We start from the raw sequence: 55357 nt of genomic DNA, 5'->3' as shown, positions 1-55357 counted from the left end.
TCTTCGCGCAGCTGGACGCCTGGCGCGTGACGTTCATCGGATTGGCCGTCGTCTCGGCACTGATCGGCATCGTCGTCGTGCGCGCCCTGCCGCAGACGACTCGGATGCGATCGAGCGAGTCCGTCCCGTGGACATCCCTCGTGCTCCTCGCCGGTGGCGTCGCCGCCGTGGGTGTCGCGAGCATCGTCCCCGCCGGCTTCGGCACGGGAGTCGCCATCGTCGTCGGTGTCGTCCTCGGTGCGTGGTTCCTTCGTCACGAGCGGCGAGGGGGCAACGGCATCCTGCCGCGCGTCACGTTCGCCGCGGGGTCCTCACTCGGATGGGTGTACATCACCGTCGCCGTCCTGGCCTTCGCGATCGGCACCGAGGCGTTCATCCCACTGTTCGGGCAGGAGATCGGCGGGCTGATGCCCTTCGTCGCCGGCCTGCTCGGCGCCGCGCTCTCGCTCGGGTGGTCGGTCACGCAGGTGTTCACGGCCAACGCCACCGGCGTCCGCTCCCGTCGCCTGCTCATCACCATCGGCCCGGTGACGGTCGCCGCCGGCCTCACCGGCTATGGACTCCTCCAGCACGAGGGCCCGTCCGCGCTCGTCATCGCGCTCTGGTTCGCCACTCTCTTCCTCGCCGGTGCCGGCATCGGCCTGGGATTCCCCCATCTGACCGTCGCCGCGCTCGGCAGCACGCCCGGCGAGGAGGAAGGTGCCAAGGCAGCCGCAGCCGTGAACACGGTCTTCATCATCGCGAGCGCGTTCAGTGCGGCGATGGCCGGAGTGCTCGTCAACCTCGCGATGCCCGACGTCGTCGACGCGGCCCGACTCCTGATGCTGGTCTTCGCCGGAGTCACTCTTCTCGGCGCATTCGTCGCCAGAGGGGCGAGCTGGGGCATCGGCGAAGACACCGACACCAACACCAACACCAACACCAACACCAACACCAACACCAACACCAACACCAACGAATTGGAAACGCCATGATCCCCTTCGGACCCCAGCTCATCGGCCAGACGGAGAAGGCGCTGAGCGCGCTCCTGCAGACCGTCCTCACCCCTCACGACCTCAGCGAACGCGAGTGGGTCTCGCTGAGGCTCACCGCACAGTTCGACGGCGCCGGGGAGCTCGACGCCTTCCTGGCCGATCGTCTCCCCACCACGGAGGTCGGACCGATCCTCACGGACCTGCGCCACCGTGGACTCCTCGCCGGCTCCGCGCTCACCCCGACAGGCGAGGCACGGGTCGCCGAGATCGGCCGGGAGATCGCAGACCTGACGGGGCCCCTGTGGGCGGACCTCGACCCGCACGAGACCGACGCCGCGGCCGCGGTCCTGAACCGCGTCCTCGACAAGGCACGCCTCCTGCTCCTGCGGGGCGCCACGGCGGGCTGAGCCCTTCGGGACACCCGGAGCCGGAGCCGGAGTCGGAGCGGTTCGGCATCGGACGTAGGCTGGATCGGTGGCGGAATCCCGGGGAAGAGTATGGACCGGCGTCCTCCGCGTCGAACCGCACCGCGGTGATCACCGAGTGGCGCTCCGCGCGGCGATCAGCGTGGCGGCGCCGTTGCTCGTGCTGTGGATGCTGGGCCGCCTCGACCTGAGCATCTACGCGAGCTTCGGCGCCTTCGCCGCGCTGTACGGGCGCCATGACGTGTTCCGCGATCGCATCCGGATGCAGGCGAGCGCCGGGGGCATCATCCTCGCCTCGATGCTCGTCGGCACCGCCCTGTCGGTTCTCGCCGTCGCCGCCCCGGTCAGCATCCTCGTCGTCGCCGTCATCGCCTCCGCCGTCACCCTGCTCGCCTACACGATGCGGTGGCACCCGCCGGGGCCGCTGTTCCCGGTGTTCGCGGTCGGGGCGTGCGCGACCATCCCGGCCACCATCGCCTCGTTCGGCGATGTGCTGTTGGTCGGCGGACCGAGCGTCCTGTTCGGACTCTCGATCACCGCGCTCATCGGCGTCTTCACGCGCCGCACGGACGACGTGCCGCCGAAGACCCTGCAGCCCGTGGGACCGATCGCCCGAGAGATGGCTTTGTCGGTCGGCGTCGCCATCATCGGGGCAGGTTTCGCCGGACTGCTGATCATGGACTCGCACTGGTACTGGGCGGCCGTCGGCGCGGTCGCCGCCGTCAGCGGGCCGCAACTCAACGCCCGCGTGATCCGCGGTATCCAACGTCTGCTCGGGACGTTGCTCGGCGTGCTCGTCGCGGCCGGGATCCTCGTCTTCGACCTGCCGCCGCTCGCGGTCATCGCCCTCGTGGTGCTGCTGCAGGCCGCCGCCGAACTCTTCGTCGGACGCAACTACGGCATCGCGATGGTGTTCATCACACCGCTCGCGCTGCTCATGGTGCACCTCGCCGCCCCGACGCCCGTCGACGTGCTCCTGCAGGATCGCGCGATCGAGACGATCATCGGGGTGACCGTCGGCACGCTCGTCGCCGTCGCTTCGGCCGCGTTGCGCCGGCGACCGCGGAAGACGCGGGTCTGAGCGACCTCAGAGCCGCAGGGCGACGGCGAGCGACACCGCACTGTCGCTGCTCGCCCAGGGGAAGCTCACGGTGTTGAGCAGGAACACCACGAGCCCGATCGCGGCGATCAGGAGCACGAACAGGAAGACGAAGATCGCCACGGTGAGGCCGCCGTAACCACCGGAGGTCGGAACCTCCGGCGCGACCGACGGCTGTGCCCAGTCGTCGGCGACCGCGGCGGGAGGCTCACCATCGAGGATCGCGGGAGTCGGGCGCGGGCGGTCCGAGCGACGGCGCGTCTCGGGCGGAGGCGGCGGGATCACCGCGTCCGCCGGCGGGATCGCTGTGGACGAGGGCGGGGCCAGCAGACCGTCCGGGATCGGGATCTCGGGCGGGGGCGGCGGGATCACCGCATCCGCGGGCGGAATCAGCGGCTCCTCGGGAACCCCGCCCTCCTCAGGCTCGATCGGTTCTTCCGGGGTGGTGCCGCTGATGTCGCTCATCTCAGCCTCCGACTGCTCCGACGTCGGTCACGCCGACGTCCGTTCGATGGAAGTTCTGGAACGACCGGGAGGCCGTCGGTCCGCGCTGCCCCTGGTAGCGGTTGCCGTAGGGGCCGGACCCGTAGGGGCTTTCCGCAGGTGAGGTCAGCCGGAAGAAGCAGAGCTGCCCGATCTTCATCCCCGGCCACAGCTTGATCGGCAGGGTCGCGACGTTCGCGAGCTCCAGCGTCACGTGACCGGTGAACCCCGGGTCGATGAAACCGGCCGTCGAGTGCGTGATGAGCCCGAGGCGCCCGAGCGAAGACTTGCCCTCGAGACGGGCGGCGATGTCATCCGGGAGGGTGACCTGCTCGAACGTCGCGCCGAGTGCGAACTCGCCGGGGTGCAGGATGAACGGCTCCTCGGGATCGACCTCGATCAGACGCGTGAGCTCCGGCTGATCGACCGACGGGTCGATGAACGGGTACTTGTGGTTGTCGAACAGCCGGAAGTAGCGGTCCAGACGCACGTCGATGCTCGACGGCTGGATCATCCCCTCTTCGCGCGGCTCGAGGCCGACGCGGCCGGATGCGAGTTCTGCTCTGATGTCGCGATCGCTGAGAAGCACGGCACCAGCCTAGTTGCCAGGCCGCGACCCTGCCGCGTTGCTTTTGCCATCGGGCGGCGTGCAGGTAGGCTGGCCTTCACCTGCTCCTCGGATGCGGGTACGGGGCTGTAGTTCAATGGTAGAACTTCTGCTTCCCAAGCAGACAGCGCGGGTTCGATTCCCGTCAGCCCCTCCACTTGTGACTTCCAGAGCGACTCCGGACGTCGAACCCTCGACCGCTACGGCAGGTCAGCGAGATCGATGTCGTCGTCCTCGTCGCGCTCCTGATCTTCCTCATCCTCGGGAACGACTCGATCGTCGTCGGTCGAGGGGATGTCCGGGTCGATGCCTTCGGCCTCGACTTCGCGCTCCTCGTCCGGGTACATCTGCGGGTCTGACATCGCAGTCTCCAATCGCATCGGCGGTGACGCCAGTCTTGCTCTCGCAGGCCGTCGCCGACTCCCCGTTGACACGCGGCCTGGCGAGGCGCGACAATCCGCCTCGCCAGGCCGTGCTCAGGCGGTGGCGAGCGGCGGCCGGTGCGGGATCGCCACCGGCCTGCGGTCGCGCGCAGGGGCGTGGAAGCGCTGGACGTCTTCCAGCACGTCGGCCGCCGACATGTACGAGGTGGCGAGCGGAAGGTCTCGCAGCCACAGCACGTCCACCTCGACCGCATCCAACTGGTACACGCACGCGACGGTGCGCCGGGAATCGTTCGACTCGTAGCGGTGGTCGAGGATCAACCACTCGGTCTCGGTGATCTTGCGGAGCTCGAATCGGGGATCGGGCATCGTAAACATCGCAACACTCCAATCAATCAGCCAAAGGCGGTGACCGAGAGGAACGCACGACCCTGCGACCAGGGATCGGAACCCTGCCCGATGGGTCGACGGGCGCCCTTCAGCCCGCCGGAATTCACCCTCATTTTAGGATCCGCCGGGCTGGTCCTCAAGCGCGGACGACCGGGTCGAACCTGCGGACCGGATGGGTCGCGGCGACCAGCGCGCGCAGCTCTTCCAGCTCGATGTCCACGCCCTCCAGAGCCCGCCACTGCACGAGCACGTTCCCGAGCGTGGTCGCCTCGACGGGGCCGGCCAGCACGGGGAGGCCGGCACGGTCGGCCGTCGCCTGGCACAGAAGCGCGTTGAGTGATCCGCCCCCCACGAGATGGATCACGTCGACCTCTCGCCCCGACAGTGTGGACGCCGTCCGAACCGTCTCGGCGAACGCCGCGGCGATGCTCTCCACAATGCTGCGCGCGAACACTGCACGACTCGCGGGGACAGCCGCCCCCGCCTCTCGGATCAGCGCGGCGATGCGAGACGGCATGTCACCGGGCGCGCTGAGGGACGGGGCGTTCGCATCGAAGAGCGGCACCTCCTGCGAGACCGCGGACGCCCCCACGAGCAGCTCCGACAGGTCTACCGAGGCACCATCCTCCGCCTCCCACGCGCGCACGCTCTCGCTCAGCAGCCACAGGCCGGTGACGTTGTGCAGGAAGCGGTATCGACCGTCGACGCCGCGCTCGTGAGTGAAGTTCGCCTTGCGCGCGGCCTCCGTCAGCACGGGCTCGGTCAGCTCCAGACCGACGAGGCCCCACGTGCCGCACGAGATGTAAGCGGCGGACGGCGAGCTCAGAGGGACCGCGACCACGGCAGAGGCGGTGTCGTGTGAGCCGACCGCGATCACGGGGAGGGTCCTGCCGATCCGCTCGGCGAGTTCCGGGCGGAGCGATCCGATCAGCGCGCCGGGGTCGAGAAGCGGAGGCAGGACGCGGGTCGGGATGCCGATGCGCGTTGCGAGGTCGACGTCCCACTCGCCGTCACCCATTCTGAGCAGCCCGGTCGTCGAGGCGTTCGTGCGCTCGGCGGCGCGAACACCTGTGAGCAGGAACGCGATCAGGTCGGGGATGAGGAGCGCCGTGTCGGCATCCGCGACCCTCTCGTCGATCCGGTACTGGTAGAGCGTGTTGAAGGGCAGGAACTGCAGTCCGTTGCGTGTGTAGAGCTCGGAGAACGGGACGACCCCGTGCACCTCGCCGACGCCGCGCGCGGTGCGCTCATCGCGGTAGTGGAAGGGCTCGGCGAGAAGCTCCCCGCCCGCGATCAGGCCGTAGTCCACAGCCCACGAGTCGATGCCGATGCTCTCGATCGCCGGCTCACGTCGCACGGCCTCCGCCAACCCCTCGAGCACGTTCTCGTAAAGGGCGCCGAAATCCCAGTGCAGCCCGTCGGCGCGCTCGACGGGTCCGTGGGGGAACCGCGAGACGAGCTCGAGGTCGAGCCTGCCGTCGCCGACGCGACCGATCATGACCCGGCCGCTGGTCGCACCGAGATCGACGGCCGCGACGGCGCGCACGCTCATCGCAGGAACGCCGCGGCGACGCCGGAGTCGACGGGGATGTGCAGACCCGTGGTGCGACTGAGCTCCGGGCCGGTGAGCACGTAGACCGCGTCCGCGACGTTCTCGGGGACGACCTCGCGCTTGAGGATCGTGCGGTTCGCATAGAACTGGCCGAGGTCCTCTTCGGCGACGCCGTAGGTCGCGGCGCGATTCGCGCCCCACCCGGAGGCGAAGATGCCCGAACCACGCACGACGCCGTCGGGGTTGATCCCGTTCACACGGATCCCGTACTCGCCGAGCTCGACCGCGAGCAGGCGGACCTGATGGGCCTGGTCGGCCTTCGTGGCGGAGTAGGCGATGTTGTTCGGGCCGGCGAAGACCGAGTTCTTCGACGAGATGTAAACGATGTCGCCACCGAGCTTCTGATCGATGAGCACGCGCGCGGCGGCCTTCGACACAAGGAAAGAACCCTTCGCCATGACATCGTGCTGCAGATCCCAGTCCTTCTCGGTCGTCTCCAGCAGAGGTTTCGAGAGCGATAGTCCGGCGTTGTTGACGACGAGGTCGACGCCGCCGAACGCGAGCACCGCATCGTTCAGCGCAGCCTGGATCGCGTCGGCGTCGGCGACGTTCGCGGCGACGCCGATCGCGACATCGGTGCTCCCGAGCTCGGCCGCGGCAGCCTGGGCCTTGGCGAGGTCGAGGTCGGCGATGACGACACACGCACCTTCAGCCGCGAGGCGGGTGGCGATGGCCTTGCCGATCCCGGAGGCGGCGCCGGTGACGAAGGCGATGCGGCCCTGATGTGACTTCGGCTTCGGCATCCGCTGCAGCTTGGCCTCTTCCAGCGCCCAGTACTCGATACGGAACTTCTCGGCATCCGAGATCGGAGAGTAGGTCGACAGCGCCTCGGCACCGCGCATGACGTTGATCGCGTTCACGTAGAACTCGCCGGCGACACGAGCGGTCTGCTTGTTCGCGCCGTACGAGAACATGCCCACACCGGGGACGAGCACGATGAGCGGATCGGCACCGCGGATCGCCGGAGAATCGGCCGTCGCGTGCGCGTCGTAATACGCCTGGTAGTCGGCGCGGTACTCCGCGTGAAGCACATGCAGACGGGCGATCTGCTCCTCGACGGACGCCGTGATCGGCAGGTCGAGGAGGAGCGGCTTGACCTTGGTGCGCAGGAAGTGATCGGGGCAGCTCGTGCCCAGCGCGGCGAGGGACGGCGCCTTCTCGGAGGCGAGGAACTCGAGCACCTCCGGGGCATCGGTGAAGTGGCCCACCATCGGACGGTCCGTCGAGGCGATCCCACGGATCGTCCCGGCGAGCGCGGCGGCGCGTTCACGACGCTCTCCCTCGGGCAGAGGCTCGAAACCGGAGCGGACCCCGCCGAACGGATCGGCCTCGCCGTTCTCCGCGATGTACGAGGCGGCGGTGTCGATGATCCACAGCGAGTTCACCTCGGCCTCGTCGGAGGTGTCGCCCCACGCCGTGATGCCGTGCCCGCCGAGGATGCATCCGATCGCCTGCGGGTTCGCCGCCTTGATCTCGGCGATGTCGAGGCCGAGCTGGAAGCCGGGGCGACGCCAGGGCACCCAGACGACCTTCTCCCCGAAGATCGTCCGGGTCAGCGCTTCACCGTCGGCGGCCGTCGCGATCGCGATGCCGGAGTCGGGGTGCAGATGGTCCACGTGCGCGGCGTCGACGAGGCCGTGCATGGCGGTGTCGATCGAGGGAGCGGCTCCGCCCTTGCCGTGCAGGCAGTAGTCGAATGCGGCCACCATCTCGTCTTCACGATCGACGCCCGGGTACACGTCGACGAGCGCACGCATCCGGTCCAGGCGCAGCACCGCGAGGCCGTTCTCGGTGAGCGTGCCCAGGTCACCGCCTGAGCCCTTCACCCACAGCAGTTCGACGGGCTGCCCGGTCACGGGATCGATCCCGTTGCCCTTCGCGGACGTGTTGCCGCCGGCATAGTTCGTGTTCTTCGGATCGGCGCCGAGGCGGTTGCTCCGCGCGAGGAGTTCGGAGGCGGTCGGATTCGTCATGTGAGTCGTTCCTTGGGAGAAGGGTCGAAGATCGAAGGGTCGAAGGCCGGAGCTCAGGCGCCCCAGCCGGCCTGGACGCCGCCCACACGGTCGGCCGCGATCTTCTGCGGGTATCCCGAGGCGAGGTAGGCGGCCATCGGGTCGGCGGCGAGCCCGCGGGACTCCCGCCAGTCGGCCAGGGCAGGGCGCACGTCGGTGTAGAACGCATCCATGAACACGGCGTTCGCGGCCAGCACGTCGCCCGACTTCTGCGCGGCGGTCAACGCCTCCCGGTCGACGAGCAGCGCGCGTGCGGTCATCTCCTGCACATTGAGCACCGAGCGGATCTGACCGGGGATCTTGTCCTCGACGTTGTGGCACTGGTCGAGCATGAACGCCACGTCCGGGTTGTTCAGACCGCCGCCGCGCACGACCTCGAAGAGGATGCGGAAGAGCTGGAACGGGTCGGCCGCGCCCACGATCAGGTCGTCGTCGGCGTAGAAGCGCGAGTTGAAGTCGAACGACCCGAGCTTGCCGAGACGCAGCAGCTGCATCACGATGAACTCGATGTTCGTGCCGGGGGCGTGATGCCCGGTGTCGAGGCACACCATCGCCTTGTCGCCGAGGGCGCTCACCTGGGCGTACGACGTGCCCCAGTCCGGAACATCGGTGTGGTAGAACGCGGGCTCGAAGAACTTGTACTCGAGCACGAGCCGCTGGTCTTCTCCGAGACGATCGTAGATGTTCTGCAGCGAATCCTGCAGTCGATCCTGGCGCCCGCGCAAGTCGGCCTGGCCGGGGTAGTTCGACCCCTCCGCGAGCCAGATCTTGAGATCGCGGCTCCCGGTCGCATCCATCACGTCGATGCAGGCCAGGTGGTGGTCGATCGCCTTCCGACGGATCGCGGCGTCCTCGTGCGTGAGGGCGCCGAACTTGTAATCGTCGTCCTGGAAGGTGTTCGAGTTGACGGTGCCGAGCGCCACGCCCAGGTCCTCGGCATACGTGCGCAGGTCGGAGTACGAGTCGACCACGTCCCACGGAATGTGCAGCGCGACGGTCGGGGCGAGTGCCGTGTACTGGTTGACCTGCGCGGCATCGGCGATCTTCTCCCAGGGGTCACGCGGGGTTCCGGGGGTGCCGAAGACCTTGAACCGGGTACCGGAGTTGCCGAATGCCCAGCTGGGAAGCTCGATGCCCTGCTTCTCGAGGACGGCGAGGCTTTCAGGGGAGAGGATACTCACGATGCACTGCTTTCGTTCTGGAGACCGGAGGTGGGGAGCTGGTCCTCGAGGTGGAACACCTCGGGAAGTGTGGGAGCGGCCTGGTCCGGCCTGCCGTCGAGACCGACGAAGAAGCGGGCCATCTCGGCCTCCCACCGGGCGGCGATGGGCGACGCGGCGAGATACGCCTGAGCCGCGTCGTCGTCGTCGGTCTCGTAGTAACCGATGAGTTCACCGTCGGGCGCGAGGAAGAGCGAGTAGTTGCGGCGTCCGGCCGCCGCGATCTCGGCGAGCATCTCCGGCCACACGGGCGCATGACGCTCGCGATACTCCTCCAGAAGCTCGGGGCGCAGCTGGAGCTTCACGCACACGCGCATCATCCCTGCCTTTCTGTGAACGCCCGGTCGACACCCTGCCGACCGGGCGTTCGATGATCATCAGAAGTCGAACTCACCGATGTTGTCGGCGTCGAACACGAACGGGTCGCCGAGCAGCACGACGCCGTCGTCTCCGACCGTGTACTCGCCGAGGTCGCCTGCGGTGAAGGTGTCACCCTTCTCACCCGTGATGTCGCCCTCGATGAGCGCCTGGGCCGCGAAGGCCGCCAGATAGCCGAGGTCTTCCGGGTTCCACAGCGCGAACGACGTGACAGTGCCGTCCTCGACGTACTCGCGCATCTGGTTCGGGGTGCCGAGACCGGTCAGCGAGACCTTGCCCTTGTAGTCCGAGGTGGACAGGTAGCGGGCCGCCGCGGCGATGCCGACCGTCGTGGGCGAGATGATGCCCTTCAAGTCGGGGTGCGTCTGCAGCAGCGCCGCGGTCTTGTCGAACGACGTCTGGTCGTCGTCGTCACCATAGACGGTCTCGACGAGGGTGATGTCGGGGTAGTCGCTGGCGAGGTAGTCCTCCATCAGGTCAATCCAGGCGTTCTGGTTCGTCGCGTTCGCCGAGGCGGAGAGGATCGCGATCTCTCCGGCCCCGCCGATCTGCTCGGCGATCTGGTCGACCTGGACCTTCGCGATGCCCTCGGAGTCCGCCTGGTTGATGAAGACATCGCGGCACTCCGGGTTGGTGTCGGAGTCGAAGGTGACGACCTTCACGCCGGCGTCGCGTGCCTCGTTCAGCGCGTCGCAGATCGCCTTCGGATCGTTCGCCGAGACGACGAGCGCTCCGACGCCCTGCTGGGTGGCCGTGTTGATGTAGCTGACCTGTGCGTCGGGAGTGGCCTCGGCCGGTCCGACCTCGGCGAAGGTGCCGCCGAACTCCTCGACGGCTGCCTTGCCACCCTTGCTCGACGTGTCGAAGTAGGGGTTTCCGAGGTTCTTGGGCAGGAAGGTGATGGCGAGGTTGCCGTCGCCGCCGCTGTCGCCGCCGTCGTCACCGCCGGTGCTCGCGCATCCGGAGAGGGCGACCGCTGCGGCCACCGCGAGGGCGGCGACCGCGGCCACACGCTTGCGTGCAAACATCATTGTTCTGTTCCTTTCGTGAGGTGCCGCGAGTGCGGCGTCGGCGTCATGAAGCTGTGGAGGTGGCGCCGGTGGTCGAACGCCCTGGTCTGCGCCGGGCCTTCTGCAGCCAGGCGAGGAAGCTCGCGGCCACGACCGAGACGATCAGCAGGGCGCCGGTGATGATGTTGATCACATCGGAGGTCACGTTCATCAGACGCAGCGCACTGGCCAGCGAGCCGATGAGGAGCGCGGCGGCGACGACCCCGTAGATCTTGCCCCTCCCGCCGAACACCGACACACCGCCGAGGACGACCGCGGCGATCACCTGCAGCTCCAGGCCGGTGGCGTTGTCACCGCGGGCGCTGCCGTAGCGGAGCGTGTAGAACACCCCGGCGAACGCGGCGACCAGTCCGGAGAGCGCGAAAAGGATGAACTTCGTCCGCTCCACGTGCACGCCGGAGAATCGAGCGGCATCCTTCGCCAGGCCGATCGCGTACACGCCACGTCCGAAAGGCGTGTAGTGCAGCAACAGGATGAACGCCACCAGCAGGATCAGGAACGGGATCATGACCACCGGAACCGTCGTGCCCGCGATCTTCGCCTTGGCGAGGTCGGTCCAGAACTCCGGGAACTCGGTGACCGCCGCCGTGCCGAGGATGCCGACCGCGAGGCCGCGGAACAGCGCGAGCGTTCCGATCGTGACGGCGAGCGACGGCAGCCCGACCACGGTCACGAGGAACCCGTTGAAGGCTCCGCCGACCAGACCCACGAGCAGCGCAGCGAGGGCCGCGACTTCGAAGGGGATCCCACCCTGGACCAACGCGCCGGTGACGACGCTGGAGAGGCCGACCATGCTGCCCACCGACAGGTCGATCTCGCCGGTGATCATCACGAGCGTCATCGGCAGGGCGATCAACAGGATCGGGGCGATGTCGAGGAGCAGGTAGGTGAGCGTGATCGGCTGACCGAAGCCGCGGACCGTGATCGCGGAGATGATGACGACGAAGAGGAGCAGGGCGACGATCGCCATCTCCCTGGTGAGGAGGACACGACGCCAGAGCGGCTTGTCGAAGTCTCGGATGATCCGGGTGGTCGTGGTCGTCGTGGTCGCGGCGGTCATGACTGGTCCCTCGCTTCGATGAGCCGTCGTTTCTGCCGGACGGCGAGGACGCGGTCGAGCACGATCGCGCCGATGATCAGGAGGCCGACGACGGCGCGCTGCCAGAAGTCGGGGATGCCGAGGATGGGGAGAGCCCGGTTGATCGTGAGCAGGAGCACCGCACCGATCGCCGCGCCCCACACCGAGCCGATGCCGCCCGTGATCGCGACGCCACCGATCACGGCCGCCCCGACCGCATCGAGCTCCCACCCGGCTCCGGCCTGCGAGTTGATCGTGCCGTAGCGGGCGGCGTAGAACACTCCGGCGAGACCCGCGAGAGCACCGGACACGACGAAGGCGGTCAGCACGCGGCGCGTGACGCGGAGGCCGTACAACTCCGCTGCTGCCGGATCCGAGCCGATCGCGTAGTACTCGCGGCCACCGCGTGTGTTCTTCATGTACCAGGCGGCCGCGGCCAGGACGATGAGGGCCACGATCGTGAGGATCGGGATGCCGACGAGCTGCCCCGTGCCGAGCGCCAAGAAGTCCTTCGGCATGTCCGAAGCGTTCACCCGGTCACTTCCGGTCCACAGCACGTTGATGCCGCGGTAGGCGTAGAGCGTGCCGAGGGTGATCACCATCGCCGGCACCTTGGCAAAGGCGACCAGGGCGCCGTTGATGAGTCCGAGGAGGGCGCCGAACACGACCGCGGCCACCACGACGATCACGATCGGAATGCCGGAGACGTCGATGAACAGGCGACCGGTGAGGTAGGCGGTGAGTCCCATGACCGAGCCGACCGAGAGGTCGACGTTGCGCGTGATGAGGACGATCGCCTGCCCGACCGCGACGAGCACGAGGATCGACGGCGTGAGCAGCAGGTCGCGCCACCCGTCAGGGCTGAACAGGAAGTTCGAGTTGTTCGTCGTGGCGGCCACGATCACGAGCGCGAGGGCGAGGAGGATTCCGAACTCCCGCGCCCGGCCGAGCGCGGAGAGCCTCTTCGTCATCGAGGAGACGGGGATTGCGGTGGTCACGAGGAGAGCTCCGATGCGTGCGTCGCGGCGTACATGACGTTCTCGGAAGTGGCCTCCGAGCGGGCGATCTCTGCGGTGATCCGCCCCTCGCGCATGACGAGGACGCGGTCGGCCATTCCCAGCACCTCCGGAAGCTCGGACGAGATCATGAGGATTCCGATGCCCTGCCCTGCGAGCTCGGAGAGCAGCCGGTGCACCTCGGATTTGGTGCCGACGTCGATCCCACGGGTGGGTTCGTCGATGATGAGGACCTTCGGCTGCGTGGCGAGCCACTTCGCGAGGACGACCTTCTGCTGATTGCCGCCGGAGAGTGTGGCGGCGACGGTGTCGAGGGCGTGCGTCTTGACCTCGAGCCTGGTCGCCCACTCCCGGGCGGCACGGTTCTCCATTCCGGTGGTGAGGAACCCCAGCTTCGCGAGCTGGCGGCGGATCGAGAGGCTGATGTTGCTGCCGACGCCCGATTCGATCACGAGACCTTGCTTGCGGCGGTCTTCCGGCACGAGCGCGAGGCCGGCGCGCATGGCGTCGGTGGGACGACCACGCGGGATGGGCACGCCCTGCATCGTGACGGCGCCCTCGCGGTAGGGGTCGACCCCGAAGACGGCACGAGCCACCTCGCTGCGCCCCGCGCCGACCAGACCGGCCAGGCCCACGATCTCCCCTGCGCGCACGGTGAAGGAGATGTCGTGGAAGACACCGGGGCTGGTGAGGTTCTCGACCTCGAGCAGCGGGGCGCCGACGGTGGTCTCCTGCTTGGGAAACAACTCGGTCACCTCGCGGCCGACCATCTGCTGCACGATCTCCTCGACCGAGGTGTCGGCGATCGCGCTGGTGGCGATGTAGGCACCGTCGCGCATGACCGTGACGGTGTCGCAGAGCGCGAACACCTCGTCGAAGCGGTGCGAGATGAAGATGAGCGCGCGGCCCTCGTCGCGGAGACTGCGCGCGATCGTGAAGAGGCGCTCGACCTCGACACCGGACAGCGCGGCCGTGGGCTCATCCATGACGAGCAGACTCGCGTCGAGGGAGACGGCCTTGGCGATCTCGATGACCTGCTGGTCGGCGATCGACAGACCTTCTGCCGGACGGTCGGGATCGATCGTCACGCCGAGTCGAGTGAAGAGGCGCTCGACCTCGTGCCGCATGGCCCTGCGGTCGATGCGCCCGAAGCGCCCCGTGGGCTGACGACCCATGAAGATGTTCTCGGTGACGGACAGGTCGGGGAAGAGCGTCGGCTCCTGGTAGATCACGGCGACGCCCGCGCTCTTGGACTGCGCGGTCGATGTGAAGTCCACGTCTTCGCCATGGAAACGGAAGATCCCGTCGTCGCGCTGGTAGAGCCCTGCGACGATCTTCACGAGGGTCGACTTGCCCGCACCGTTCTCGCCGACCAACGCGTGGATGGATCCGCCGTCGACGGAGAGAGTCCCGGAACGGAGAGCGACCACCGCACCGAAAGACTTTCGGATGTCGCGGAGTTCGAGCGCCGGCGGAGAGCCGGGAGCCCCAGAGGGAATCGTCATTGATCGGACCTAAACTGCAGGATCATCCCTGCGGATTGAATCGTTTTAAAGGATGGCGCATCTGTAAGTTACGACCCTCGGCGACCTGCTGTCAAGTCATGCGATGGTCGATGGTACGTTTCAGGAACAGGTTTCGCGGTCCCGCGGGAAGGAAGACGCCGTGGTCGTCAGTGTTCGAGATGTCGCTCTCGCCGCATCCGTCTCCGTCGGGACCGTCTCGAATGTGCTGAACCATCCGGACAAGGTCTCCCCCGCCACGGTGGAACGCGTCACGGCCGCCATCGAGAAGCTCGGCTTCGTGCGCAACGATGCGGCCCGGCAGCTCAGAGCAGGCCACAGCCGCTCGATCGGCCTCGTCGTGCTCGATGTGCGCAACCCCTTCTTCACCGACATCGCCCGGGGCGCGGAGGAGCGAGCGGCCGAGGCCAGGATGACGGTCATGCTCGGCAACAGCGATGAGAAGGCGGAGCGCGAGCGTGCCTATATCGACCTGTTCGAAGAGCAGCGCATCGCCGGTCTCCTCATCTCCCCCCTCGCCGACGACCTCCCGCGTCTGCGCCGCCTGCGTGACCGAGGCACGACCGTGGTGCTCGTCGACCGCGAAGTCGCCGACGAGAGCTTCTCGTCGGTCTCGGTCGACGATGTCGGCGGCGGCTACCTCGCCGTGCAGCACCTCGCGGCCCAGGGGCGACGACGCATCGCCTTCGTCGGCGGGCCGATGGGCATCCGCCAGGTGGTCGACCGTCTCGAGGGAGCCAGCCGAGCGGCCAACGAGGCCGGAGTCTCGCTCGAAGTCATCCTGACCGATTCCCTGAGCGTGCTCGCCGGTCGTGCCGCGGGCGACGCCCTCAGCGCCCGTGCGCCGGAGGACCGTCCCGATGCCGTTTTCGCCGCGAACGACCTGCTCGCGATGGGCGTGCTGCAGGCGCTCATGATGCGGAACAGCATCCGGGTCCCCGACGAGATCGCCCTGATCGGATACGACGACATCGACTTCGCCACGGCGGCCGTCGTCCCGCTCTCGTCGATCCGCCAGCCCGCCGAGCTCATCGGCTACACGGCCGTCGACCTGATGCTGCGCGAGGCGGGTGGGAAGTCCGATCCCGAGCGCGTGGTGTTCCAGCCGGAGCTCGTCGTGCGCGAGTCGACCGCGCGACAGGTCTGAGCGACGTCCGAAGCGAGAGATCAGGTGCTGTCGACCCCGTACATCTCCCCGACCGGGATCGGCACCGCCATCACGTTGCCGGGTTGCGCGAGCGGGCAGGCCCAGGCGGGGTCATAGGCGCAGGACGGGTTGTAGGCGAAGTTGAAGTCGAGCACGATCGTCCCGCTCGCGGCATCCGATCCGAGGTCGGCGCCCTTGATCGTGTCGATCAGATAGCGGCCACCGCCGTAGGTGCCGCCCGGGCGCCCCGCGAGGGCGTCGCGCACCGGGATGAACAGCCCACCGCCGTAGGACATGAGCCGCCAGACGTCGAGTGATCCGGCGTCCGGGATCTCGACGCGCCCCACGCGCTCAAAGGGCACGACGCCGTCAGTGCCGGTCGCGAAGTCGAAGCCGCCGGGGTCGGCGGGGAGGACCGGCAGCTCGAAGCGCCACTCCGGGTCGTACGAGGCGATCGGCAACCCCTCGAACGCAGAACGATCCTCGGCGCGCAGCGGCGTCGCCGGATGATGCAGCATCAGCTCATCCCGTTCGATCCGCCACAGCTCATGCGCGTCCTCCGGCGAATCGGAGAGACGCACGGCGGCGTAGAGAGCGAAGACGCGGCGGCGCCAGTCGACGACCTCGGCAGCCGTCCGTGCGAGTGTGTTCGTCATCCCCCCAGGCTACGGGCGCGGCATCGAGTCCTCGGCGATCATCTCGGCGTATCCCGCTTCGAAGGTCGGGTACTCGAGGCGGCCCAGCACGGATCGCAGCAGCGTCCCGTCATAGACGACCCCGCTCGGACCGCCGGACGCCACATCCGGCGGCACGTCCACGCCCAGCTTCCCGGCGATGAACGCGACGACCTCCGCGAGAGGTGCGGGCCGCTCGTCCACCGCGTGCAGGAGCGGTGGGGGATCCTCCATCCGCACCAGCAGATCGAGCGTCCGCACCAGATCGACCTCATGGATCCGATTCGTGCGCCGGGCGTGGTCGACGGCAGCGCCCTCGCGCACCTTCCGCAGGAGGAACTCCCGACCCGGCCCGTAGATCCCCGCAGGGCGCACGATCACGGCGGAGAACAGCGCGACGGCCGCCTGCTCACCGTCGTACAGCTCCTGGGATCGCGCACTCGTCGGTGCGGGGACATCCTGTTCGGTCAACGGATGATCTGCCGCAGCTCCCTCGAACACTCCCGTCGACGACACGAACACAGTGCGCGCCGGCAGCACGGGCAGCGCGGCCCTCAGGTTCGTCAACGCGGTGCGGTACCCCGAACTCACGCCGCTGGGCGGCAGCGTGATCACCATCGCGTCGACGACCGGAAGGGGCGAGTCGAGCGGATGGGACGGATCGGCGGAGAGTCCGATCACGCCCGCCGGCAGGGACGCGGTACTCCGCCGCAGGGCGAAGACCTCGCCGTCGTCGGCGAGGAGACGTGCGGCGAGTCGCGCGCCGAGCTTCCCGTATCCGACGAGGAGCGTGCGACGAGGTACCGGGGTCACGAGGATTACGCGGCTACGGCGATCTTCTTGGCGTCATCCGCGTTGAGCACGCGGAACAGGATCGCCGCGATCACGGCACCCGCGACCGGCGCGACGATGTACAGCCAGAGGGAGCTCCAGTCGAAGTGACCGCTCACCGAGAGCCCGAGCGCGACGGCGGGGTTGAACCCACCTCCGGAGATCGAGCCGACGGTCGCCGCGCCCACGAACACGGTCCCACCGATCGCCAGACCGTAGAAGGAGTTGCCGGCCGTGTCCTTGGAGGTCGCCGTGTTGAGCACGACCCAGACGAGGATCAACGTGAAGAGGGCCTCCACGAAGAACGCGGGGCCGACCTCGATGACCATCGCCTCGTCCCCGGCCGGCCAGACGGCCATACTGACGAGCGCAGCCAGGGCACCACCGACGAACTGCGCGATGAGGTACGCGATGAAGTCCACGACGCTCAGTCCGCCGCGCAGGAAGACGCCGACCGAGACGGCCGGGTTGAGATGAGCACCAGAGATGTGCCCCGTCGAGAAGATGAGCACCATCAGGGTGAACCCGATCGCGAGCGGAGTCAGCGGGCTGCCGCTGTTCACCGCCGCGATGATGGCGAGGACGAAGAGGAAGGTGGCGACTGCTTCTGCGAGTGCCTTGCGTGCCGTACCGGTCATGAGAGAGCCCTTTTCTTGGGATTCGAGGGAGGGGGAACCACCCGTTCGGCCGCGCACACGACCGACAACCCCCTCGCGCGGCACTGACGTTATCGCCGCCGCCCGCCGGAGACCGGGATGCCGCGCGGGAATCCTGTGAATTCGCTGAACTGGACCGCTAGTGGGCTGAGACGTTCCCCACGCGATCGCTCGTGCGGATGATCCTCGCGAATCCGCGAGCGGCGAGGATGCTCTCGGTGCGACGCATGATGTCCTCGCCCGAGACCGCGGCCAACGGTCCCGAGGCCGGGATCGCGGAGGTGGTCGTCGCGTCCGTCACGAAATCCACCTCGTAGCCGAGATCAGCGGCCGTACGAGCGGTCGTCTCGCAGCATTGCTCGGTCCGGATGCCGCAGATGACGACCCGTCGCACGCCGGCGCTCCGCAACCGCTCGTCGAGATCCGTCGAGAGGAAGGAGTTGATCGTGGTCTTGGTGACCGCATCCTCCGAGTCGAGGGGACCGAGCTCGTCGATCACGCGCACGAACCCCTGTGCGGGGTCGAACACACCGCCGGAGCCGGGCTCGGAATGCGTGATCCACACCACCCGCTCGCCACGCTCGCGGGCGTCAGCGACCAGGAGGGCGATGTTGTCGAGCACGACGGGATTGGCGGTCGCCGCCCAGTCGTCGGCACGAGCACGGAAAGACTCCTGCGCGTCGATGACGAGCAGAACGGTGTCGGAAGAGGCCATGCGCCCCATGTTCGCCGGGATTCGTCCCCGCGCCAAGCCGCTGCATGGACAACCGTCGAATGGTTCCCGCCAGTGTCACCCCCGTGCGGCGGTGGTCACTCCGCAGGCGGTTCGACGCAGGTGATGGCACCGTGCGTGATCGACTGGTGGTACTGCTCCGCGGTGAAGGGAAGCGCGAATTCCGGCGCGGTCTGCCCGGACGCAGCCGGCGCCTTCGAGGCGATCGCGGCGAGTTCCCACGAGAGCTGCTGCGCGAACCTCGAACCCGCCGTCGAATCGTTCAGCACGACCGCGACCGTGAACCCACTCGACGGGTCCGAATACGCCGCTGTGGCATAGCCGGGGACCCAGCCGTGCTGGCCGATCATCGACCCCACGAGATAAGCACCACCGGTGGCCTGGTACCAGGAAGGACCGTCTTCCTTCGCAGGCAATGGCGTACCGAAGCGCTCTGGTTTCGCGTCGGCTCCACGCAACGCCTGGCGGGCTTCGGCCTGGATGTACCGCCCGAGGTCATCGATGGTCGAGACGGCGCCGGAATCGGTGAATCCCGAGCTCGACGAGATCGTGGTGATGTCGTTGGGGGCGGCGCAGGTGAACCCACCCTCGACCGCGGGAAGGAAGTGCCCCTTCATCGGGTCGTCACCGGGAGCAGCCGGAGCGGGGCCGGGGAGCGACGTGGCCGTAAGCTCGAGCGGGTCGGTGACGTACTCGGCGATCAGCTCGGACGCGGTCATCCCGGTGGCGCGCTCGAGGGCGAGGCCGAGCAGGAGATACCCCGCATCCGAGTCGCGGAAGGTGGTGCCCGGGTCGACACGAGGGCGCGCCAGTCCGTAGCCCGCGAGCTCCAGCGGCGCCCAGATGCGGTCCGGTGTGTTCAACAGAGCGGTCTTGGTGGTCGGCTCGGACGAACCGGCGCCGCTGGTGCCGTTGCACAGGTCGAGGAGCGTGACACCCTGTTCCCGCATGTCGGCGACCCCGGAGACGTAGTCGGCGACATTCGCATCGAGTTCGAGCGTTCCCTCATCGGCGAGGGCGTAGAGCACGTCGCACGCCATCAGACGCGTCACGTCGGCGATGCGGAAGGACATGTCGGTGGAGATCTCTCCACCGCCGTCACGGTCCTGCGTGCCGACGGCGGTGACCCAGCTGCCGCTCCACGGCACCCAGACCCCCACGATCGCCCCGGTGGCCCCGGAAGCGACGAGCGCATTGTCGACCGCGGCCTGCATCGAAGCGACCGTGTCGTCGGGCAGAGCACCGTCAACCTGAGCCGGTGGCGTGTAGCTGAAGGAATCCTCGGACGAGCATCCGGTGAGGACGAGAGCGAGCGCGGCCGCACTGGCCGCAGCGGCACGCCAACGGCGCGACGAGAGAAGCTGCATGAAGGAACCCCCGAGGATGTATCTCCCGAGTCTAGAACGCCCTTCCTGAAAGACGGCATCGCGCCGGGCGCCTTTGCGCGCACATAGGGTGAGAAACGTGCCCCACATCTTCGAAGCCGACGTGATCGCCGCTGTCCTGCGCCACATGAACGGTGACCACACCGATGACAACCTCTTGATCGCCCGCGCCTTCGCAGAAAGCTCCGCCGACGTCACCGCCTCCGTCATGACCGGGTTCGACGGCGACGGCGGCGTCTGGGAGATCACCCTCGACGGCGAACTCTCCGAACTGCGCGTCCCGTGGCCCGGCGGACCCATCACGGATCGCCCCGCCGTGCGCCGCGAGGTCGTGGCGCTCTACGACGAGGCCTGCGCGCGCCTCGGGGTTGAGCCTCGCCCGCACGCCTGAACGACTCGAACACAGCCCGTCGCACCTCCGACTCGGCACGGCCACTACCGCGCGAGGTAAGGCAAGCCTTACACTAGGCACATGCCCGAGATCCTCTCCTTCTCCGCCGCCCTGCGCGAGCGCTCGTCGGGATCGCACTCCCGCAGCGAGACCGCCGGCTTCATGTCCGACCTCCTGAAGGGCGAGGGCTCCCGCGAGGACTACATCTCCCTCGTCGCGCAGCACTACTTCATCTACGAAGCGCTCGAAGGAGCCGGCGAGCGCATGCGACAGGATCCGGTGGCGGCGGTCTTCCTCAGCGACAAGCTCACGCGGCTCCCCGCACTGGAAGCCGACCTGGAGTTCCTGCTCGGTGGCGACTGGCGCGAGCAGATCGTGCCGCTGCCCACCACCGTGCGCTACGTCGAGCGCATCCGTCAGGTGGGTGCCACGTGGGCGGGCGGCTTCATCGCCCACCACTACACCCGCTACCTCGGCGACCTCTCCGGCGGGATCTTCATCGGCCGGGTGATGGCCCGTCGGTTCGGCTTCGAGACGAACGGCATCGGGTTCTACCTGTTCGACGACATCGCCGACCCGTCCGCATTCAAGGACGTCTACCGCGAGCAGCTCGACGCCGCCCCGTGGGACGACGCGGAGCGTGAGCGTGTGATCGACGAGGTGCTCCTCGCCTATCGATTCAACACCGAGCTCTTCGAGGATCTCGACCGGGCCCGCGCCGCCGCCTGATCCCTCTTCCGTCAGGTCTTCGGCAGCTCGGGCGTCGACGCCGCCAGCCAGGCGTCGCGCATGAACCGGCGCACGTCTTCGTCCACCCGGATGTCGCGTGGCCGCAGGTCGCGTGACAGGTACAGGCCGTCCAAGGACGTCAGCCGGCTCAGCGCCACGTACGTCTGCCCCGGCGCGAACGCCCCGGACCCGAGGTCGATGATCGCCCGCTCATACGTCTTGCCCTGCGACTTGTGGATCGTGACCGCCCAGGCGAGGCGCAACGGGAACTGGGTGAATTCGGCGACCACGTCGCGAGTGAGCTTCTTGGTGTTCTGGTCGTAGGCGTAGCGGAAACGCTCCCACACGGCGGGCTCGACGTCGACCTCCTCGCCGTCGATGTCAACTCGCACGGCGCTGCCGAGGATGCGCGTCACCGTGCCGATGGTGCCGTTCACCCAGCGCGGCGGCTCGCCGGACATGGCGGTGTCGTTGCGCAGGAACATCACCTGCGCCCCGACCTTCAGCTTCAGTTCGCTCTCGGCGGGCAGGGAGGCTTCGCCGCGTCCGAAGTCACCGCTCACCTCGGCCCGCGCGGTCTGCTCCTTGCCGGGCAGCGCATTCAGGTGCTGACTGTTGATCTTGTTCACGATGTCGTTGCGCGTCGCGAGGGTGATCATGGGCACCTCGCCCGGCTCCGGCTCCGGGGGCGTGCGTCGTCCCTGCGTGTTCAGCACCCCCGCGATCTCCGCCGTGACGCGGCCGTAGCGCACGGCGTTGAGCATCGATTTGAAGCCGTCGTCGGACTGCCGGTGGATCTGCACCAGTTCCCGCACGTGCAGTTCAGCACGGGTGTCGACCTGGAACAGCCCCTCCTGGTCGGAGAGCCCCGATCCCCCTGCCCAGACCTTGGCATCGAAGAACCAGAACGAGCGGTAGTGGTCCTGGACGTAGCGGGCCTCGTCACCGCGGGGTGGGACGGGGGCGAGCTGATAAGGGTCGCCGAACATGACCACCTGGACACCGCCGAAGGGCTCCCCCCTGCGCCCCCTGGCCTGGCGCAGTGAGCGATCGATCGCGTCCATCAGGTCGGCGTTGACCATCGAGATCTCGTCGATCACCAGCGTCTCGATGGCGTTCAGGATGCGCCGCGTCGCGTCGTTCTGGTCGATGTCGGCGTCGCCGATCAGACCGATCGGCAGACGGAAGAGGGAGTGGATCGTCTGGCCCTCGACGTTGAGAGCCGCGACGCCCGTCGGAGCACAGATGGCGATCTGCTTCTTCGTGTTCCAGGCGAAGTGCTGCAGCAACGTCGACTTCCCGGTGCCGGCGCGACCGGTGATGAAGACGTGCTCGCCGGTGTCCTCGATGAGCCGGAACAGCTCTTGCTGCTCCTCGGACAGGGCGGGAAGGGACACGGCACTCACAGGGGCAGTGGGCGGAAAACGGGGCGCCACCCATGCTACGTCCCGGCATCCGCGCCCGGCCGCCGACGCTCGGCGTCCCCCCAGGACGCACTCCTAGACTGGCGCCATGGAGCGGGCCAGGTCGAGCGCGCCCCGGCGGTCACGCCTGGGCGTCGATCTCGCGATGCTCGCGGTGGTCGGGCTCATGCTCGTCGCAGCGATCGGTGCCGGAGGCGCCACACTGTACCAGCAGTTCTACGGCCCGTCCGCGTTCGTGACCCGCTACCTCGACCTGCTTTCCTCCGGACGCGCCGCGGACGCACTACGGGTGCCCGGCGTCGCGATCGACCGCGAGATCCTCGAGGAGTCCGGCATCGACCCGGCCGCGTCCGAGGCCATGCTGCGCCGCGCCGCACTCGCACCGCTGACCGATGTGAAGGTGGAGTCGGAGGAGCAGACCGAAGGCGGCACCGCCGTCACGGTGAGCTACGAGGCGAGCGGTCACGCCGGCACCAGCACCTTCCTGATCGAACAGGACGGCTGGGCGGGCGTCACCCCGAACTGGCGCTTCGCGGAGAGTCCGCTGGCCGTCGTCGAGCTCACGGTGCGCGGCGTGGATCAGTTCGCCGTGAACGGCTTCGAGGTCGACCGACGGCAGGTGTCCGCAGCGGGCAACGAGGCCGACGCGATCGAACCGCTGCCGCTACTCGTGTTCACCCCGGGACTGTACGCCGTGACGGTGGACACTCCGATCGCGACGGCCTCCGGACACGGTGTGCTCGCGGACACCCCGCTCGCCGTCACTCCGCTCGATGTGCAGACCACGCCGACAGACGAATTCGTCGAAGTCGTGCAGCAGCGGGTCGAGGAGTTCCTCACCGCGTGCACCACGCAGGACGTGCTCCTGCCGACCGCCTGCCCCTTCGGCCTGCGGGTCACAGACCGCATCTCGTCGCCGCCGAAGTGGTCCATCGCGTCGCAGCCTCAGGTCACGGTCACGCCCGACGGCGGACAGTGGCAGATTCCCACGACCGATGCCGTCGCGCACGTCGAAGTCGAGATCCAGTCGCTCTTCGACGGCTCCATCGACCCCGTATCGGAAGACGTGCCGTTCCAGCTCAACGGCACCATCGCGATCCTGCCCGACGGTTCCGCGTCCATCAAGATCGGCTCACCGGGCGAACCTCCCGTCGACTGACGGATTCACCCGCGGGCCTCAACGCCTCTCGCGCTCCTCGCGACGCTGGTCCTGAGCGGCGAGCTCGGCCAACTTGGTGTTGTACTCCTCGAGTTCCCTGTCTCCGGTGCGATCCGCATGCCGGTCGCGCCGACGCTGCAGCTTCGTGTCGCTGCGGCTCCACTGGATCGCGACCGTGATGGCCAGGATCAAAGTCGGGATCTCGCCGATGGACCAGGCGATGCCCCCGCCGACGTACTGATCCTGCAGCGGATCGGCCCCCCAGTCACGGCCCATCGATCCGAACCACTCCGCGACCATCAGGCCCTCCTGCATCATGATCGCGATGCCGAAGAAGGCGTGCATCGCCATGACGGCGATCAGCGTGATGAGGCGGCCGGGGTAGGGAAGTCGGTACGGCACCGGGTCGGCACCGATCAGGCTCATCACGAACAGGTAGCCCGAGATCAGGAAGTGGATCACCATCCACTCATGACCGAGGTGCTCGACCATCGCCCACCGCACCAGGTCGGTGAAGTAGAACGCCCACAGCGACAGGATGAAGATGGCCGCGGCGACGAACGGATGGGTGACGACCCGGGCGAACGGCGAATGCACGGCCCACATGATCCACTCGCGGCCTCCGCGGGTGCCGTCGTCGCGCTTGTGGATCGCGCGCAGGGCGAGCGTGATCGGTGCGCCCGAGACCAGCAGCAGCGGGATGGCCATCGACAGCATCATGTGGCCCATCATGTGGATGCTGAACAGGTACTCCTGGTACGCGTTGAGCGGGCCGCAGGTCACCCAGAAGAGCATGAGCAGCCCGAGCACCCAGAAGACCGTGCGATGGATCGGCCAGCGATCTCCGCGCAGATGCAGGCGCCGGACGCCGGCGAGGTAGAAGAAGAGGCCGAAGGCGGCGACGACGATCCAGAGCACATCGAAGTCCCACGCCGTGAACCAGCGTTCGAGCGTCAACTCGGGCGGCAGCGTCGACCCGGTGAGGATCTGGGCGGGCGTCTGCGCGAACGCGGCGACCTCACCGGTGGGAGGGGGCGTGCGCGCGAGCGCGGCAGCGGCGCCGGACGCGAACCCCATCAGCGCGACTTCGCACAGGACGAGGAGCCAGAACCAACCCGTCGCACGCTGTCCGGCGAGCTTCGGGATGAGGCGCGCGCGGTACCAGGCGCCGAGCAGTCCCATGCCGCCCAACAGCGCGGCTTTCGCGAGCACGATCCAGCCGTATTGCGTCGTCCACAGCGCATCCCAGCTTCCGACGGCCACGATCGACCGGGTCAATCCGGAGAAGGCGACCACCGCGAACGCCGCGATCGCGAGGGAGGAGTAGCGTCCGACGAGTCGAGCGGTGTCGACGTCACCGCGCCCGCGGAGCAGCACGAGGAGCAGGAGCCCACCCAGCCAGACCGCGGCACCGACCGTATGCAGCAGGATCGAGTTGACGGCCATGTTGTGGCCTGCGAGGTCGCCCGCGTGCCCCTGCGTCGCGAGGGGGATGAAGGACGCCGCGGCGAGCAGTGCGGTGATGAGCGTGGGCGTCCACGAGCGCCAGGCGAAGGCGAGCACCGTGATGATCGCGCCGAAGATCGTCGTGATGAGCCAGGACTGTCCCAGCGGCAGCTCCAACAGGAAGCGGCCGAGCTGCGTGCCGAACTCCCGCTCGATGCTGAGCTTCGGGTTGAAGGCGGCCATGAACGCGAGGAACCCGGCGAGGCCCGCGGAGACCGTGAAGACGGCGGCACCGACGGAGGCGATGTTCAGTGCCGCATCGAAGGAGCGCTCCCCCGCGCGCAGTCCGAACAGCGCGAGGACGAGAGAGCCGAGCATGACGGCGGCCGACATGTTCATCACGAGTTTCGCGAGCGGGGTGCCCCAGAGCACGATCGGCCCCGGATCCTGCAGCAGCGGTGCATCGGCCCCGCCTCCGACGAGGAGCGCCACCACCACGGCCACCAGCGCGGCGACGAGGAGGATGACCACTCCGGCGATTCGATACGCCGAAATCCGACTCGTCGACTCGCTGCGGGAACTCACCCCTCCAGCCTAGGCGCGCCGGGAGGGGCGAAAGCACGAAGGCCGCTCCCGTCGGAACGGGAGCGGCCTTCGAAGAGGTGCGGTCTGCTTACTTGACGGCAGCCTTGAGCTTGGAGCCAGCGGTCACCTTGACGCGCTTGCCGGCCGGGATCTTGATCTCGGCGCCGGTCTGCGGGTTGCGGCCCGTGCGAGCAGCGGTGTCGACCTGCTCGAAGGAGATCCAGCCCGGGATGGAGACCTTGCTGCCCTTGGCAACAGCGTCGGAGACCGTGGCGAACAGCGAGTCGAGGACACCGGAGACGGTGGCCTGGCTCTGGCCCGTGGCGCTAGCGATGCTCGCGACGAGCTCGGTCTTGGTGATGGACTTGTCAGCCATGTCATCCTCCAGCGACGAGATCCCGTCGCATCGTTGTGGGTATCGGGGCGGGTGCCCCTGGTCTAGTGACCGCCTCGAATGTATCAACGACCACCCACATATCCGCGTCATTTCGCGGGTTTTGGGCAATTACTGGGCGTGTCGCGTCACATTCGTCACTCCAGTCACAGTTTTGGGGAGCTCACGCGGTGCGCGTGCGGGCTGACGCAGAACTCTCGGGGTGAGGAGATCTCTCGCTGGTGAGGAGAATTCCTGGGATGAAGGAGCAGTCGCAGGGATGAGGAGAACTCACGGAATGAAGGAGATCTCACGGAATGAAGGACCAGATGCGGAATGCACTCCTTCATTCCGTGAGTTCTCCTTCGCAACGCGAGGCGTGAGTCCAAGGAGGGGCGAACAGGAGGGGGGTGTTCAGGAGGCGCGAACAGGAGAGGGGTGTTCAGGAGGGGGGATCACGCGAGGTGTGCACCCTGCGCCACGGCTTCCATGATCACGGACTGCACCTCGGGCCAGCGGTGCATGACCTGTTCGTAGCTGAAGCGCAGCACACGGTAGCCACGGAGGACCAGCTGCGCGTCGTGAGCGATGTCCTTGTCCCGCTGCTCCCCGGTGTGGGTCGCACCATCGATCTGGATCACCAGTCGATCACCGATGAGGAGATCCACCCGCCGATCGAGGCACCAGGCTTGTGGCAACATGCGGAGCCCCAGCCAGCGGAGCCTGTGGATCACGATGGTCTCCAGCCCCGAGTCCGCGAACGGTCGCGCCCGCTCGAGCAGCGCTCGTGCCGGCGCCGGAAGGTCGAGGCCACGGAGGCGCGCGCCGTCGACGTACCCCTTGTTCATGGCCGACTCCCAGATGACCAGGGCGGTCTCGAACGGCTGGCATTGCGCGATCACGGCCAGCACGTTGAGCAGTTCATCCACCGTCGCGTCGGGGGGCCGAGGGACCACCGGTTTCGACCAGTGCACGACGACCTGGGACGGCACCCGGATCCGCGCCGCGTTCGGGCGGGCAGCGACGTGCAGTGGCGTCTTCTCCGGAATCCAGAGTCCTCGCCTCTCCGCCGCCGTGACACAGCTGAGCACGACACCGTGAGCCGCCGCTCCGGCGATCTGGGGGTCGGCATCTGGCAAGGCCACCCACCCCTGCCGCACGGTGACGACCTCGCACCGCTCCTTCGACCGCCGGAGCGAGTGCGCACTCACCCCGGCCGCGCGCAGAGTGCGCACCCGCGCGACCCCTCCACGACGCCACAGCTCATCCACGGGATCCATCGGACGATCCTGCCTCCAGCGGGCGCGCGCACGCTGCCCGACCACCGGGACAAGGGCAGAGCTCGATCGCCGAGGCTTCTGTGCAGGAACAGACCTCTGAAGGAGATCTCACGGAATGAAGGAGTGGATCCAGCGTTCGCTCCTGCAATTCGCGAGAAGTCCTTCAGAACGCGCGGGGAAGGACGGGGAAGAGGCAGGGAGTGAGGGACGGCCGGAAGGAGGGAGGGATGCAGGGAGGGTGGAGACGCGAAAGGGGCGAGGATCCGAAGATCCTCGCCCCTTTCGGCTGTCTGCTGAGACTTACCAGCTCGACTTGGTCACGCCGGGCAGCTCGCCACGGTGCGCCATGTCACGGAAGCGGACACGCGAGATGCCGAACTTCGTGAGGACACCGCGGGGGCGGCCGTCGATGACGTCGCGCGAACGCACGCGAGCAGGCGACGCGTTGCGCGGCAGCTTCTGCAGGCCGACGCGTGCGGCCTCGCGGGCCTCGTCGGTGGCGTTCGGGTCGACCAGGGTCTTCTTCAGCTCGGCGCGACGCTCTGCGTAACGCTCGACGATGACCTTGCGCTGCTCGTTGCGAGCGATCTTGCTCTTCTTAGCCATTGATCAACGCTCCTCTCGGAATTCGACGTGCTGACGGATGACCGGGTCGTACTTCTTGAGCACGAGGCGGTCGGGGGTGTTGCGGCGGTTCTTCTTCGTCACGTAGGTGTAACCCGTGCCTGCCGTCGAACGCAGCTTGATGATCGGACGTACGTCCTGAGCCTTCTTGGCCATTAGAGCTTCACACCCTTCGCCTGGAGGTCCTTGACCACGTTCTCGATGCCGCGGACGTCGATCACCTTGATGCCCTTGGCGGACACGTTGAGCGTGATCTTACGACCGAGCGACGGGACGAAATAGGTCTTCTTCTGCACGTTCGGGTCGAAGCGGCGCTTCGTCCGGCGGTGCGAGTGCGAGACGTTGTGACCGAAGCCGGGAACAGCTCCGGTCACCTGGCACACTGCTGCCATGATGGTGACTCCTTCTATACCGTGAGGCCGGACGGCCCCACCCAAGATCCCTTGTCTGCACGCAACCCGACCCGCCGATCTCTCGGCCGCAGAAGGAGAAGCATGCGAACTGCGCACAGGAGTGTGCGCAGACAAAGAGTCAGTTTAGCACGGCTCATCCGGCCGCCTGAACCGCCGATTCCGCCTGAGCCCCTCTCCCCCACCGGAACGGCGACACGGTGGGGTCGGCATCGATCCAGAAGCGCCAGGGGAAGGCAGCGGTCCCGGCGACGCCCGCCACGCCGACCCGGGGGCCGCGCACCACATCGTCCCGCGGCTCGCCGAGCCACAACTCGGCCCTCGCCTCGTGCCGTTCCTCGCCGGTGATGGCGTCGATGCCGTCATGCAGGGGATGCCGCAGCCCCACGGCCTGTCCGAGACGACCGGGCCCACGCGCCAGATCCCGCCGGGCGATGCGGCTGAGTGGCAGCGTCGCACCTCGGCGCCGTGCCGCAGCATCCACTCCGGTCACGATCTCCCCCGCACGCAGCAGCACGCCGTCGCCCTGCCCGATCGGCCCGCACACCACGTTGACGCAGGAGTGGATGCCGTGGCTCAGGTACACGTAGAGATGTCCGGGCTCGCCCCACATGGTGGCGTTGCGCGGCGTGCGTCCCATCCGCGCGTGGGATCCGGGGTCGGCGATCTCACCGGTGCCCTGCCCGTGATAGGCCTCGACCTCGGTGATGCGCAGTCGCACCTCGGCAGGTCCGCGTTCGTCCGTCACGGGGGCGAACGTCCGAAGCTCGGCCCCGAGCAGGAGCGGCGCGACCTCGACCGCCGAGCCGCTCAGGTCCGCACGGACCGCTCGACGCAGACCATCCTGCTGCGGCATCTCAGAACCGCGGGGCCGTCTGGCACCAGGAGGCATCGAAGCCGGTGAGGGCGACCATCTCCTTGCCGCTCTCCATGTCGATGAGGTGCGTCTCGACCTGCGCGGGCAACGGCAGCAGCATTCCGTCGTAGGGGTTGTTCGCGAGGTCGGGAGCGATCGCCACGGCCGCATACTGACCACTCGGGGAGGCGCACGCCTGCAGGATCGAATCGGTCGCCCCGATCTCGACCAGCGGGGTGGCTTTGCCGTCGTCGTCCACGCGGATGACGGCCTGTCCGATCGGGAGCCCCGCATCGTCACGGGCGACGACGTGCCGGAGCGTGCCACCGGGGAACGGGGTGATGGAGGTCGCCGTGCCGTAGTCGGGGTCGGATGCTGCGAGCGGCTGCTCCGATCCGTCCGCGAGGTTCAGTTCGACGACGGCCCCGTCGAGGCGCTCCACGATGGCGGTGTAGGTGCCGCGGGAGATGCCCTGGATCATGGCTGCGAGACCGAGGGACTGCACGCCCGCGTCGCTCGAGCGGTCCACGAGGGACAGCGCACCGTCGAAGTCGATGAACAGCACGGCGGCGCTGTCGGGGACGAACTGCCACACGAAGACACTCGCCTCCGCGCCGGCGACCTCGATCACCTGCGGCTCGTCCTTGCCGCTCAGCGACTGGGTGACGAGCACGCTCGCCCGCCCTTCGTCGTCGCTGAGCTCGCGGTCGGAGTAGCTGTAGCCGACCAGGCCACCTCGTTCCGAGACCTGGACGGCGCCGACGTAGCCGTCACCGGGCAGGTCGAGTTCGCGCTGGTTCTTCCCGTCGCGGTCCATCACGAGCAGGTGGGAGCCGTCCTCTTCCTCCACCGCGACGACGAGCTGCGTCGAGGTGGCCCGGAAGTCGTTGATCTTCTCGTGCTCGTACACCGCCACCCCGTCGCCCTTGAGGTCGGTGAGGAAGATCTTGTCCTTGCCGTCGACATCTCGGCGCAGGAGGAAGATGGAGGACGGCGGCGTCGTGAACGACGTGGTCAGGGTCGTCGACGGACCGCCACCCGCACCGGCCACGTCGGCCACCCGGATCGTGTACTCCGTCGAGTCGTCGAGCGGCACCGTGAAGCGGACGCCGACGCCGCGCCCCGAGGCATCGACCGTGAACGGCGTCGCCGGCTCGACCGTGACCTGTTCGGGATCGATGTCGGCGAGCGCCTGATTCGCGGTGAGGATGACCCTGCTCCCGGAGGACTCGATCGCGTGTTCCGCGTCCACCTGCACATCACTGATCCGCGGACCCTGCAAGAGGCTGACGATGCCGAGCCCGGTGCCGGCGAGCACGAGGACGCCCAGCACCGCACCGAGTGTGAGGAGGAACCTTCGCGGGTTCCGCGGCGCGCTCGGGGCCGGGGTCTCGGACCCGGCCGCCAGCGGGGGCTCGGCGGGATGGGATATCGCCGGCTCGTCGTCGATCTGCGGGGCGGCACCCACGAACACGGGCTCAGGTGCGACCGGGACGGCCGGCAGGGCGGTCGCTTCGGCATCCTCTCGCGCTGCAGCCTCGAACGCGGCCATCTTCCGTGCGGCCGCCTCCTGCTCCGCGACCTCCCGTTCACCGGCCCGGCGCACCGCCGCCTCCCGAAGAGCGGCGTCCCGAAGAGCGGCCTCACGGACAGCGGCGTCGTCCGCTGCGGCTTCCGGCTCGTCGGCGGGGGGCGCGGCGTGATCCGGCGGGGTGACCGCACGCTCGATCCGCTCGGCCTCCGCCGCCTCTGCGGCTTCACGGGCGGCGCGCAGCTCGGCGCGGGTCCGCGGAACGGCGGGCGTCTCGGGGCGCTCGTCGTCAGTACTCATATGGATCCCCGGGCTCGTCGATCGCGACGACGTCGGTCGGTTCGATGTGGAGCTTGCCGTTGCTGTCCGCGCGCACGGTGCCGGTGACCTCGACCCACTGTCCGGTCGGATAGTCGTCCGGATCGACGGTGACCGGCAGTGCGGCCGTCTGCGCATCGATCACGCAGTGCGTGATGACCAGCCGGGTCAGGTTCACGCCGTCTCCCGATCCCGGGGTCACGAAGCCAGTGAGGGTCACGGGCGCACCGTCGTAGGCCGAGGTGTTCGTGGACGCGGCGAAGACGCTCGCCCAGTCGCCGACGCCGAAGGTCGAGGTGTCGGCGACGCCGAGCGCGACACTGTCCGAGCCGGCGAACAGCGCGCTCTGCTCCCCCGCGCGCGACATCGCGAGCTCGACCGAGAGCGAGGCCGGGGGCAGCACCAGGCCCGCGATGACGACGCCCGAGGCGATCACCCCTCCTGTGACCGCGCCGACACCCGCGAGGGAACGGCGGGGCGGGGTCGCGGACGAGCCGGATTCTGTGTCGTCGGAGGCTTCCGTGCCGTGTCCGTGACCGTGGTCATGACCGTGATCGCCCTCTTCGCCGAGAGGCAGGGTGCACGACCAGATCGCGCCGGCCAGGGTCACGACCGCGGCCGCACACGCGAACCACACGGTTTCGGGGCTGATGTAGAGCGTGAGGCGGTCCGTGACGCCGAGTCCGAGGGTCACGACCGCGATCACCGCAGCGAGGCCGACCCCGAGCCAGCGGGTGGCGAGGGCACGCGCACGTGTGGCGGTCTGCTCAGACAAGGACGTTCACCCCGATCCCGATCGCGAACGCCGAGGCGAGGACGATCCCGACGATCCCCACGAGGGTGCGCCCGGTGAAGGTGGTGCGCATGAGCGCGAGCATCTTGATGTCGACGAGCGGTCCGACCAGGAGGAACGCGACGATCGCGCCGGACGAGAACGTCGAGGCGAACGACAGCGCGAAGAACGCGTCGACGTTCGAGCAGATGGCGACCGTCATCGCGAGCGCCATCATGGCCACGATCGACAGCACCGGGTTCGAGCCGATCGCAAGCAGCCACTCCCGGGGGATCAGCACTTGCACGGCACCGGCGAGTGCGGAACCGATGACCAGCGCGGGCATCACGGCGCGAAGCTCGATGAGGAACTGGGTCAGGCTGCGGCGCACCGGCGTCCCGGGCTCGTGCGTCACCCGGTCGCAAGTGTCGACGAAGCGCTGCGTGAGCATGCCGTCGGGGTCGGGGTGGCGGCTGTAGATCCAGCCGATCAGGTTCGCGATCAGGTATCCGCCGACGAGGCGCGCGACGAGGATCCCGCCGTCCCAACCGAACGCAGCGTGCGTGGTGAGGATCACGATCGGGTTCACGATCGGCGCCGCGATCAGGAAGGTCATCGCCTCGGCCGGGGCGAGACCGCGCATCATGAGCCCTCGGGCGAAGGGCACATTGCCGCACTCGCACACCGGGATGAGCATCCCCAGCAGCGACAGCACGGCCCGCCGCGCCCACGCGCGCTTCGGCAGCCAGCGGTGGATGACATCGGCAGGCAACCAGACCTGCACCACGATCGACAGCAGCACGCCGAGGATCACGAACGGGAGCGCCTCGATCAGCACGCTCAGGGCGAGGGTGAGGCCGTCCTGCGCACGGGTGGGCAGCGACGCCGGGAACAGCGTCGGCAGGAACGCATCGACCAGGAACAGTGCCGCGATGATGACGGCACCGAGGCCGACGCCGATCCATGCCGAGCGCGCAGTGGGCGCCGGGCGATGGGAGTGACTGTGACGGGTCGCCGTCGCTGCCGAGGGGCTCACGCGTTCGCAGTCCGTTCGGCGTCGCGCTTGTTCGCGCACGGGGTGCACAGTCCGAAGATGTCCACCACGTGAGCGGCATCCGTGAAGCCGTGCAGGGCTGCGGTGCGATGCGCCCACTGCTCGACGTCCTTGGCCTCGATCTCCACGGTCAGGCCGCACGATCGGCAGATCAGGTGGTGGTGGTGTCCTTGGGTCGTGCAGGCGCGATACAGCGCCTCACCCTCGGGGCTCTGCAGCGAGTCGGCGTCACCGGAGGCGGCGAGTCCCGCGAGAGCGCGGTACACGGTCGCCAGGCCGATGCCGGTGTTGTCGTCGCGCAGGGAGGCATGCAGGCTCTGTGCACTCACGAATCCGCGAGCGTCGGCGAGTGCTTCGCGCACGCGTTCGCGCTGCCAGGTGTTCCGCTGAGCCATACGTCGAGTCTAGGCCGACCCGGTTGGCGAGGGCTGGGAGCGGCCAGGACCCTTTCGAATCGCGTGAATGGTCGCATCTCGGGCTGACTCCCGACAATTTGCGCGATTCGAAAGCACGGTCTCAGACCCGAACCCGCCGGACCCTGGCCCGCGCCCGCTGCACGATCCAGCACACGACGTAGATCGTGAACGACAGCGTCGTGATGTACGGGCTCACGGGCAGCGTGCCGGCGAGGGCCAGCAGGATGCCGCCGACCGCCGAGACGAACCCGAAGAGCGCCGCGAGCAACGGCACGGCGATCGGACCGGCGGTCACACGCATGGCCGCCGCCGCCGGGGTCACCAGCAGTGCCATCACGAGCAGCGCCCCGATGATGTGCACGCTCACCGCGACGATCAGGCCGAGCAGCACCATGAACAACAGGCTCACCGCGCGGGTCGGCACACCACGGGCGGCAGCGGACTCCGGGTCGAGGGAATCGAAGCGCAGAGGGTTCCACATCACCAGGAGTCCGGTCAGCACGACCAGGCTGATCCCGATGAGCCACCCGAGGTCCGGCGTGGAGACCGACACGATCTGCCCCGTGAGCAGGCTGAAGCGGTTGGCGCTGCGACCGTCGTAGAGCGAGAGGAAGAGGATGCCGAGACCCAGTCCGAACGGCATCAGCACACCGACGATCGAGTTTCGGTCCCTGGCCTTGGCCCCCAGAATGCCGATGAGGATCGCGGCGGCGAGCGCGCCCGCGAGGGATCCGGCCACGACGCTGCCACCGAAGAGCAGAGCCGCCGCGGCGCCCGCGAACGACAGCTCGCTCACGCCGTGCACCGCGAAAGCCAGGTCGCGCTGCATCACGAACACGCCGATCAGACCGCCGACGACGCCGAGGACGGCGCCCGCGATGATCGAGTTCGCGAGCAGGGCCACGAGCTCGCCATAGTCCTGAAAGGAGAAGACGTCGCTCCAGTCGACCAGCGGCACCATGACCGATGCGACGTTCATGCGGCTCCTCCGTGCTCGTGATCACCGTGGTCGTGGTGCGGTTCGGCATCGGGAACCCCGACGACGACCAACCGGTCGCCCGCGCGGAGCACGAACACCGGCGTGCCGTAGAGGTCGGTGAGCACGCGGGTCTGCAGCACTTCGTCCGGGGTCCCGAGCAGGAACCGGCCACCGGCGATGTAGAGGATGCGGTCGACGCGGCCGAGGATCGGGTTGATGTCGTGCGTGACGAACAGCACGGCCGCGTCGCGCTCGCGCCTCTGACGGTCGATGATGTCGGTCACCGCGACCTGGTTGGCGAGGTCGAGGTTCGACAGCGGCTCATCGCACAGCAGCAGGGCGGGCTCGTCGGCGAGGGCCTGTCCGACCCGAAGCCGCTGCTGCTCTCCGCCCGACAGCAGCCCGACCCGTCGTTCGGCGAACTCCGACGCGCCGACCGCCTCAAGCAGACGGTCGACCTTCGCGCGGTCGCCGCGGTGGGGGATCGGGAAGCCGAAGCGACTCCCCTGCACTCCGAGGGCGACGAGATCGCGCGCGCGCATGCTCGTGTCCGGGGCCAGCGAGCGCTGCTGTGGGATGTAGCCGATTCGGGGGTTGCCACGGTGCACGGGCTCCCCCGCGACCTTGATCACGCCGGACGACAGTGGCTGAAGCCCCAGGATGCTGCGCAGAAGAGTGGTCTTGCCCGATCCGGAGGGTCCGAGCACGGCGATGAACTCTCCCGGCTCGACGGTGAGGTCGAGTCCCGACCAGAGCTCTCGATCGCCACGATGCAGTGAGGCGTCGGAGATCTCGAGGACTGGATTGTCGCGCGGTGCGGCGGCGCCGCTCACGACTCGACGGCGGCGGCGAGGCTCTGGATCGCGTCACTCATCCACTCAGAGTACGACGATCCGTCCTCGAGCAGCTCCGTGAAGGCGACGACGGGGATGCCGGCCTCCTCGGCCGCGGCCTCGACGCGCTCGGTCTCCGCACCACCGGTCTGAGCATTGGTCAGCAGAGCGCCCACCGTGCCGCTGCCGATCACGTCGAGCGCTTCGAGCAGGACGGCGGGCGCGACATCGGTGCCCTCTTCCACGGACTCCGCGAATCCTTCCGGGGTGACATCGGTCAAGCCCGCAGCCGCGGCGAGGTAGCCGGGCAGCGGCTCGGTGATGAACACCTCGACACCCGCCGCGTCCGCCTTGATGCCCTCGAGGTCGGCCTCGAAGCCCTCCAGGTCGGCGATGAGGTCGTCGGCGTTGGCCGTGAAGTCCTTCGCCCCGTCGGGGTCGAGCTCGGCCAGCTCCTCGCTGATCGCCTCGACGACGTGGATCATGGTGTGCGGGTCGAACCAGACGTGCTCGTTGAAGCCCTCGATGTGGTCGTGGCCCTCATGCCCCTCTTCACCCTCGGCATGATCGTGGTCGTGGCCCTCTTCCTCGGGCGCATCGGTGGCGGACTCGTCGGCGTGGTCGTGGTCCGCTTCGTCGTCGTGGCCCTCATTGCCGGGGAAGTCGTGCGAGTACTCGACGGCCGTGATGACGTGCGGGTCTTTCGCATCCTGCAGCAGCGTGTCGACGAAGGCGTCGTATCCCCCGCCGTTCTCGATCACGAGGTCGGCCTTCTGCACCGTGAGCCGGTCGCGGGCACTCGCCTCGTAGGAGTGCGGGTCCTGCGAGGCGGAGGTGATAATCGACTGCACGTCGACGCGGTCACCGCCGATCTGCGCGGCGATGTCGCCGTAGACGTTCGTGCTCGCGACGACCGTGATGGTACCGTCGTCGCCCTCCCCCGCGGCGGGGGTCGAGCATCCGGCCAGCGTGAGGGCGGCAACGGATGCGAGGGCGAGGGCGACGGCGGGCTTCTTCATGCCCCCACTCTAAACGCTAATGAGAACCATTATCAAACTGAGTGTCGAGCCTCTTCGTTTTCCTGCCGTCCACGCCCCCCATGCGCGTCGAGACCCCCGCTGACGCGCGGCGACAGGCGGGGGTCTAGACGACAGGCGGGGGTCTCGACGACAGACGGGGGTCGCTAGCCGAGTAGGCGCGCCGGAGCGATCCAGGCTGTGGCCTCGCCAGGAAGCACGAAACCGTCGAGGGGGGCACTCGCGAGGACCACGTCGGCGGCGTCCGCACCGAGGTCGAACGGCGCCGTGCCGAAGTTCGACACCACCTGCCATCCGTTCGGCCGGGCGAAGCGCAGCACGTCGTCGCGCCCGGTCTCGATCCACTCCAGGGCCTCGCCGGTCTGCAGCAGATGCCGCAGGCGCAGGGCCTCCCGGTACAGCGACAGTGTCGACGACGGATCCGCCGCTTCCACGTCGACCGCGTACTCCGCGAACCACTCCGGCTGCGGAAGGTGCGAGCCCGCGGCACCGAAGCCGTGCGAGGAACCCTCCGCCGTCCACGGGAGCGGCACGCGGCATCCGTCGCGGCCCAGTCCGTCGAACTCTGCGCCGCGGAAGAAGCCGGGGTCCTGACGCTGCTCGGGCGTGATCTGCGCGACCTCGTGGAGTCCGAGCTCCTCCCCCTGGTAGAGGTACGTGCTGCCGGGGAGGCCGAGCAGCAGAAGGGTCGCGGCGTGCGCCCGGCGGAGTCCGCCCTCACGGTCCAGCGCCTCAGAAGGCCCGCCGGCCTTCACCCACTCGGTGCCCTGCTTGACCGGACGGCCGTTCAGCGCCGGGAGTCCGTAGCGGGTGGCGTGACGCGTGACGTCGTGGTTCGACAGCACCCAGGTGGTCGACGATCCGGTGGCCCCCGCCTGCTGCAGGTTGTCGGCGATGATGCTCCGGAACTGCGCGGCGTCGAAGTCGGCGACCAGTAGGTCGAAGTTGAACGCCTGCCCGAGCCCCTCGGCCGAGGCGTACTTCGCACGACGTTCCGGGGTCTCGACCCAGGCCTCGGCGACGGCGGTGCGGGGCGGGTCGTACTCGTTGAAGACCGCGCGCCACTCGGCGTAGATCTCGTGCACGTCGTCGCGGTCGACCATCGGATGCGTGCCCGAAGTGCGATCCATCGCGTCGAGCTCGGCGCGTGAGGGCAGCGGCTCACTGAGGTCCTTCGTGAGCATGTGGGCGACGTCGATGCGGAACCCGTCGACGCCGCGATCCGACCAGAAGCGCAGCGTCTTCAGGAAGTCGGCGCGCACCTCGGGGTGATCCCAGTTCAGGTCGGGCTGTTCGACGGCGAAGTTGTGCAGGTACCACTGCCCATCCGCCACGCGCTCCCACGCGCTGCCACCGAACACCGAGTCCCAGTCGGTCGGCGGCTCGGATCCGTCGGGGCCACTGCCTTCACGGAAGATGTAGCGCTCGCGCGCGGCCGACCCCCGACCGGCGGCGAGCGCCTCCTGGAACCACTCGTGCTGGTCGGAGGAGTGGTTCGGGACGATGTCGACGATCACGCGGATGTCGCGGGAGTGCAGCGCCTCGACCATGTCGTCGAAGTCGGCGAGTGTGCCGAGCCGCGGATCGACGTCGCGGTAGTCGGCGACGTCGTACCCGCCGTCGGCGAGCGCCGAGGGGTAGAACGGGCTGAGCCAGACCGCATCGATGCCGAGATCGCGGAGGTAGTCGGCCCGCGAGACGATGCCGGGGATATCCCCGATGCCGTCGCCGTTCGCGTCCGCGAAGCTGCGCGGATAGATCTGGTAGACGGCGGCCTGACGCCACCAGGCGGCAGCTTCGGCGGTGCGGGTCTCGGCGAGAAGCGCGTCGGTCATGAGAGGAGGACTCCTTCTGTGTTTCCGGTGGTTCGTGTCGTTCGACGGGGCGGTCAGCCCTTGACGGCGCCCTGCGTGACGCCCTCCATCACCCATCTCTGGGTGAACAGGTAGGCCACGATCGCGGGTGCCATCGCCATCAGGTACGAGGCGAAGGCGACGTTGTAGTTGTTGCTGAACTGGTTCTGGAACAGGTTCTGCCGCACGGGCAGCGTCTGCAGCGCCGGGTCGGCGATGATGAGCGACGGCATCATGAAGTCGTTCCAGGCGTAGAGGAAGGCGAAGATGCCGACGGTGGCGCTCATCGGGGCGAGCAGCGGGAAGATGAGCTTCCAGAAGGTCTGCCAGGTCGTGGCGCCGTCGATGCGGGCGCTCTCCTCGAGCTCGATCGGGATCGACCGCAGAAACGCGGTGAACAGCAGCACACTGAAGCTCAGCTGGAACATGGTCGCGAGGATGATCACCCCGAACGGGTTGTCGAGTCCGACGCGTCCGGTGAGCTGGATCTGCGGCAGCGCCACGACGGGGAACGGGATGAACATCGCCGCGAGCAGGTAGAAGAACGAGTAGCGGAACAACCGGCGGTCCCAGTTGCGCACGATCGCGTAGGACGCGAACGCGGCCAGCACGATCGTCGCGGTCACCGTACCGGCGGTGACCAGCAGCGAGATGCCCGCGCCGACGGGGAACTTCGTCAGCGTCCATGCCTCGACGAATCCGTCGAAGCTGAACGGGGCCGGGAGCGAGAAGGCGTTGCCGTCGACCGCCTGCCCGGTGGTCTTGAGCGCCATCGAGATGGTCACGTACAGGGGCAGGAGGACGGTGACCGCGCACAGGATCAAGATGACCGTGCCCGACCAGTTCACGCGCTCCATGCGCACGCGCGGCTTCTTGCCCGAGGTGGGGATGGTGGTGAGTGTCTGCGTCGACATCAGAGTGCGTTCCTTCCGCGCGTCAGCGACAGCTGGAGGAGGGAGATGAGCACGGCGACGATGAAGAAGATGGTCGCGTTGGCCATCTGGTAGGCGTAGTCGCCGCCGTTGAAGCCCGCGATGATCGTCATCGCGACGCTGCGGGTGGACGTGCCCGGACCTCCGTTGGTGAGGCCGACGATGATGTCGTAGGCGTTCAGGAAGCCCTTGAACCCGAGGATCACGTTGATCACGACGTAGCCCGCGACGAGCGGGAGCGTGATGCGGGTGAGCTGCTGCGCCTTGCTGGCCCCGTCGATGCTCGCCGCCTCGTACACCTCGCCGGGGACGGACAGGAGCCCGGCGATGTAGATCAGCAGTGTGCCGGGCACGGCCTGCCAGGCGGTGACGATCACGATGGCGATCCAGGCGAGGTCCGGATTGGCGAGCAGGCTCGTCTCGAGCCACGGGATGCCGGCCGCCGCTCCCGCCGCCGGGATCGAGTTCGAGAACAGGAAGTTGAAGACGTAGGCGATGATGATGCCCGAGATCACCATCGGGATGACGAAGATCGTCCGCAAGCCCGTCTTGAACCGGATGCGCGAGGTGAGCCCGACCGCCAGCAGGAACGCGACCACGTTCACGACGACGACCGTGGCGATCGAGAACCCGAACGTGAACAGGTAGCTCTGCAGGATCGACGGATCACTGAACAGGGCGATGTAGTTCGTCAGCCCGTTGAAGCTCCACTCCCCGATGCCGATCGAGTCCGTGAAGCTGAAGAAGATGCCGATGACGCCCGGCAGCGTGATCGCGAGCGTGAAGAGCACCAGCGTGGGAAGCAGGAACAGGTAGTAGATCGGCTCGACGCGACGCGTGTGCCGCCGGAGCTTCCGGTCGCCGCCCGTCACGATGACGGTCGTGCTGTCCGACACCGAGGGGGTCGTTGTGGCGCTCATGATGCGCCCTCCTCACCGGCGGCGTTGTCCTGGGTCGAGGGGATCGGCGCACGGAAGGCGATACGGGCCCAGTCCGCGTCCATCGTGCGCAGGATGGAGGTCGGCGAGGCTCCGAGTACCATCGCCTGCGCGTAGTTGAAGATTGGGAGGGTCTTGGGAACGAGCACCGACGGGCCCTGATAGATCTGCCCCTGGTCGTAGTACTCGATCATCCCCTCGACACGGGGGTCGTCCGGAGCCGGCGCCCCCTTCGTCGGGGTGAAGCCCAGCTGCGAGGCGTTGTACTCCTCGATGTTCCGTGGCTCGTAGAGGAACTCGAGGAAGTCTCGGGCGGCCTCCTTGTGGCGGGAGCCCTCCGGGATCATCGCGGCGAGGTCCATGTTCACTCGCACGCCGAGGTCGTCCGGATCATCAGTCATCGGCAGCGGGAAAGTCCCCAGTTGCAGATCCGGCGCGGTCTTCGCGATCTCACTGAACGCCCACGGCCCCTGCAGGTACATCGCGGCCTCCCCCTTGGCGAAGGCCAGGTTGCCGTCACCGTAGCCGCGGCTCGGCGCATCCGCGTTCGTGTAGTCGTTCGCGAGCTGCATCATCTTGTCCATCGGCTCGGCGAAGTCCTTCGAGAACGAGACCTCGGAGTCGGGCCCCACCTCCGCCCCCTCGTCCGCGAGGGCGTCGAAGAACTCGATCACGTCGACCGAGCCACCCGCGGTGTAGTCGTACCAGCCCTGCCCCACGGTCCAGTCGTCCTTGAACGTGCCGTAGAACGGGTCGATGCCGGCGGCCTTCAGCTGGTCGCACACGGCGAGCAGCTCGTCCCAGGTCTGCGGAACCTCGAGACCCTGCGCCTGGAAGATCTCCTTGTTGTAGATGACCGATGCGGCCATCACCGAGTACGGCAGCGCACTCGTCCGCCCCTCGCAGGAGCCGTACTGATCCATGAGCGGCTGCAGGTCGTCGCGGATGTCCGCGGCCGCGGCGGTCTCGGACAGATCGGTGAGGGCGCAGCGCTGCACGAACCGGGCGATCTCGTAGTTGTAGTTGGCGAGCATGATGTCGGGCGGATTGCCCCGCACGAAGCTGGCCGAGACGACATCGACGCCCGAGGTGTCGATCTCGACCTTCACGTCGCTCTGCGAGGCGTTGTAGTCGGCGACCAGGGCGGTCATGAATTCGATCGCCTCGCGCTTGCTGAAGGTGAAGCGGATGGTCTCCGCTCCCGAGCCCGGGGCGCATCCGGCGAGCGCCGTGCCGACCAGGGTGACCCCCAGGGCTGCGGCCACCGCTCGGGCCGCTCGTGTTCGTCTCTCAGACACCGTCGTCCTTCCGATATATAAATTCACAGACTAAATCTAGTGAGCGAATTTACTCTGTCGAACGGTACTCTCTCATTGGGAAGACAGGGAGGTCAAGTGTCGTGACAGAAGTCTCCGCAGACCTGGGCACCGGCCGCGCGAGCGTGGGGGCGGTCCTCGACTTCGCCTGGACGGCCGGCGAGTTCACCGCGACCGAGGCGATGGCGGGCACCTCCCTGACCCGCTCGACGGCCATCGACGCGATCGACACCCTCGTCGGGGCCGCCGTGCTGAGCGAGCTTCCGAACGCCCGCGCGGTCGGCGCGTATCGCTCCGGCAGACCCTCGCGGCGGTTCGTCTTGGCTCCCGACCTCGGAGTGGTGATCGGCGTGGATGCGGGTGACACCCACCTCGCCGTCACCGTGGCCGACCCTCTCGACCGCACGCTCGTGCACCACCGCCTGGAGTTCGAGCCCTCGCAGTCGGCCGACGAACGACGCGCGACGATCCTCGAACGCCTCGGCGATGCGCTCACCGAAGCCGAGGTGACGCCCGACCGGGTGCTTGCGCTGTGCGTCGGCGTCGCGGCACCCGTGAACCGCGATGGCGTCTCCCCTCCGCACCCCGACGGCTTCTGGGAGCGCACCAACCCCGGCCTCGCCGAGGCCCTGCGCGACTGGGCTCCCGTCGTCCAGATCAAGAACGACGCGCAGCTCGCCGCCATCGCCGAGGGGACGGAGGGAGCGGCGATCGGATGCCGCGACTACGTCGCTCTGCTCGCGAGCGAGAGATTCGGCGGCGGCGTGGTGGTCGACGGCCACGTGCTGCACGGCGCGCACGGCGGCGTCGGTGAGGGCGTCGTGTTCGACCACATCGTGGGCGTCGGATCGGCGTTCGGACTCCGCTACGCGGTGGAGGATCAGGTGCGGGCAGCGGTGGATGAGGGCGAGATCGCGGCGGACAGCGCGGTCGGACGCCTCGTCGCAGCAGACCGCATCGATCCCCGCCTCGTGCTCACCCTCGCCGCGTCGGGTGACCCGGATGCCGAGCTGGTCACCTCTCGCGTCGGGGCCACCGTCGCCCGTATCGTCGGCGTGCTCGGCAGCATGTACGACCCGGCGCGCGTCATCGTGTGCGGAGCGGTCGCCGAGAGCATCGAGCCCGTGCTGACCGCCGCCCGGCGCATCCTCCCCGAGGAGCTGCACCTGCCGGCACCCGAGATCCTCGCCTCGACGCTCGGTGCCGAGGTCGTCTCACGCGGGGCCGTCGCGACCGCTCGCCGCGCGGCCAGGGAGTACGCCGTGCCCCGGCTCGCCGAGGAACGCCTCCGCGCGAGCGCATAGCGCCGACGGTCTCAGGCGCGAGGTCAGTCGCGACCCTCGTCGCCCCCCAGCGGCCCCTCCGGCTTCCGGCGCGCACGGAGTCGGTCCTCCCGGCGGTTCTCGCCGACGGTGAGGGAGGCGTCTCCCGAGGCCGTGTGGGCGGGGTTGCCCGGCCCCCGCGGCTGGATGCGACCGGGCTCGAGCGTCCGGGTGACGTCTTCGGCCGAGACGACGACGGGGATCTGGCCGGTGGCGGTCTCGTACCACTCCGTCAGGGCGGGATCGTCCGTGTCGATCCCCGCTCCGGCGCCTTCGTCGGCGGCGACCTCGGTCGCCCCGAACACGAAGTCGTCGCCGTGCTCCGCGATCCCGAGACGCACGCCCTGCGCGATCGCCGCACGCGCATACCGGTGACGCAGCATGTACGGATCGGTTCGCAGCTCCTTCGCCCACGCGATCATGATGCCGATCACGATGATCGCGAACGGCAGCGCCGACACCACCATGATCGATTGGAGGCCGGACAGCGCCGTCTGACCACCCGCGAGGAGAAGAGCGAGCGCTGCGGCGCCGAGGAGGAGCCCCCACGTGATCGTCACCCAGGTCGACGGCTCCGGTTTGCCGCGCTGGCTCATCGAGCCCATCACGATCGCCGCGGAGTCCGCAGAGGTCACGAAGAACAGGATGATCGAGATCATCGCGAGCACGGAGAGCACCACCCCGAACGGCAGCTCGCCGAGAACAGCGAAGAGGATGGCTTCCGGCGACCCCGCCTCGGCGATGCCACGACCCTCGGACTCGAACAGCATCGTGGTCCCGCCCATGATCCCGAACCAGACGACACAGACGATCGACGGCACGACGATCACGACGGTGACGAACTCCCGAAGCGTCCGACCGCGGGAGATCTTCGCGATGAACATTCCCACGAACGGCGTCCAGGAGATCCACCAGGCCCAGTAGTAGTTCGTCCAACTCGACATGAACGCGGCGGCGTCCTCGCTCTGGGCGGGGTTGCGTGTGAGCATGATCCACAGCTCCCCGAAGAACGCGGAGACGCTGGCGGGGATCATGTTCAACAGGAACAGGGTGGGACCGGCGATGAAGATGAACAGACCGATCACGGCGGCGATCACCATGTTGATGTTCGACAGCGCCCGGATGCCGCGCTTGATGCCGGAGACGGCGGAGACCACGAACGCGGCCGTGAGGACGGTGATGATGACGATGAGGCCCGCGTTACCGAGCGGCCCGATGCCCGTGACGACCTCCACACCACTGGCGATCTGAAGGGCTCCCATGCCGAGCGTGACGCCGGTACCGAAGAGCGTCACGATGATCGCGAAGACGTCGATCACGGCGCCGATCCAGCCGTCGGTGCGCTCGCCGAAGATCGGACGGAAGATCGCCGAGATCAGCGGTGCGCGGCCCCGTCGATACGCCGCGTAGGCGATCGCCCCACCGACGAGCGCATAGAACGCCCACGCCATCGGACCCCAGTGGAGGATCGATTGCGCGAGAGCGTCAAGCATCGCGTCGCGGCTCCCCTCGGCAGCCGTGAAGCCCGGCGGAGGATCCATGAAGTAGGTCAGCGGCTCTGCCGGCCCCCAGAACAGGAGGCCGATCCCCATGCCTGCGGAGAACAGCATCGCGATCCACGACACGGTCGAGAACTCCGGCGACTCGTCGTCCGCGCCCAGCCGGACGCCGCCGGTGCGGCCATAGCCGACCACGAACATGAAGGCGATCGTCACCACGGCCAGCAGAGAGAACAGCCACCCGAAGTTGTCCGTCACCCATCCGAGCGATGCGGCGCCCGCCGCACTGATGCTCTCCGGGGCGAGGAAGCCCCAGATCACGACCGCCAGCACGAGCACACCGGCGACGCCGAACACGATCCAGTTCGTGTTGAACACACGGGGTGTGTCCTCCACACCGATCCCGGGGATCAGCGCGGGGTGGGTCACTTCTTTCAGGATCTTCTTCGGCGAAGGTTTCCCTGGCATCGAGGTCTTGCTCTCGGCGTCTCGTTCTCGGTCGATCATCGTGATCTCCTTACACGGCCGGTTCTTCGGGTCGAACTGGTCTTTCCCGCGAGGGCTGAGGTACTAGACCTCACGATAGGCGAGGTTTCCGCGCGGAACCGCGCAGGAACACACGACTCCGCGCCAACCCGAGATCTCCGCAGTGCGGTGTCGGACTGAACGCAGCAGGCTTCCCCGCAACAGCCCCGCTGATCACTTGCTGTGGACGCGACCGATCGAATCGACGCTGTCGGCGAATGCGGCGCGGGCCGCGGCCCAATCGCTCTCCGAAACGTGGAGGGCGCTCCGGAGGTACGCGGTACTCATCCGTTGGACGACGGCGACCCGCTCCGGGTTCTCGTCGGTGGTCTCGGCGACTTCGTATCCGACGATCCCGCCGAGGGAATGCTCGGCGCCGAAGAGCGTGAGGAGGTCGGTGGCGCCGGGGCTGTGGGTGTACGCATCGGTGAACCAGTCGGGTCCGCGGCTGGACATCTTGGACTGGTCGCGGTCGCCGGCGACGACGAACGTCGGCACCGTCAACTCCCGGAAGGAGGGTCGCATGAAGGGGAAGTTCGCCTGCGCGAACGGGTGGAGGTCGTCGCCGCCGATGCCGGTGGCGGCGAAGAGGACGCCCGCGGTGACGCGACTGTCGGACATGTCCTCTCCGACCCGGCCCGCCTCATCGACGATGCGTGCTCCGAGAAGCGACTGCGCGGTCTGTCCGCCCCACGAGTGACCGGTGGCGGCGACGCGGCTCCGGTCCACGCGACCGGCAAGACCCGGCACGGCGTCCTCGATGGCGTCGAGCTGGTCGAGGATGCGGGTGAGATCCGAGATCCGCTCGGTCCAGATCGTCGGGAACACGGGGTGGTCGAACCCGAAACCGTTCCGACGGGAGTCCAGATGCGTGGGCTGGATCACGACGAAGCCGCGCGACGCCCAGAACGAGGTGAGCGGCGCGTACCCGTCGAGGTTCCACCCGTTGCCATGCGAGAACACCACGACGGGCAGATTCGCACCGGTGGCGGGGGCAGACACTCGCACCTCGAGCGGGACCGGCCGATCCGGAGCGAGCAACGGGATGGGAGCGACGGAGACGACCGGGGCTCCGGTACCGATGATGTCGTCCGCGGCGTGAACGAACGGTGAAGCCATGAGGTCGACCTTTCTGGAGCTGCGCTCTGCGATACTGATTATCGGAGCATCGTTCCGCAACGATACGGAACGATGATCCGAAATACAAATTTCTGCAGATCACGCCCGTGGGGAGAGACGTGTCCGACAGACCGAGCAACCGATCCCGCGATGCGCACTCCTCGCCAGTGGGTCGCCCGCGCCGAGATCAGCAGGCGCTCCTCGACGCGGCGGCAGCGGTGTTCGTCGCGTCCGGGGTCGACGCCCCGGTGCGGGAGATCGCCGCGAACGCAGGCGTTGGCGTCGGAACGATCTACCGCCATTTCCCGTCCCGCGCCGACCTCGTGGTCGCGGTCTACCGACACCAAGTCGAGGCCTGCGCCGACGCCGGCCCCCGGCTCCTCGCCGAGAGCGAGACGCCGGAGGCAGCCCTTCAGGCCTGGGTGGCCATGTTCGTCGACTTCCTCACCACCAAGCACGGACTCGCCGACGCGCTGCAAGGGGACACCACCCGGTCCGGCGACGCTCTGCACACCTACTTCGTCGGCCGCCTCGTCCCCGTGTGCGCATCACTCCTCGATGCAGCACGACAGCCTGCCGACGCGTACCCGCCGATCGACGCCTACAGCGTGCTCAAAGGGATCGGGAACCTCTGCATCGGCGCCGCGAGCGACACCGACTACGACGCGGCCACGCCGGTACGACTGCTCCTCTCCGGCCTGCTCACCCGAGACGGCTGATACAGGCGAGACGACGCAGGGCTCAGCCGGCAAGGTCGTCGATCCAGCTCGAACGCATCCGCAGGGCTCGCTCCGTGCTGCCGAGAGCAGCGGCGAGCCCGATGAGCAGATTGACCTGGAGGGGAAGTCGGACGGGCGACGTGAAGGTGCCGATCGAGTCGGCGATCAGTGGGATCTGCGAGAGCGCTTCGATGATCTGAGGGACCTCGACACTGAGGCCGACAACGACGAATGCGATGGAGACGAAGCCGATGATGCGACTCACTCCCGGATGACGTCGGTGCAAGCGAGCGCGACGCCCTTCGGCGGACCGAGGATCGGGTGACAGCTGCTGTTCGACACCGTCTGCCCGCACATAGTGACAGCGTTTGAGGCCGAACCCGGTGATCGCCACCTCGATGTGGCCGCCTGGCACCGCGAAGCGTGTGGGCATCTTCGCGTAGGACTGAAGGGCGCCGTCGACGTAGAGACGGGCGCGGATCTCGCCGTCGGTCATGTCCCCGGCGTGACGGACGTCAACCGTGTATGTCGACGTCGTGCCAGCGGCTGAGCGCAGCGTGATCGATCGGAGAGATCGGCCGAACATCTGCCACCAGCGATAGCGGCGCAGCGGTTCACCGGAGCCGGCACGGACTCGACGGTTGCGCCAGTTCTTTCCCGCCTTCATCTCGACCTCACTCTCGATCCTAGTACAGCGTGATAGACACCGACGGGCTAAACTAGCACACTGTTATAGTCAGATGGCTCGGGAGACGGAAAATGGCCGAAGCATCGAAGGAACCGGGAACACGAGCGAAGATCCTCATCGCCGCGGCAACCATGCTGGGCGAGAACCCCACCGCACGTCTGAGTGTGAGAGCAGTCGCCGCGCGAGCTCAGGTGAGTACGGGATCGCTGCGCCACTTCTTCCCGACACAGCGAGAACTCATCGAGACGGTGGTGGCCGCGATGTACGACCTGGAGATTCCCGATGATCCGATCAATGATCGTTCTTTGACGGCGGAGGAACGACTCATCGCGTGCTTGCAGCTCGTCCTCCGTCAGGTCGGGGTGGGCGAGAGCGTCCGGAAGCAGTGGGGGGCGCTGTACGAGGCGTATGTGGCCACCGCCCCCTCCGAGGACGAGGCAGCCACCTACCTCGCCCTGGACCGCATGGGGCGACATCGCATCGCGCAATGGCTGACCGCCTTGATCGACGAAGGCGTGATCCCTCCCGGTCGGGTCGAGGAGCGAGCGCGATTCCTCTCGACGGTGCTTGCGGGGCTCATGACCGAGCGTGCGCTGCCCTCCGACGCAGTGGCCGTCGACGCTGAGACGACGAGTCTGCGGCTCGCAGTCCACGCGGTCATGAGCGAGCGGGCCGCAGTATGAGCGCGCTGCTCACGAGTGGGCAAGGCGCCGCACCATGATCATCAGTTCCGACTCCCACACAACGAAACAGTCGAGTCGACCTGGTGGGATTGCATTCAGAGCGCGCCACGGAGCACGCACCCCGGCTTCAGCGCTGTCTGACACATCAGTCGACCAGCAGCGCGGGCTCCTCGAGCACGGAGGCGACGTCGGCGATGAAGCGGCTCATGCCGTCGCCGTCGATCACGCGGTGGTCGAACGATCCGGCGACCGTCGTCACCCATCGAGGACGCACCTCGCCGTCGACGACCCACGGCTTCTGACTGATGGTGCCCATCGCCACGATGCCGGCCTCGCCGGGGTTGATGATCGGGGTGCCGGCATCCATCCCGAACACACCGATGTTCGTGATGGTGATGGTGCCGCCCTGCTGATCGGCCGGCGGGGTCTTGCCCTCGCGCGCGGTCAGCGTCAGACGGTTCAGCGCTCGAGCCAGGTCCTTCATCCCGAGGTCCTGCGCGTCCTTGATGTTCGGCACCAGCAGGCCGCGCGGGGTGGCGGCGGCGATCCCGAGGTTCACGTAGTGGCGCACGGCGATCTCCGCGCCGGCCTCCGTCTCGATCCACGCCGCGTTGACCATGGGCGTGCGGCGGGCCGCCCAGATCACGGCGCGGGCCATGATCAGCAGCGGCGAGACCCGGATGTCGGCGTAGTCGGGCGAAGCCTTGAGGCGCTTGACGAGTTCCATCGTGCGGCTGGCGTCGATCTCCTTCCACACCGTCACGTGCGGGGCCGAGTACGCACTCTGCACCATCGCCGAGGAGGTGGCCTTGCGCACACCCTTGACCGGGATCGACTCGGTGCGGTCGTCTCCCGCGGCCGACGGCTGGGTCGGAGCCAGACCACGCGCGAGACCTGCCGGTGCGGCCTGCGGAGCGGGCACGGTCTCCTCGCGCACGGTCCCCCACTCCGGGGTCTCGATGTTGCGGAAGACACTCGCCTGCGAAGCGTGCTTCATCACGTCATCCCGGGTGACCTCGCCGTCGGAGCCGGTCGCGGCGACCGTGGTGAGGTCGACGCCGAGGTCGCGGGCGAGCTTGCGGATCGGCGGCTTCGCGATGACACCGACCGAGGAACGCACCGGACGCTCGGCCGGGCGCTTACGACGGGAGGTGGCCCCACCTCCCGTGCCGTATCCGACCAGCACCGAGCCGCCGCCCTCTTCCGCGGCCGGAGCAGCGGGTGCAGCCGGAGCCGCGGCCGGGGCGTCGGTCACGAAGGTGATGATGGGCGTGCCGACCTCGACCGTCGTGCCCTCCTCGACGAGGAGCTCGCCGACCACACCCGCGTGCGGAGACGGCAGCTCGACGAGGGACTTCGCCGTCTCGATCTCGCAGATCACGTCGTTGATCGCGACCGTGTCGCCGGGGGCGACCTTCCAGGCCACGACCTCGGCTTCGGTCAGCCCTTCCCCGACGTCCGGGAGGTTGAAGTTCTGCGTGCTCATGATTGATCCTCTCGTGGACCGCGTGCATAACTCCGCAATTCCGACACGGAGCGCGTCATCCGAACAGGGCTTGAGCCCCACCCGAGCTTTTCTTGAGGAGTTGTGCACATGGACGGACGGTCAGTAGGCCAGGGAGCGATCGACGGCCTCGAGGATGCGGTCCGCATCCGGGAGGTAGGTGCCTTCGAGCTTCGCGGGCGGGAACGGGGTGTCGTAGCCGGAGACGCGCAGCACCGGGGCCTCGAGCGCATAGAACGCCCGCTCCATCACGGTCGCCGCGATCTCGCCGCCGATGCTGCCGAAGCCCTGCGCCTCCTGGGCGTAGACCATGCGTCCGGTCTTGCGCACCGAGTCGAGGATGGGCTCGTAGTCGACCGGCGACAGTGAACGCACGTCGACGACCTCGCAGCTCGTCCCCTCGGCCTCGGCGAGCGCGGCGGCCTGCAGCAACGTCGTGACCATCGCGCCGTGTCCGACGAGCGTCACATCGCTGCCGGTGCGGACGACGCGTGAGGAGTGTAGCGGCACAGCGGAGGCATCGAGCTCGACCTCGCCCTTCTGCCAGTACCGGCTCTTCGGCTCCATGAAGATCACCGGGTCGTTCGACGCGATCGCCTCCTGGATCATCCAGTACGCATCGTTGGGCGTCGACGGCGAGACCACGCGCAGGCCGGGAGTGTGCGCGAAGTACGCCTCCGGGCTCTCCTGGTGGTGCTCGACCGCGCCGATGTGCCCGCCGTAGGGGATGCGGATCACGATCGGCATGCTGATCGCACCCTCGTGCCGGTTCGTGAGCTTGGCGAGCTGTGTCGTGATCTGGTCGAACGCGGGGAACACGAATCCGTCGAACTGGATCTCGATGACGGGGCGGTACCCGACCATCGCCATGCCGATCGCGGTCCCGACGATCCCCGACTCGGCCAGCGGGGTGTCGAGCACCCGGCGGTCGCCGAAGTCGCGCTGCAGGTGCTCCGTCACACGGAAGACGCCGCCGAGCTTGCCGATGTCCTCGCCCATCAGCACGACCTTCGGGTCTTCCTCCATGGCCTTGCGCATCCCCGCGTTCAGCGCCTTGCTGAGCGGCATCGTCTCGAGGGTCACTGGGCTCCTCCTTCGAACGACGCCTCATACTGCGCGCGCCAGGCCTTCTGCTGGTCGATCAGCGGATGCGGCTCGCTGTACACGTGGTCGAACATCTTGTCCGGGCTGGGCGGCCCCAGCTCGACCGTGCGGGCGCGCAGATCCTCCGCGGCGTCCGCCGCCTCGGCCTCCACGTCGGAGAACAGCTGCGCCGATGCTCCGCGGCCTTCGAGGAACGCGCGCATCCGGACGATCGGGTCGCGCCCGGCCCAGTACCGCTCCTCGTCGCTGCCGCGATACTTCGTCGGGTCATCGCTGGTGGTGTGTGCGCCGAGCCGGTAGGTGACCGCTTCGATCGCCTGCGGACCCTTGCCGCTGCGGGCCTCGTCGAGAGCTGTGCGGGAGACCGCATAACTGGCGAGCACGTCGTTGCCGTCCACGCGGACGCTCGGGATGCCGTAGCCCGCGCTGCGCTGCACGAGCGGAACCCGCGACTGCGTCGAGACCGGCACCGAGATCGCCCAGTGATTGTTCTGCAGGAAGAACACGGTCGGCGCCTGATAGCTCGCGGCGAAGACCATCGCCTCGTGCACGTCGCCCTGACTGGAAGCGCCGTCGCCGTAGTAGACGATGACCGCTTCGTCACGGTCGGCCTCACCGGTTCCGGTGCGGCCGTCGAACACGAGTCCCATCCCGTAGCCGGCCGCATGCAGCGCCTGCGAACCGAGCACCAGGGTGTACAGCCGGGTGTTGCCGTTCTTCGGGTCGGTCGGATCCCACCCGCCATGCGAGACGCCGCGCATCAGTTTGATGATGTCGACCGGATCGACGCCGCGGATGCGGGTGACCGCGTGCTCCCGGTAGGAGGGGAAGATCGTGTCCTGCGCTCGGGCGGCACGACCGGAGCCGACCTGCGCCGCCTCCTGTCCCCGGCTCGGCGGCCAGAGCGCCAGCTGCCCCTGTCGCTGCAGGTTCGTCGCCTGGGTGTCGATCGCACGGATGACGACCATGTCCCGGTAGAACTGCTCGAGCTCGGCATCGCTGATCGCCTCGATCAGGGGAAGGTATCGCTCAGCGGCGGCGGACGGAGCGAACCGTCCGGTCTCGTCCAGAACGCTCACAAGGGGTGTCTCGGAGGTGGTCACGCTCTCACGCTACCCGCGCCCGCATGCCCGGTCACGCATACCTAGGACGCCCTTGCAACTGCCCGGAAACCGGAGAAACACGGGCGAAGACGCCCGGGCGACACGTTCAGCGGACCGAAGACGCGACCTCGAGCACGCGGGCGATGGAGGCTTCCTCGCCGACGGAGATGCGAATGCCGTCTCCGGAGAACGGACGGACGATGAGGTCGTTGGCGACGAACGCCGCGGCCACGTCGTCGGTGCGCTCTCGCGTGGGCAGCCACACGAAGTTCGACTGCGAGTCGGGGACGTCCCAGCCCTGCGCGCGGAGCCCCTCGGCCAGGCGGTCACGGCGCTCGACGATCACGGCGACGCGCTCGAGGAGCTCCGCCTCGGCGTCGAGGCTCGCGATCGCGGCGTTCTCCGCGGCGGAGGTGACCGAGAGCGGGATGCCCGTGGTGCGTGCGGCGTCGAGCACCTTCTCGTGCCCGATCGCGTAGCCGACGCGGAGACCGGCGAGGCCGTACGCCTTCGAGAAGGTCCGCAGCACCACGACGTTCGGGTGCGCGTCGAACACGCGCTCGGCGAGACCGTCGACCGCATCCGGGGCCGTGACGAATTCGGCGTACGCCTCGTCGAGGATGATCAGGACGTCGTTCGGGACGCGCTCGACGAAGGCGGCGAACTCGGCCGAGGTGACAATGGGCCCGGTCGGATTGTTGGGCGTGCACACGATGATCGCGCGGGTGCGTTCGGTCACCGCATCCGCCATGGCGCCGAGGTCGTGGCGGGAATCCGCGGTGAGCGGCACCTGCACCCCGGTCGCGCCGGCCACGAGCGGCAGGCTCGGGTACGCCTCGAAGGATCGCCAGGCGTAGATGACCTCGTCGCCCTCCGACGCGGTCGCGAGGATCAGCTGATGCAGGATCGACACGCTGCCGGACGCGACGTGCACCTGGTCGGGCTCGACCCCGTAGCGCGCACCGAGTCGTTCGCGCAGACGAGTCGCGGTGGCATCCGGGTAGCGGTTGACGGGCGTCGTCCGCTCCAGTGCCTCGAGCACGGAGGGCAGCGGATCGAAGGGGTTCTCGTTGCTGGACAGCTTGAACGCGTCTGGCCCCGCTTGCTTGCCCTGGCGGTACGGCGCGAGTGCGGCGATGGCAGGACGGATGCGGGGCAGGATCGGCTCGGTCACGAGGTCGAGTCTACGAGGACCGCGGCCGTGGCAGCAGTGTCGATACGCTCTGTTCCCGCGCGATGCACGGTGGTACCATTTTGGTATGGCGATGACGGTGCGACTTCCGGAAGAACTCGATGCGCAGCTCGGCGAGCTGGCATCACGACGACACACGTCGAAGCACGCCCTCCTGATCGAGGCGGCGGATCGCTTCCTCCGCGAGGAGGTGACCACCGAGCAAGCGGTGGGCATCGCCCGCGGCATCTCCGACCGGTACGCGGACCTTCTCAAGAAGCTCGAAGACGCATGACCCGGTACCTCGAGCTTCCACACGCCGTCGCGGTCGCCGAGGAACTGGGCCTCCACATCCGAGACATCGGGCTCCTCTCCTCTGCCCTGGCCCGTCCCTCCAGTTCGATGTTCGGTGTCGAGGCGTACCCGGACCTCGAAGTCAAGGCTGCCGCCCTCCTGTCCTCGTTGAGCCAGAACCACCCTCTGTTCGATGGGAACAAGCGCTACTCCTGGATCATCACTCTCACGTTCCTCGAAATGAACAGCATCGTCATCGACATGAACACGGACGTAGCCTTCGACCTCATCCTCCGTGCAGCCCAGAGCCTGGCCGATCTCGACGAGATCGCCGCACTGCTCCGCTCGAACCGACGCTGAGCGTCCGCGCGATCAGCGCCGCCGCAGGCTGACAGCCGCGGACGTCCGTGGGACACTGGTCGGACTATGCGCTTCCTCATCCGCGTCGTCGTCAACGCCTTCGCCATCTGGGTCGTCACCCTGATCCCGGCTCTGCAGGTCGTGATCACGCCCTTCCCGCCCGGCGAGACCCTGCAGCTGGTACTCACCCTGCTCGCGGTCGCCGCGATCTTCGCGCTCGTGAACACGATCATCGGCACCGTCGTGAAGATCGTCGCGTTCCCCCTCTACATCCTCACGCTCGGCCTGATCGGCTTCGTCATCAACGGCTTCCTGCTGTGGCTGACGGCATGGATCACGAGCGGCTTCGGTTGGGGCCTCGCGGTCGGCGACTTCTGGTGGGGCGTGCTCGCCGCGCTCATCATCTCGGTGATCAACGGCATCTTCGGCTTCATCCTGCGCCCGCAGAACAAGAACTCCCGCCGCGACTGAGGCCCGGGCCTCGAGCCGGAGCGTCGTCCCGCTCAGCGGGGTGTCCTCTCGGCGCGGTACTCGGTGCGTTCGATCTCCACCGCGGTGGCGAGCTCGGCCCAGTAGGCGTCGAGGGACTCGGCTCGCGGATCATCCGACACATCGACCATCTCGGCCGTCTCGATGTACGTCTCGAGCGCGTGCGCCCGCAGCGCGACATCCTGGAGCCCGGCCCGAGGATCACCGACACGCGTGGCCGTGAAGCTGTCCGCCGACCCGGTGCCCGCCGCCGACCCACCCGCGGCGAGGTTCGAGACCAGGTCATCGGAGTGACGAAGCTGGATGAGCGTCTGATCGTGACCCAGCGAAGGCTGCTGCGGACTCCCCGCAGTCACCTGCATGCCGACGTCGTAGGGGCTCTCCGTCGCCAGGTGCGCCGCGATCATGCCCCCTTGCGAGTAGGCGACCACGTCGACCCGGTCGCCGGGCTCCGCCCCCGCCTCGGTCAGCGCATCGAGGGTCGCCTGGTACGACGCCGATGTGTGTCCCTGATACAGCTCGACGTTCGACTTCATGTCCCACGGCTCCTCCTTCCCGCCCTCCCACGGCGCACCGTTCCTCGTTCCCGCGATGTACGTCACGAAGCGGGTCCCCCCGTCGGCCATCGTGTACTTCTCCACCGCGACCTGTGCGGTCGAGGACGGCATCCGCCGGAGCGCGCCGGCGAGGTTCTGCGGCGCGGCAGGGGTCGAGGCCTTGACCGGAGTCACCCGGATCGGATCCGGCCGCCCCTTCAGCGGCGCCCCTGCGACCACCGCGCCGAGCCCCGTGGCGACGCCGATGAACGCCCCGGCCAGGAACAGAGGAGAGAGCAGGCCGCCCGCGTCGAACTGGCGTCCCGCCCCCTGGAACCGCCGATCCTCCCAGCCCGCCACCAGCCACTCGGCCATCGCCCCGACCCGCTCGTCGCCGCTCACCAACTGCTCCAGACGCGCCTCGGCCGCTGCCGCTGCCGCCGCATCGGTGAGGGCCAGCGCCTCGACCTCGGCCCGCAGCTCGACGACCTCGAAAGCATCGGCCATCAGCTCCGTGCCTACGCACGCGTCGAGGAGTTCGGCCGCCACGGCGCCGAGTCGCTCCGCACTCGCCGCCAAGGCGTGCACATCGACCTGCGGACAGGCGGCCGGTGCCGAGAGGATCACCTCCTGCGCTCGCACGACCGCGGAACGGGCGTCTTCGTAGCGCTCGGCCACGCCACGCATCCGGGATCCGACGTCGCGCAGCTGTCCGGTGTCGACGGCGATCGCCCCGCCGTGCCCGATCTCGAGCCCGCTCACCCCTGCGCTCCGAGCTCCCATTCGCGCACCGTCAGGTGTCCGAGTTCGACGCCCGTCTCCTCTCGGAGCCGTCCCAGCAGGTCGTGCAGCGCACGGAATCCTTCGGACTGCCAGCCCGCGTCGTCGACGAGTCCCACCAGCGCCGCACCCGCATCCTCCAGCATCGACACGGCCGCCCCGATCTCTCGGTGGGCGACGAGCCGAGCCCAGACCTCGGCGGAGGTGAACACACGTCCAGGGGAGAGCGAGTACATGGCTTCAGCCTGCGGGATCGGCCGACGTCTCTGAGCGCCATACCCACGGCCGGTGGAGAGGTGGGCCATCCTCCACGCTGTGCAGGATGGCCCGAGGCGGGCAGAATGTACCTGTGACGTCCCCCGTTCCCTTCCGCGTGATCTTCGTGTGCACAGGGAACATCTGCCGCTCCCCCATGGCCGAAGTCGTGTTCCGCGACCTCGCCGAGAAGCAGGGACTCGGGTCGCGCATCGTCTCTCGCAGCGCCGGAACCGGAGACTGGCACCTCGGCG

General features: G+C 68.2%; 59 protein-coding genes and 1 tRNA gene (2 of these 60 only partly in view). 15 read left to right on the top strand and 45 right to left on the bottom strand.

Annotated elements, in window-relative coordinates; all coding sequences use genetic code 11:
* The 3 genes from LVJ59_RS17130 to LVJ59_RS18140 all read left to right on the top strand — a co-directional run.
* A protein-coding gene (locus tag LVJ59_RS17130) for an MFS transporter (RefSeq protein WP_232763922.1) crosses the window boundary here: on the top strand, positions 1 to 974 show its 3' portion. It extends 505 nt beyond the left edge of the window; only the last 974 of its 1479 coding nucleotides appear in the window; the start codon falls outside the window, past its left edge; it ends in the stop codon at positions 972 to 974.
* The gene (locus LVJ59_RS17125) at positions 971 to 1381 is read left to right on the top strand and encodes a hypothetical protein (RefSeq protein ID WP_232763921.1); all 411 of its coding nucleotides are present in this window, start codon (positions 971 to 973) and stop codon (positions 1379 to 1381) included. The genes LVJ59_RS17130 and LVJ59_RS17125 overlap by 4 nt, the downstream gene beginning before the upstream one ends.
* A 67-nt stretch (positions 1382 to 1448) precedes the next feature.
* On the top strand, positions 1449 to 2480 hold the full coding sequence (locus LVJ59_RS18140) for an FUSC family protein (RefSeq protein WP_232763920.1): 1032 nt from the start codon (positions 1449 to 1451) through the stop codon (positions 2478 to 2480).
* 6 nt (positions 2481 to 2486) lie between these two features.
* Here LVJ59_RS18140 and LVJ59_RS17115 read toward each other — a convergent pair whose 3' ends face one another.
* Entirely contained in the window at positions 2487 to 2963 is a 477-nt protein-coding gene (locus LVJ59_RS17115; protein WP_232763919.1) for a hypothetical protein, read from the bottom strand.
* Position 2964: 1 nt separating this feature from the next.
* A complete protein-coding gene (gene dcd, locus LVJ59_RS17110) occupies positions 2965 to 3570 on the bottom strand; it encodes a dCTP deaminase (protein ID WP_047524231.1) in 606 nt (201 codons plus the stop codon).
* Between the two features lie 101 nt (positions 3571 to 3671).
* Between dcd and LVJ59_RS17105 the strand changes: the two genes are divergently transcribed.
* A tRNA-Gly gene (locus LVJ59_RS17105) sits at positions 3672 to 3745 on the top strand.
* A 43-nt stretch (positions 3746 to 3788) separates the two neighbouring features.
* Here the strand turns inward: LVJ59_RS17105 and LVJ59_RS17100 are convergent.
* The 10 genes from LVJ59_RS17100 to LVJ59_RS17055 all read right to left on the bottom strand — a co-directional run bounded on the left by LVJ59_RS17100 (position 3789) and on the right by LVJ59_RS17055 (position 14252).
* Positions 3789 to 3950: a hypothetical protein gene (locus tag LVJ59_RS17100; RefSeq protein ID WP_153243117.1), complete on the bottom strand. Its 162-nt coding sequence runs from the start codon at positions 3948 to 3950 to the stop codon at positions 3789 to 3791.
* A gap of 114 nt (positions 3951 to 4064) precedes the next feature.
* Entirely contained in the window at positions 4065 to 4340 is a 276-nt protein-coding gene (locus LVJ59_RS17095; RefSeq protein WP_227991843.1) for a hypothetical protein, read from the bottom strand.
* 157 nt (positions 4341 to 4497) lie between these two features.
* A complete protein-coding gene (locus tag LVJ59_RS17090; RefSeq protein ID WP_232763918.1) occupies positions 4498 to 5913 on the bottom strand; it encodes a rhamnulokinase family protein in 1416 nt (471 codons plus the stop codon).
* Positions 5910 to 7946, bottom strand: a complete 2037-nt coding sequence (locus LVJ59_RS17085; protein ID WP_232763917.1) for a bifunctional aldolase/short-chain dehydrogenase — start codon at positions 7944 to 7946, stop codon at positions 5910 to 5912. Before LVJ59_RS17085 ends, LVJ59_RS17090 begins: the two co-directional genes overlap by 4 nt.
* Before the next feature lie 53 nt (positions 7947 to 7999).
* Entirely contained in the window at positions 8000 to 9166 is a 1167-nt protein-coding gene (gene rhaI / locus LVJ59_RS17080; protein WP_232763916.1) for an L-rhamnose isomerase, read from the bottom strand.
* Positions 9163 to 9525, bottom strand: a complete 363-nt coding sequence (locus LVJ59_RS17075; RefSeq protein ID WP_232763915.1) for an L-rhamnose mutarotase — start codon at positions 9523 to 9525, stop codon at positions 9163 to 9165. The genes rhaI and LVJ59_RS17075 overlap by 4 nt, the downstream gene beginning before the upstream one ends.
* A 57-nt stretch (positions 9526 to 9582) precedes the next feature.
* Positions 9583 to 10614, bottom strand: coding sequence for a rhamnose ABC transporter substrate-binding protein (gene rhaS, locus LVJ59_RS17070; protein WP_232763914.1), 1032 nt, complete (start codon positions 10612 to 10614; stop codon positions 9583 to 9585).
* Positions 10615 to 10657: 43 nt separating this feature from the next.
* Complete coding sequence (locus tag LVJ59_RS17065; RefSeq protein ID WP_232763913.1) at positions 10658 to 11713, bottom strand: ABC transporter permease; 1056 nt, start codon at positions 11711 to 11713, stop codon at positions 10658 to 10660.
* The gene (locus LVJ59_RS17060) at positions 11710 to 12702 is read right to left on the bottom strand and encodes an ABC transporter permease (protein WP_232763964.1); all 993 of its coding nucleotides are present in this window, start codon (positions 12700 to 12702) and stop codon (positions 11710 to 11712) included. The genes LVJ59_RS17065 and LVJ59_RS17060 overlap by 4 nt, the downstream gene beginning before the upstream one ends.
* Positions 12703 to 12725: 23 nt before the next feature.
* Complete coding sequence (locus tag LVJ59_RS17055) at positions 12726 to 14252, bottom strand: sugar ABC transporter ATP-binding protein (RefSeq protein WP_232763912.1); 1527 nt, start codon at positions 14250 to 14252, stop codon at positions 12726 to 12728.
* Positions 14253 to 14412: 160 nt separating this feature from the next.
* Here LVJ59_RS17055 and LVJ59_RS17050 point away from each other — a divergent pair, with 160 nt between their 5' ends.
* Positions 14413 to 15417, top strand: a complete 1005-nt coding sequence (locus LVJ59_RS17050) for a LacI family DNA-binding transcriptional regulator (protein ID WP_232763911.1) — start codon at positions 14413 to 14415, stop codon at positions 15415 to 15417.
* A gap of 20 nt (positions 15418 to 15437) precedes the next feature.
* Here LVJ59_RS17050 and LVJ59_RS17045 read toward each other — a convergent pair whose 3' ends face one another.
* From LVJ59_RS17045 to LVJ59_RS17025, 5 genes are all read right to left on the bottom strand, one after another.
* Positions 15438 to 16073, bottom strand: coding sequence for a DUF1684 domain-containing protein (locus tag LVJ59_RS17045; RefSeq protein ID WP_232763910.1), 636 nt, complete (start codon positions 16071 to 16073; stop codon positions 15438 to 15440).
* Positions 16074 to 16082: 9 nt separating this feature from the next.
* Positions 16083 to 16904, bottom strand: a complete 822-nt coding sequence (locus LVJ59_RS17040; RefSeq protein WP_232763909.1) for a sugar nucleotide-binding protein — start codon at positions 16902 to 16904, stop codon at positions 16083 to 16085.
* Between the two features lie 5 nt (positions 16905 to 16909).
* Complete coding sequence (locus LVJ59_RS17035; RefSeq protein WP_232763908.1) at positions 16910 to 17560, bottom strand: MIP/aquaporin family protein; 651 nt, start codon at positions 17558 to 17560, stop codon at positions 16910 to 16912.
* Positions 17561 to 17717: 157 nt separating this feature from the next.
* Positions 17718 to 18293 (bottom strand): isochorismatase family protein, encoded by a 576-nt coding sequence (locus tag LVJ59_RS17030; RefSeq protein ID WP_232763907.1) that lies wholly within the window; start codon positions 18291 to 18293, stop codon positions 17718 to 17720.
* Positions 18294 to 18388: 95 nt separating this feature from the next.
* Positions 18389 to 19678: a serine hydrolase domain-containing protein gene (locus LVJ59_RS17025; RefSeq protein WP_232763906.1), complete on the bottom strand. Its 1290-nt coding sequence runs from the start codon at positions 19676 to 19678 to the stop codon at positions 18389 to 18391.
* Positions 19679 to 19775: 97 nt separating this feature from the next.
* On the opposite strand from LVJ59_RS17025, the gene LVJ59_RS17020 reads away from it, so the two are divergent.
* Together LVJ59_RS17020 and LVJ59_RS17015 are read left to right on the top strand one after the other, a co-directional pair.
* Positions 19776 to 20087 carry a DUF2470 domain-containing protein gene (locus tag LVJ59_RS17020; RefSeq protein WP_232763905.1) on the top strand — a complete coding sequence of 104 codons (312 nt, stop codon included), beginning with the start codon at positions 19776 to 19778 and terminating at the stop codon, positions 20085 to 20087.
* An 81-nt stretch (positions 20088 to 20168) separates the two neighbouring features.
* Complete coding sequence (locus LVJ59_RS17015) at positions 20169 to 20816, top strand: heme oxygenase (biliverdin-producing) (protein WP_134352481.1); 648 nt, start codon at positions 20169 to 20171, stop codon at positions 20814 to 20816.
* A gap of 11 nt (positions 20817 to 20827) precedes the next feature.
* Here LVJ59_RS17015 and LVJ59_RS17010 read toward each other — a convergent pair whose 3' ends face one another.
* Complete coding sequence (locus LVJ59_RS17010; protein WP_232763963.1) at positions 20828 to 22213, bottom strand: ATP-dependent RecD-like DNA helicase; 1386 nt, start codon at positions 22211 to 22213, stop codon at positions 20828 to 20830.
* Positions 22214 to 22328: 115 nt separating this feature from the next.
* Here LVJ59_RS17010 and LVJ59_RS17005 point away from each other — a divergent pair, with 115 nt between their 5' ends.
* Entirely contained in the window at positions 22329 to 23399 is a 1071-nt protein-coding gene (locus LVJ59_RS17005) for a hypothetical protein (protein ID WP_232763904.1), read from the top strand.
* A gap of 18 nt (positions 23400 to 23417) precedes the next feature.
* Here LVJ59_RS17005 and LVJ59_RS17000 read toward each other — a convergent pair whose 3' ends face one another.
* The 18 genes from LVJ59_RS17000 to LVJ59_RS16915 all read right to left on the bottom strand — a co-directional run bounded on the left by LVJ59_RS17000 (position 23418) and on the right by LVJ59_RS16915 (position 40934).
* Positions 23418 to 25430: a cytochrome c oxidase assembly protein gene (locus tag LVJ59_RS17000; protein WP_232763903.1), complete on the bottom strand. Its 2013-nt coding sequence runs from the start codon at positions 25428 to 25430 to the stop codon at positions 23418 to 23420.
* Between the two features lie 88 nt (positions 25431 to 25518).
* Positions 25519 to 25806, bottom strand: a complete 288-nt coding sequence (locus tag LVJ59_RS16995) for an HU family DNA-binding protein (protein WP_017203554.1) — start codon at positions 25804 to 25806, stop codon at positions 25519 to 25521.
* Positions 25807 to 26258: 452 nt separating this feature from the next.
* The gene (locus LVJ59_RS16990; protein WP_232763902.1) at positions 26259 to 27083 is read right to left on the bottom strand and encodes an endonuclease domain-containing protein; all 825 of its coding nucleotides are present in this window, start codon (positions 27081 to 27083) and stop codon (positions 26259 to 26261) included.
* Positions 27084 to 27383: 300 nt separating this feature from the next.
* A complete protein-coding gene (rpsN, locus tag LVJ59_RS16985; protein ID WP_017829734.1) occupies positions 27384 to 27689 on the bottom strand; it encodes a 30S ribosomal protein S14 in 306 nt (101 codons plus the stop codon).
* 3 nt (positions 27690 to 27692) lie between these two features.
* A complete protein-coding gene (gene rpmG, locus LVJ59_RS16980; RefSeq protein WP_017203558.1) occupies positions 27693 to 27863 on the bottom strand; it encodes a 50S ribosomal protein L33 in 171 nt (56 codons plus the stop codon).
* Positions 27863 to 28099, bottom strand: a complete 237-nt coding sequence (gene rpmB / locus LVJ59_RS16975) for a 50S ribosomal protein L28 (protein ID WP_017203559.1) — start codon at positions 28097 to 28099, stop codon at positions 27863 to 27865. Before rpmB ends, rpmG begins: the two co-directional genes overlap by 1 nt.
* 154 nt (positions 28100 to 28253) lie before the next feature.
* Positions 28254 to 28973: a DNA-3-methyladenine glycosylase gene (locus LVJ59_RS16970; protein WP_232763901.1), complete on the bottom strand. Its 720-nt coding sequence runs from the start codon at positions 28971 to 28973 to the stop codon at positions 28254 to 28256.
* A gap of 1 nt (position 28974) precedes the next feature.
* Positions 28975 to 30804, bottom strand: a complete 1830-nt coding sequence (locus tag LVJ59_RS16965) for a hypothetical protein (protein ID WP_232763900.1) — start codon at positions 30802 to 30804, stop codon at positions 28975 to 28977.
* Positions 30794 to 31597 (bottom strand): TIGR03943 family protein, encoded by an 804-nt coding sequence (locus LVJ59_RS16960; RefSeq protein WP_232763899.1) that lies wholly within the window; start codon positions 31595 to 31597, stop codon positions 30794 to 30796. The genes LVJ59_RS16965 and LVJ59_RS16960 overlap by 11 nt, the downstream gene beginning before the upstream one ends.
* Entirely contained in the window at positions 31590 to 32630 is a 1041-nt protein-coding gene (locus LVJ59_RS16955; protein ID WP_232763898.1) for a permease, read from the bottom strand. Before LVJ59_RS16955 ends, LVJ59_RS16960 begins: the two co-directional genes overlap by 8 nt.
* Positions 32627 to 33043: a Fur family transcriptional regulator gene (locus LVJ59_RS16950; RefSeq protein ID WP_047524209.1), complete on the bottom strand. Its 417-nt coding sequence runs from the start codon at positions 33041 to 33043 to the stop codon at positions 32627 to 32629. The genes LVJ59_RS16955 and LVJ59_RS16950 overlap by 4 nt, the downstream gene beginning before the upstream one ends.
* A 121-nt stretch (positions 33044 to 33164) precedes the next feature.
* The gene (locus tag LVJ59_RS16945; protein ID WP_232763962.1) at positions 33165 to 34025 is read right to left on the bottom strand and encodes a metal ABC transporter permease; all 861 of its coding nucleotides are present in this window, start codon (positions 34023 to 34025) and stop codon (positions 33165 to 33167) included.
* A 14-nt stretch (positions 34026 to 34039) separates the two neighbouring features.
* Positions 34040 to 34876 (bottom strand): metal ABC transporter ATP-binding protein, encoded by an 837-nt coding sequence (locus LVJ59_RS16940; RefSeq protein ID WP_232763897.1) that lies wholly within the window; start codon positions 34874 to 34876, stop codon positions 34040 to 34042.
* The gene (locus LVJ59_RS16935) at positions 34873 to 35895 is read right to left on the bottom strand and encodes a metal ABC transporter solute-binding protein, Zn/Mn family (RefSeq protein ID WP_232763896.1); all 1023 of its coding nucleotides are present in this window, start codon (positions 35893 to 35895) and stop codon (positions 34873 to 34875) included. Before LVJ59_RS16935 ends, LVJ59_RS16940 begins: the two co-directional genes overlap by 4 nt.
* A 164-nt stretch (positions 35896 to 36059) precedes the next feature.
* Positions 36060 to 37748: a glycoside hydrolase family 13 protein gene (locus LVJ59_RS16930; RefSeq protein WP_232763895.1), complete on the bottom strand. Its 1689-nt coding sequence runs from the start codon at positions 37746 to 37748 to the stop codon at positions 36060 to 36062.
* 53 nt (positions 37749 to 37801) lie between these two features.
* Positions 37802 to 38680, bottom strand: a complete 879-nt coding sequence (locus LVJ59_RS16925) for a carbohydrate ABC transporter permease (protein WP_131493533.1) — start codon at positions 38678 to 38680, stop codon at positions 37802 to 37804.
* The gene (locus tag LVJ59_RS16920; RefSeq protein ID WP_232763894.1) at positions 38680 to 39618 is read right to left on the bottom strand and encodes a carbohydrate ABC transporter permease; all 939 of its coding nucleotides are present in this window, start codon (positions 39616 to 39618) and stop codon (positions 38680 to 38682) included. The genes LVJ59_RS16925 and LVJ59_RS16920 overlap by 1 nt, the downstream gene beginning before the upstream one ends.
* Positions 39615 to 40934 (bottom strand): extracellular solute-binding protein, encoded by a 1320-nt coding sequence (locus LVJ59_RS16915; RefSeq protein WP_232763893.1) that lies wholly within the window; start codon positions 40932 to 40934, stop codon positions 39615 to 39617. The genes LVJ59_RS16920 and LVJ59_RS16915 overlap by 4 nt, the downstream gene beginning before the upstream one ends.
* A 101-nt stretch (positions 40935 to 41035) precedes the next feature.
* On the opposite strand from LVJ59_RS16915, the gene LVJ59_RS16910 reads away from it, so the two are divergent.
* A complete protein-coding gene (locus LVJ59_RS16910) occupies positions 41036 to 42256 on the top strand; it encodes an ROK family protein (protein WP_232763892.1) in 1221 nt (406 codons plus the stop codon).
* Between the two features lie 23 nt (positions 42257 to 42279).
* On the opposite strand, the gene LVJ59_RS16905 is transcribed toward LVJ59_RS16910, so the two are convergent.
* Both LVJ59_RS16905 and LVJ59_RS16900 read right to left on the bottom strand, forming a co-directional pair.
* Complete coding sequence (locus LVJ59_RS16905) at positions 42280 to 44280, bottom strand: BCCT family transporter (protein WP_232763891.1); 2001 nt, start codon at positions 44278 to 44280, stop codon at positions 42280 to 42282.
* Between the two features lie 192 nt (positions 44281 to 44472).
* Positions 44473 to 45417 (bottom strand): alpha/beta fold hydrolase, encoded by a 945-nt coding sequence (locus LVJ59_RS16900; RefSeq protein ID WP_232763890.1) that lies wholly within the window; start codon positions 45415 to 45417, stop codon positions 44473 to 44475.
* A 119-nt stretch (positions 45418 to 45536) separates the two neighbouring features.
* Between LVJ59_RS16900 and LVJ59_RS16895 the strand changes: the two genes are divergently transcribed.
* Positions 45537 to 46136: a TetR/AcrR family transcriptional regulator gene (locus LVJ59_RS16895; RefSeq protein ID WP_232763889.1), complete on the top strand. Its 600-nt coding sequence runs from the start codon at positions 45537 to 45539 to the stop codon at positions 46134 to 46136.
* Between the two features lie 22 nt (positions 46137 to 46158).
* Here LVJ59_RS16895 and LVJ59_RS16890 read toward each other — a convergent pair whose 3' ends face one another.
* The gene (locus LVJ59_RS16890; protein WP_232763888.1) at positions 46159 to 46803 is read right to left on the bottom strand and encodes a hypothetical protein; all 645 of its coding nucleotides are present in this window, start codon (positions 46801 to 46803) and stop codon (positions 46159 to 46161) included.
* 92 nt (positions 46804 to 46895) lie between these two features.
* Here LVJ59_RS16890 and LVJ59_RS16885 point away from each other — a divergent pair, with 92 nt between their 5' ends.
* Positions 46896 to 47507, top strand: coding sequence for a TetR/AcrR family transcriptional regulator (locus LVJ59_RS16885; RefSeq protein ID WP_232763887.1), 612 nt, complete (start codon positions 46896 to 46898; stop codon positions 47505 to 47507).
* A 145-nt stretch (positions 47508 to 47652) separates the two neighbouring features.
* On the opposite strand, the gene LVJ59_RS16880 is transcribed toward LVJ59_RS16885, so the two are convergent.
* The 4 genes from LVJ59_RS16880 to LVJ59_RS16865 all read right to left on the bottom strand — a co-directional run bounded on the left by LVJ59_RS16880 (position 47653) and on the right by LVJ59_RS16865 (position 52392).
* Positions 47653 to 48993, bottom strand: a complete 1341-nt coding sequence (locus tag LVJ59_RS16880; protein ID WP_232763886.1) for a dihydrolipoamide acetyltransferase family protein — start codon at positions 48991 to 48993, stop codon at positions 47653 to 47655.
* A 120-nt stretch (positions 48994 to 49113) separates the two neighbouring features.
* Positions 49114 to 50079, bottom strand: a complete 966-nt coding sequence (locus LVJ59_RS16875) for an alpha-ketoacid dehydrogenase subunit beta (RefSeq protein WP_232763961.1) — start codon at positions 50077 to 50079, stop codon at positions 49114 to 49116.
* Positions 50080 to 50090: 11 nt separating this feature from the next.
* Positions 50091 to 51218 (bottom strand): thiamine pyrophosphate-dependent dehydrogenase E1 component subunit alpha, encoded by a 1128-nt coding sequence (locus LVJ59_RS16870; protein WP_232763885.1) that lies wholly within the window; start codon positions 51216 to 51218, stop codon positions 50091 to 50093.
* Positions 51219 to 51324: 106 nt separating this feature from the next.
* A complete protein-coding gene (locus LVJ59_RS16865; protein WP_232763884.1) occupies positions 51325 to 52392 on the bottom strand; it encodes a histidinol-phosphate transaminase in 1068 nt (355 codons plus the stop codon).
* 85 nt (positions 52393 to 52477) lie between these two features.
* Between LVJ59_RS16865 and LVJ59_RS16860 the strand changes: the two genes are divergently transcribed.
* The 3 genes from LVJ59_RS16860 to LVJ59_RS16850 all read left to right on the top strand — a co-directional run bounded on the left by LVJ59_RS16860 (position 52478) and on the right by LVJ59_RS16850 (position 53514).
* Positions 52478 to 52684: a ribbon-helix-helix protein, CopG family gene (locus LVJ59_RS16860; protein ID WP_047524198.1), complete on the top strand. Its 207-nt coding sequence runs from the start codon at positions 52478 to 52480 to the stop codon at positions 52682 to 52684.
* The gene (locus tag LVJ59_RS16855; protein WP_232763883.1) at positions 52681 to 53043 is read left to right on the top strand and encodes a type II toxin-antitoxin system death-on-curing family toxin; all 363 of its coding nucleotides are present in this window, start codon (positions 52681 to 52683) and stop codon (positions 53041 to 53043) included. The genes LVJ59_RS16860 and LVJ59_RS16855 overlap by 4 nt, the downstream gene beginning before the upstream one ends.
* Before the next feature lie 66 nt (positions 53044 to 53109).
* Positions 53110 to 53514 carry a phage holin family protein gene (locus LVJ59_RS16850; RefSeq protein WP_047524196.1) on the top strand — a complete coding sequence of 135 codons (405 nt, stop codon included), beginning with the start codon at positions 53110 to 53112 and terminating at the stop codon, positions 53512 to 53514.
* Positions 53515 to 53546: 32 nt separating this feature from the next.
* On the opposite strand, the gene LVJ59_RS16845 is transcribed toward LVJ59_RS16850, so the two are convergent.
* Positions 53547 to 54830 carry a hypothetical protein gene (locus LVJ59_RS16845; protein WP_232763882.1) on the bottom strand — a complete coding sequence of 428 codons (1284 nt, stop codon included), beginning with the start codon at positions 54828 to 54830 and terminating at the stop codon, positions 53547 to 53549.
* A complete protein-coding gene (locus LVJ59_RS16840; RefSeq protein ID WP_232763881.1) occupies positions 54827 to 55084 on the bottom strand; it encodes a hypothetical protein in 258 nt (85 codons plus the stop codon). Before LVJ59_RS16840 ends, LVJ59_RS16845 begins: the two co-directional genes overlap by 4 nt.
* Before the next feature lie 86 nt (positions 55085 to 55170).
* On the opposite strand from LVJ59_RS16840, the gene LVJ59_RS16835 reads away from it, so the two are divergent.
* Positions 55171 to 55357 carry the beginning of a low molecular weight protein-tyrosine-phosphatase gene (locus LVJ59_RS16835; RefSeq protein WP_208526489.1) on the top strand. It continues 353 nt past the right edge of the window, so 187 of the gene's 540 nt are visible here — the first part of the coding sequence; the start codon lies at positions 55171 to 55173; its stop codon lies beyond the right edge, outside the window.

The organism is Microbacterium sp. KKR3/1, assembly GCF_021272365.1.
In the GTDB taxonomy this organism is placed as follows: Bacteria; Actinomycetota; Actinomycetes; order Actinomycetales; family Microbacteriaceae; genus Microbacterium; species Microbacterium aurugineum.
This window is presented reverse-complemented; position numbering and strand designations above follow the sequence as displayed.

Coding starts and splice junctions, on each gene's coding strand:
- LVJ59_RS16945 (WP_232763962.1), bottom strand. CDS start 34,025: ATGGTGCCGCTGGTCGACTGGAGCGACGTCTTCTCCTTTCAGGACTAT.
- LVJ59_RS16930 (WP_232763895.1), bottom strand. CDS start 37,748: ATGACCGACGCGCTTCTCGCCGAGACCCGCACCGCCGAAGCTGCCGCC.
- LVJ59_RS17005 (WP_232763904.1), top strand. CDS start 22,329: ATGGAGCGGGCCAGGTCGAGCGCGCCCCGGCGGTCACGCCTGGGCGTC.
- LVJ59_RS16905 (WP_232763891.1), bottom strand. CDS start 44,280: ATGATCGACCGAGAACGAGACGCCGAGAGCAAGACCTCGATGCCAGGG.
- LVJ59_RS16925 (WP_131493533.1), bottom strand. CDS start 38,680: ATGTCGACGCAGACACTCACCACCATCCCCACCTCGGGCAAGAAGCCG.
- LVJ59_RS17055 (WP_232763912.1), bottom strand. CDS start 14,252: ATGACGATTCCCTCTGGGGCTCCCGGCTCTCCGCCGGCGCTCGAACTC.
- LVJ59_RS17090 (WP_232763918.1), bottom strand. CDS start 5,913: ATGAGCGTGCGCGCCGTCGCGGCCGTCGATCTCGGTGCGACCAGCGGC.
- LVJ59_RS17095 (WP_227991843.1), bottom strand. CDS start 4,340: ATGCCCGATCCCCGATTCGAGCTCCGCAAGATCACCGAGACCGAGTGG.
- LVJ59_RS17035 (WP_232763908.1), bottom strand. CDS start 17,560: ATGACCGGTACGGCACGCAAGGCACTCGCAGAAGCAGTCGCCACCTTC.
- rpsN (WP_017829734.1), bottom strand. CDS start 27,689: ATGGCTAAGAAGAGCAAGATCGCTCGCAACGAGCAGCGCAAGGTCATC.
- LVJ59_RS17125 (WP_232763921.1), top strand. CDS start 971: ATGATCCCCTTCGGACCCCAGCTCATCGGCCAGACGGAGAAGGCGCTG.
- LVJ59_RS16970 (WP_232763901.1), bottom strand. CDS start 28,973: ATGCCGCAGCAGGATGGTCTGCGTCGAGCGGTCCGTGCGGACCTGAGC.
- LVJ59_RS17115 (WP_232763919.1), bottom strand. CDS start 2,963: ATGAGCGACATCAGCGGCACCACCCCGGAAGAACCGATCGAGCCTGAG.
- LVJ59_RS16860 (WP_047524198.1), top strand. CDS start 52,478: ATGGCGATGACGGTGCGACTTCCGGAAGAACTCGATGCGCAGCTCGGC.
- LVJ59_RS16875 (WP_232763961.1), bottom strand. CDS start 50,079: ATGCCGCTCAGCAAGGCGCTGAACGCGGGGATGCGCAAGGCCATGGAG.
- rpmG (WP_017203558.1), bottom strand. CDS start 27,863: ATGGCCAAGAAGGCTCAGGACGTACGTCCGATCATCAAGCTGCGTTCG.
- LVJ59_RS16920 (WP_232763894.1), bottom strand. CDS start 39,618: ATGAGCGCCACAACGACCCCCTCGGTGTCGGACAGCACGACCGTCATC.
- LVJ59_RS16950 (WP_047524209.1), bottom strand. CDS start 33,043: ATGGCTCAGCGGAACACCTGGCAGCGCGAACGCGTGCGCGAAGCACTC.
- LVJ59_RS17015 (WP_134352481.1), top strand. CDS start 20,169: ATGCCCGAGATCCTCTCCTTCTCCGCCGCCCTGCGCGAGCGCTCGTCG.
- LVJ59_RS16990 (WP_232763902.1), bottom strand. CDS start 27,083: ATGGATCCCGTGGATGAGCTGTGGCGTCGTGGAGGGGTCGCGCGGGTG.
- LVJ59_RS16890 (WP_232763888.1), bottom strand. CDS start 46,803: ATGAAGGCGGGAAAGAACTGGCGCAACCGTCGAGTCCGTGCCGGCTCC.
- LVJ59_RS17060 (WP_232763964.1), bottom strand. CDS start 12,702: ATGACGAAGAGGCTCTCCGCGCTCGGCCGGGCGCGGGAGTTCGGAATC.
- LVJ59_RS16900 (WP_232763890.1), bottom strand. CDS start 45,417: ATGGCTTCACCGTTCGTTCACGCCGCGGACGACATCATCGGTACCGGA.
- LVJ59_RS17075 (WP_232763915.1), bottom strand. CDS start 9,525: ATGATGCGCGTGTGCGTGAAGCTCCAGCTGCGCCCCGAGCTTCTGGAG.
- rpmB (WP_017203559.1), bottom strand. CDS start 28,099: ATGGCAGCAGTGTGCCAGGTGACCGGAGCTGTTCCCGGCTTCGGTCAC.
- LVJ59_RS16880 (WP_232763886.1), bottom strand. CDS start 48,993: ATGAGCACGCAGAACTTCAACCTCCCGGACGTCGGGGAAGGGCTGACC.
- rhaS (WP_232763914.1), bottom strand. CDS start 10,614: ATGATGTTTGCACGCAAGCGTGTGGCCGCGGTCGCCGCCCTCGCGGTG.
- LVJ59_RS16885 (WP_232763887.1), top strand. CDS start 46,896: ATGGCCGAAGCATCGAAGGAACCGGGAACACGAGCGAAGATCCTCATC.
- LVJ59_RS16965 (WP_232763900.1), bottom strand. CDS start 30,804: ATGAGTACTGACGACGAGCGCCCCGAGACGCCCGCCGTTCCGCGGACC.
- LVJ59_RS16995 (WP_017203554.1), bottom strand. CDS start 25,806: ATGGCTGACAAGTCCATCACCAAGACCGAGCTCGTCGCGAGCATCGCT.
- LVJ59_RS16855 (WP_232763883.1), top strand. CDS start 52,681: ATGACCCGGTACCTCGAGCTTCCACACGCCGTCGCGGTCGCCGAGGAA.
- LVJ59_RS17030 (WP_232763907.1), bottom strand. CDS start 18,293: ATGGCCTCTTCCGACACCGTTCTGCTCGTCATCGACGCGCAGGAGTCT.
- LVJ59_RS17065 (WP_232763913.1), bottom strand. CDS start 11,713: ATGACCGCCGCGACCACGACGACCACGACCACCCGGATCATCCGAGAC.
- LVJ59_RS17085 (WP_232763917.1), bottom strand. CDS start 7,946: ATGACGAATCCGACCGCCTCCGAACTCCTCGCGCGGAGCAACCGCCTC.
- LVJ59_RS17025 (WP_232763906.1), bottom strand. CDS start 19,678: ATGCAGCTTCTCTCGTCGCGCCGTTGGCGTGCCGCTGCGGCCAGTGCG.
- LVJ59_RS17045 (WP_232763910.1), bottom strand. CDS start 16,073: ATGACGAACACACTCGCACGGACGGCTGCCGAGGTCGTCGACTGGCGC.
- LVJ59_RS16935 (WP_232763896.1), bottom strand. CDS start 35,895: ATGAAGAAGCCCGCCGTCGCCCTCGCCCTCGCATCCGTTGCCGCCCTC.
- LVJ59_RS16840 (WP_232763881.1), bottom strand. CDS start 55,084: ATGTACTCGCTCTCCCCTGGACGTGTGTTCACCTCCGCCGAGGTCTGG.
- LVJ59_RS17100 (WP_153243117.1), bottom strand. CDS start 3,950: ATGTCAGACCCGCAGATGTACCCGGACGAGGAGCGCGAAGTCGAGGCC.
- LVJ59_RS16850 (WP_047524196.1), top strand. CDS start 53,110: ATGCGCTTCCTCATCCGCGTCGTCGTCAACGCCTTCGCCATCTGGGTC.